The sequence below is a fragment of the Pantoea sp. EKM103V genome (genome assembly GCF_011800365.1).
Taxonomy (GTDB): Bacteria; Pseudomonadota; Gammaproteobacteria; order Enterobacterales; family Enterobacteriaceae; genus Pantoea; species Pantoea anthophila.
In genome coordinates this window covers 1-56,693 of sequence record NZ_JAALFQ010000009.1, presented here as the reverse complement: position 1 = coordinate 56,693, position 56,693 = coordinate 1, and the positions used below count along the sequence as shown (strand labels likewise).

The 56,693-nt window shown below is 55.5% G+C and carries 55 protein-coding genes, 2 rRNA genes and 1 pseudogene (1 of these 58 running past the window's edge); 45 read left to right on the top strand and 13 right to left on the bottom strand.

The features are described from left to right. Together HFD97_RS16755 and HFD97_RS22400 are read left to right on the top strand one after the other, a co-directional pair. Positions 1–1,168 carry the 3' portion of a helicase HerA domain-containing protein gene (locus HFD97_RS16755; protein ID WP_244319735.1) on the top strand. 83 nt of this gene lie to the left of the window's left edge, so the window shows 1,168 of its 1,251 coding nt (coding positions 84–1,251); its start codon lies off the left edge, out of view; it ends in the stop codon at positions 1,166–1,168. Positions 1,169–1,203: 35 nt separating this feature from the next. Continuing rightward, the gene (locus HFD97_RS22400; RefSeq protein ID WP_244319734.1) at positions 1,204–1,689 is read left to right on the top strand and encodes an ATP-binding protein; all 486 of its coding nucleotides are present in this window, start codon (positions 1,204–1,206) and stop codon (positions 1,687–1,689) included. 244 nt (positions 1,690–1,933) lie between these two features. Here HFD97_RS22400 and HFD97_RS16750 read toward each other — a convergent pair whose 3' ends face one another. Next, a complete protein-coding gene (locus tag HFD97_RS16750) occupies positions 1,934–2,185 on the bottom strand; it encodes an ogr/Delta-like zinc finger family protein (protein ID WP_167431269.1) in 252 nt (83 codons plus the stop codon). Beyond that, positions 2,182–2,898, bottom strand: coding sequence for a hypothetical protein (locus HFD97_RS16745; RefSeq protein ID WP_167431268.1), 717 nt, complete (start codon positions 2,896–2,898; stop codon positions 2,182–2,184). Before HFD97_RS16745 ends, HFD97_RS16750 begins: the two co-directional genes overlap by 4 nt. Before the next feature lie 533 nt (positions 2,899–3,431). On the opposite strand from HFD97_RS16745, the gene HFD97_RS16740 reads away from it, so the two are divergent. The 10 genes from HFD97_RS16740 to HFD97_RS16695 all read left to right on the top strand — a co-directional run bounded on the left by HFD97_RS16740 (position 3,432) and on the right by HFD97_RS16695 (position 11,465). Next, entirely contained in the window at positions 3,432–3,689 is a 258-nt protein-coding gene (locus HFD97_RS16740; protein WP_167431267.1) for an AlpA family transcriptional regulator, read from the top strand. After that, entirely contained in the window at positions 3,686–3,934 is a 249-nt protein-coding gene (locus HFD97_RS16735) for a hypothetical protein (protein WP_167431266.1), read from the top strand. Before HFD97_RS16740 ends, HFD97_RS16735 begins: the two co-directional genes overlap by 4 nt. Positions 3,935–3,947: 13 nt before the next feature. Then, complete coding sequence (locus tag HFD97_RS16730; RefSeq protein ID WP_167431265.1) at positions 3,948–4,475, top strand: host cell division inhibitor Icd-like protein; 528 nt, start codon at positions 3,948–3,950, stop codon at positions 4,473–4,475. Further along, positions 4,472–4,738 carry a hypothetical protein gene (locus HFD97_RS16725; protein WP_167431264.1) on the top strand — a complete coding sequence of 89 codons (267 nt, stop codon included), beginning with the start codon at positions 4,472–4,474 and terminating at the stop codon, positions 4,736–4,738. The genes HFD97_RS16730 and HFD97_RS16725 overlap by 4 nt, the downstream gene beginning before the upstream one ends. Continuing rightward, positions 4,725–5,066, top strand: a complete 342-nt coding sequence (locus tag HFD97_RS16720) for a DUF5375 family protein (RefSeq protein ID WP_167431263.1) — start codon at positions 4,725–4,727, stop codon at positions 5,064–5,066. The genes HFD97_RS16725 and HFD97_RS16720 overlap by 14 nt, the downstream gene beginning before the upstream one ends. Before the next feature lie 14 nt (positions 5,067–5,080). After that, positions 5,081–7,396 carry a primase-helicase zinc-binding domain-containing protein gene (locus HFD97_RS16715; protein ID WP_167431532.1) on the top strand — a complete coding sequence of 772 codons (2,316 nt, stop codon included), beginning with the start codon at positions 5,081–5,083 and terminating at the stop codon, positions 7,394–7,396. 298 nt (positions 7,397–7,694) lie between these two features. Continuing rightward, on the top strand, positions 7,695–8,315 hold the full coding sequence (locus tag HFD97_RS16710) for a TauD/TfdA family dioxygenase (RefSeq protein ID WP_167431262.1): 621 nt from the start codon (positions 7,695–7,697) through the stop codon (positions 8,313–8,315). A 2-nt stretch (positions 8,316–8,317) separates the two neighbouring features. Further along, complete coding sequence (locus HFD97_RS16705) at positions 8,318–9,271, top strand: hypothetical protein (RefSeq protein ID WP_167431261.1); 954 nt, start codon at positions 8,318–8,320, stop codon at positions 9,269–9,271. 1,068 nt (positions 9,272–10,339) lie between these two features. After that, positions 10,340–11,161 (top strand): RNase A-like domain-containing protein, encoded by an 822-nt coding sequence (locus HFD97_RS16700; RefSeq protein WP_167431260.1) that lies wholly within the window; start codon positions 10,340–10,342, stop codon positions 11,159–11,161. Between the two features lie 7 nt (positions 11,162–11,168). Then, positions 11,169–11,465, top strand: a complete 297-nt coding sequence (locus tag HFD97_RS16695; RefSeq protein WP_058957970.1) for a contact-dependent growth inhibition system immunity protein — start codon at positions 11,169–11,171, stop codon at positions 11,463–11,465. 331 nt (positions 11,466–11,796) lie between these two features. On the opposite strand, the pseudogene HFD97_RS22510 reads toward HFD97_RS16695, so the two are convergent. Continuing rightward, positions 11,797–12,054, bottom strand: a pseudogene (locus HFD97_RS22510) (antiterminator Q family protein); the annotation flags it as partial. A gap of 259 nt (positions 12,055–12,313) precedes the next feature. Here HFD97_RS22510 and HFD97_RS16690 point away from each other — a divergent pair. The 15 genes from HFD97_RS16690 to HFD97_RS16620 all read left to right on the top strand — a co-directional run bounded on the left by HFD97_RS16690 (position 12,314) and on the right by HFD97_RS16620 (position 26,490). After that, the gene (locus HFD97_RS16690; RefSeq protein WP_167431259.1) at positions 12,314–13,156 is read left to right on the top strand and encodes a YPO3983 family protein; all 843 of its coding nucleotides are present in this window, start codon (positions 12,314–12,316) and stop codon (positions 13,154–13,156) included. Continuing rightward, a complete protein-coding gene (locus tag HFD97_RS16685) occupies positions 13,153–13,620 on the top strand; it encodes a DUF943 family protein (RefSeq protein WP_167431258.1) in 468 nt (155 codons plus the stop codon). The genes HFD97_RS16690 and HFD97_RS16685 overlap by 4 nt, the downstream gene beginning before the upstream one ends. 138 nt (positions 13,621–13,758) lie before the next feature. Then, a complete protein-coding gene (locus tag HFD97_RS16680) occupies positions 13,759–14,238 on the top strand; it encodes a hypothetical protein (protein WP_244319733.1) in 480 nt (159 codons plus the stop codon). A 305-nt stretch (positions 14,239–14,543) separates the two neighbouring features. Beyond that, a complete protein-coding gene (gene oxlT, locus HFD97_RS16675; protein ID WP_167431257.1) occupies positions 14,544–15,800 on the top strand; it encodes an oxalate/formate MFS antiporter in 1,257 nt (418 codons plus the stop codon). Positions 15,801–16,241: 441 nt separating this feature from the next. Then, complete coding sequence (locus HFD97_RS16670) at positions 16,242–17,072, top strand: DeoR/GlpR family DNA-binding transcription regulator (protein WP_167431256.1); 831 nt, start codon at positions 16,242–16,244, stop codon at positions 17,070–17,072. A gap of 12 nt (positions 17,073–17,084) precedes the next feature. Then, positions 17,085–18,068 (top strand): substrate-binding domain-containing protein, encoded by a 984-nt coding sequence (locus tag HFD97_RS16665; protein WP_167431255.1) that lies wholly within the window; start codon positions 17,085–17,087, stop codon positions 18,066–18,068. A 1-nt stretch (position 18,069) separates the two neighbouring features. Further along, positions 18,070–19,575: a sugar ABC transporter ATP-binding protein gene (locus HFD97_RS16660; RefSeq protein WP_167431254.1), complete on the top strand. Its 1,506-nt coding sequence runs from the start codon at positions 18,070–18,072 to the stop codon at positions 19,573–19,575. Beyond that, positions 19,568–20,557 carry an ABC transporter permease gene (locus tag HFD97_RS16655; RefSeq protein ID WP_167431253.1) on the top strand — a complete coding sequence of 330 codons (990 nt, stop codon included), beginning with the start codon at positions 19,568–19,570 and terminating at the stop codon, positions 20,555–20,557. The genes HFD97_RS16660 and HFD97_RS16655 overlap by 8 nt, the downstream gene beginning before the upstream one ends. A gap of 15 nt (positions 20,558–20,572) precedes the next feature. After that, positions 20,573–21,622: an ABC transporter permease gene (locus HFD97_RS16650; RefSeq protein ID WP_167431252.1), complete on the top strand. Its 1,050-nt coding sequence runs from the start codon at positions 20,573–20,575 to the stop codon at positions 21,620–21,622. Then, a complete protein-coding gene (gene alsE, locus HFD97_RS16645; RefSeq protein ID WP_058957966.1) occupies positions 21,622–22,314 on the top strand; it encodes a D-allulose 6-phosphate 3-epimerase in 693 nt (230 codons plus the stop codon). The genes HFD97_RS16650 and alsE overlap by 1 nt, the downstream gene beginning before the upstream one ends. Then, on the top strand, positions 22,311–23,207 hold the full coding sequence (gene alsK, locus HFD97_RS16640; RefSeq protein ID WP_167431251.1) for an allose kinase: 897 nt from the start codon (positions 22,311–22,313) through the stop codon (positions 23,205–23,207). Before alsE ends, alsK begins: the two co-directional genes overlap by 4 nt. Continuing rightward, on the top strand, positions 23,204–24,166 hold the full coding sequence (locus HFD97_RS16635; RefSeq protein WP_167431250.1) for a ribokinase: 963 nt from the start codon (positions 23,204–23,206) through the stop codon (positions 24,164–24,166). Before alsK ends, HFD97_RS16635 begins: the two co-directional genes overlap by 4 nt. Positions 24,167–24,307: 141 nt before the next feature. Continuing rightward, a complete protein-coding gene (locus HFD97_RS16630; protein WP_009088586.1) occupies positions 24,308–24,553 on the top strand; it encodes a YmjA family protein in 246 nt (81 codons plus the stop codon). A 261-nt stretch (positions 24,554–24,814) separates the two neighbouring features. Further along, on the top strand, positions 24,815–25,303 hold the full coding sequence (locus tag HFD97_RS16625; RefSeq protein WP_009088583.1) for a cold-shock protein: 489 nt from the start codon (positions 24,815–24,817) through the stop codon (positions 25,301–25,303). 332 nt (positions 25,304–25,635) lie between these two features. Continuing rightward, on the top strand, positions 25,636–26,490 hold the full coding sequence (locus HFD97_RS16620; protein WP_167431249.1) for a PA4780 family RIO1-like protein kinase: 855 nt from the start codon (positions 25,636–25,638) through the stop codon (positions 26,488–26,490). A gap of 58 nt (positions 26,491–26,548) precedes the next feature. Here HFD97_RS16620 and mgtU read toward each other — a convergent pair whose 3' ends face one another. Then, positions 26,549–26,635: a magnesium transporter protection protein MgtU gene (gene mgtU, locus HFD97_RS22505; RefSeq protein ID WP_350769224.1), complete on the bottom strand. Its 87-nt coding sequence runs from the start codon at positions 26,633–26,635 to the stop codon at positions 26,549–26,551. Positions 26,636–26,645: 10 nt separating this feature from the next. Further along, on the bottom strand, positions 26,646–29,348 hold the full coding sequence (mgtA, locus tag HFD97_RS16615; RefSeq protein ID WP_167431248.1) for a magnesium-translocating P-type ATPase: 2,703 nt from the start codon (positions 29,346–29,348) through the stop codon (positions 26,646–26,648). A gap of 657 nt (positions 29,349–30,005) precedes the next feature. Between mgtA and HFD97_RS16610 the strand changes: the two genes are divergently transcribed. The 6 genes from HFD97_RS16610 (at position 30,006) to speG (ending at position 35,675) form a co-directional block, all read left to right on the top strand. Then, positions 30,006–31,574, top strand: coding sequence for an ABC transporter substrate-binding protein (locus HFD97_RS16610; protein WP_009088577.1), 1,569 nt, complete (start codon positions 30,006–30,008; stop codon positions 31,572–31,574). Further along, a complete protein-coding gene (locus HFD97_RS16605; RefSeq protein ID WP_046102403.1) occupies positions 31,574–32,626 on the top strand; it encodes an ABC transporter permease in 1,053 nt (350 codons plus the stop codon). The genes HFD97_RS16610 and HFD97_RS16605 overlap by 1 nt, the downstream gene beginning before the upstream one ends. Continuing rightward, entirely contained in the window at positions 32,623–33,480 is an 858-nt protein-coding gene (locus HFD97_RS16600; protein ID WP_009088573.1) for an ABC transporter permease, read from the top strand. The genes HFD97_RS16605 and HFD97_RS16600 overlap by 4 nt, the downstream gene beginning before the upstream one ends. Then, entirely contained in the window at positions 33,470–34,300 is an 831-nt protein-coding gene (locus tag HFD97_RS16595) for an ABC transporter ATP-binding protein (RefSeq protein WP_058957961.1), read from the top strand. Before HFD97_RS16600 ends, HFD97_RS16595 begins: the two co-directional genes overlap by 11 nt. Beyond that, positions 34,293–34,970, top strand: a complete 678-nt coding sequence (locus HFD97_RS16590; RefSeq protein WP_167431247.1) for an ABC transporter ATP-binding protein — start codon at positions 34,293–34,295, stop codon at positions 34,968–34,970. The genes HFD97_RS16595 and HFD97_RS16590 overlap by 8 nt, the downstream gene beginning before the upstream one ends. A gap of 159 nt (positions 34,971–35,129) precedes the next feature. Beyond that, complete coding sequence (gene speG / locus HFD97_RS16585) at positions 35,130–35,675, top strand: spermidine N1-acetyltransferase (RefSeq protein WP_009088567.1); 546 nt, start codon at positions 35,130–35,132, stop codon at positions 35,673–35,675. On the opposite strand, the gene HFD97_RS16580 is transcribed toward speG, so the two are convergent. The 4 genes from HFD97_RS16580 to HFD97_RS16565 form a co-directional block, all read right to left on the bottom strand. After that, positions 35,676–36,095, bottom strand: coding sequence for a hypothetical protein (locus HFD97_RS16580; protein ID WP_009088566.1), 420 nt, complete (start codon positions 36,093–36,095; stop codon positions 35,676–35,678). It abuts the gene before it with no gap. Between the two features lie 86 nt (positions 36,096–36,181). Then, on the bottom strand, positions 36,182–37,117 hold the full coding sequence (gene mmuM, locus HFD97_RS16575; RefSeq protein ID WP_167431246.1) for a homocysteine S-methyltransferase: 936 nt from the start codon (positions 37,115–37,117) through the stop codon (positions 36,182–36,184). Then, positions 37,107–38,516 carry an S-methylmethionine permease gene (gene mmuP / locus HFD97_RS16570; RefSeq protein WP_009088562.1) on the bottom strand — a complete coding sequence of 470 codons (1,410 nt, stop codon included), beginning with the start codon at positions 38,514–38,516 and terminating at the stop codon, positions 37,107–37,109. The genes mmuM and mmuP overlap by 11 nt, the downstream gene beginning before the upstream one ends. A 135-nt stretch (positions 38,517–38,651) precedes the next feature. Then, positions 38,652–38,987: a DUF2002 family protein gene (locus tag HFD97_RS16565; protein WP_009088560.1), complete on the bottom strand. Its 336-nt coding sequence runs from the start codon at positions 38,985–38,987 to the stop codon at positions 38,652–38,654. A 153-nt stretch (positions 38,988–39,140) separates the two neighbouring features. On the opposite strand from HFD97_RS16565, the gene HFD97_RS16560 reads away from it, so the two are divergent. The 8 genes from HFD97_RS16560 (at position 39,141) to emrB (ending at position 47,760) form a co-directional block, all read left to right on the top strand. Continuing rightward, entirely contained in the window at positions 39,141–39,458 is a 318-nt protein-coding gene (locus tag HFD97_RS16560; RefSeq protein WP_167431245.1) for a DUF883 family protein, read from the top strand. A 298-nt stretch (positions 39,459–39,756) separates the two neighbouring features. Then, positions 39,757–39,999, top strand: coding sequence for a glutaredoxin-like protein NrdH (nrdH, locus tag HFD97_RS16555; protein ID WP_009088556.1), 243 nt, complete (start codon positions 39,757–39,759; stop codon positions 39,997–39,999). Between the two features lie 4 nt (positions 40,000–40,003). Beyond that, on the top strand, positions 40,004–40,417 hold the full coding sequence (nrdI, locus tag HFD97_RS16550) for a class Ib ribonucleoside-diphosphate reductase assembly flavoprotein NrdI (RefSeq protein WP_009088554.1): 414 nt from the start codon (positions 40,004–40,006) through the stop codon (positions 40,415–40,417). Next, positions 40,387–42,525, top strand: a complete 2,139-nt coding sequence (gene nrdE / locus HFD97_RS16545; RefSeq protein WP_167431244.1) for a class 1b ribonucleoside-diphosphate reductase subunit alpha — start codon at positions 40,387–40,389, stop codon at positions 42,523–42,525. The genes nrdI and nrdE overlap by 31 nt, the downstream gene beginning before the upstream one ends. Before the next feature lie 8 nt (positions 42,526–42,533). After that, positions 42,534–43,493 carry a class 1b ribonucleoside-diphosphate reductase subunit beta gene (gene nrdF / locus HFD97_RS16540; protein WP_009088550.1) on the top strand — a complete coding sequence of 320 codons (960 nt, stop codon included), beginning with the start codon at positions 42,534–42,536 and terminating at the stop codon, positions 43,491–43,493. An 855-nt stretch (positions 43,494–44,348) separates the two neighbouring features. Beyond that, a complete protein-coding gene (mprA, locus tag HFD97_RS16535) occupies positions 44,349–44,879 on the top strand; it encodes a transcriptional repressor MprA (protein ID WP_003850381.1) in 531 nt (176 codons plus the stop codon). A gap of 153 nt (positions 44,880–45,032) precedes the next feature. Continuing rightward, the gene (gene emrA / locus HFD97_RS16530) at positions 45,033–46,208 is read left to right on the top strand and encodes a multidrug efflux MFS transporter periplasmic adaptor subunit EmrA (RefSeq protein WP_009088548.1); all 1,176 of its coding nucleotides are present in this window, start codon (positions 45,033–45,035) and stop codon (positions 46,206–46,208) included. A gap of 16 nt (positions 46,209–46,224) precedes the next feature. Further along, entirely contained in the window at positions 46,225–47,760 is a 1,536-nt protein-coding gene (gene emrB, locus HFD97_RS16525) for a multidrug efflux MFS transporter permease subunit EmrB (protein ID WP_046102406.1), read from the top strand. Positions 47,761–47,796: 36 nt separating this feature from the next. Here the strand turns inward: emrB and HFD97_RS16520 are convergent, their stop codons facing one another. Continuing rightward, positions 47,797–48,969 (bottom strand): tRNA/rRNA methyltransferase, encoded by a 1,173-nt coding sequence (locus tag HFD97_RS16520; protein WP_167431243.1) that lies wholly within the window; start codon positions 48,967–48,969, stop codon positions 47,797–47,799. A 159-nt stretch (positions 48,970–49,128) separates the two neighbouring features. Here HFD97_RS16520 and trxC point away from each other — a divergent pair, with 159 nt between their 5' ends. The 4 genes from trxC (at position 49,129) to pssA (ending at position 54,563) form a co-directional block, all read left to right on the top strand. After that, on the top strand, positions 49,129–49,548 hold the full coding sequence (gene trxC, locus HFD97_RS16515; protein ID WP_009088541.1) for a thioredoxin TrxC: 420 nt from the start codon (positions 49,129–49,131) through the stop codon (positions 49,546–49,548). An 81-nt stretch (positions 49,549–49,629) separates the two neighbouring features. Further along, positions 49,630–50,307, top strand: coding sequence for a tRNA-uridine aminocarboxypropyltransferase (locus HFD97_RS16510; RefSeq protein ID WP_046102408.1), 678 nt, complete (start codon positions 49,630–49,632; stop codon positions 50,305–50,307). A 125-nt stretch (positions 50,308–50,432) separates the two neighbouring features. Beyond that, entirely contained in the window at positions 50,433–53,090 is a 2,658-nt protein-coding gene (locus tag HFD97_RS16505) for a bifunctional acetate--CoA ligase family protein/GNAT family N-acetyltransferase (protein WP_167431242.1), read from the top strand. Between the two features lie 117 nt (positions 53,091–53,207). Further along, positions 53,208–54,563 carry a CDP-diacylglycerol--serine O-phosphatidyltransferase gene (gene pssA / locus HFD97_RS16500; RefSeq protein WP_154927807.1) on the top strand — a complete coding sequence of 452 codons (1,356 nt, stop codon included), beginning with the start codon at positions 53,208–53,210 and terminating at the stop codon, positions 54,561–54,563. A 160-nt stretch (positions 54,564–54,723) separates the two neighbouring features. On the opposite strand, the gene HFD97_RS16495 is transcribed toward pssA, so the two are convergent. The 3 genes from HFD97_RS16495 to HFD97_RS16485 all read right to left on the bottom strand — a co-directional run. Next, entirely contained in the window at positions 54,724–56,013 is a 1,290-nt protein-coding gene (locus HFD97_RS16495) for an MFS family transporter (protein WP_140923259.1), read from the bottom strand. A 277-nt stretch (positions 56,014–56,290) separates the two neighbouring features. Continuing rightward, positions 56,291–56,406, bottom strand: a 5S ribosomal RNA gene (rrf, locus tag HFD97_RS16490). A gap of 99 nt (positions 56,407–56,505) precedes the next feature. Continuing rightward, positions 56,506–56,693, bottom strand: a 23S ribosomal RNA gene (locus tag HFD97_RS16485); the annotation flags it as partial.

The window sequence follows — 56,693 nt, the reverse complement described above, 5'->3', positions numbered from 1 at the left end:
AACATACTTTCATCATGGTAAAATCCTTCGAGGGATAACTATTAACGAATTCGTCCTAATTCGCAAGGGTTATCAGGATATAGTCGGAAAAATAATCGGTGAAGAAATCATTGAGAACTTTAATGTTCGGCAAGATGAGATAGAACAAAAAAAATATGACAGATTCATTGAGCTAAGCATTCTAGGGTATTTTTTTGAAGACCGGTTCTATTCCGGCGTTAAATTCCTCCCAATGATAAATGACCAGCTTTACTTAATATCAGATGAAAAAATCTCTGAGATTTACAACTTCAGGAAAGGCAAGAACACGCCTCTAATTAATATCGGGAAGTCTATTCTTGAAGAGTTGCCAATTAGCATTCCTATCAATGGTGTTTTCAACTCGCACATAGGTATTTTTGGTAATACTGGCAGTGGGAAATCAAATACTTTGGCAAAACTATATCATTCGCTTCTAACTCTCATTAAGGATAATGACGACTTTAAGCGAAAATCAAAAATTGCAATCATTGACTTCAATGGCGAGTATGGAACTTTAGCCAAAACCTTTCCAAACATAACCAGTACCTTAGAATTAAATACTAAAAACCCTCAAGATAAGTTACATTTTTCCGAAGATGAATTTTGGGATGATGAGTTGTTATCGGTTTTATTTTCAGCAACTGAAAAAACTCAAAAGCCATTCCTCACCCATCTTGTGAGAAACAAGAGTGATTACGATAACGACCTTGAAACTTATTTAAAAAGAACTATATCCCTCATGTTTGGAACTAATCAACACAGGGAAACCATTAACTTACTTAAAGGCTTAATTCCTTATTTCAGCGAGGGGGAACAAAAGCGAATCGCCGATGAGTTGGCTCTTTTTTCTTGGCATTCAAACGCTAATAAATATGAGCATCCAAATGGATTCATCAACAAATACTCTGATGCATTGCCCCAATTGACTTGCACCTATAATACCTCGATAGCAGTAAGCAATGTTTTTGATGAAATATTTATACGTTCAACTTTACAACTAATAAACTCCGTATCTAAAAACTACGTTCAATATGAACACATATCACCACTAATCAACAAGATTACAGCAACAGGCCCATCCTTATCAAAGGTGATTGAAGTAACAACGCAAGAAAAAAAATACTTCCACTTTCCATTATATCGTTAAAGAACTGCAATCAATCTACAAAAAAAACAATCCCCATGATGATTGCTAAGTGTTCTTTTTTAGAACACAAATCAACAGACAATGATTGTGAAAGCTTCCATTTGATTATTGACGAAGCTCATAACATTTTATCAGAAAGTTCAACAAGAGAGGCTGAAAGCTGGAAAGATTACAGACTGGAACTGTTTGAAGAAATAATCAAAGAGGGTAGGAAATTTGGTTATTTTGTAACTATTTCCAGTCAGCGACCTTTTGATATATCACCTACAATCATATCTCAATTACATAATTATTTCATACATAGACTAGTAAATGAGAATGATCTCTTTCTGTTGAAAAATACGTTAAGTACTCTTGATGCAGCATCGAGATCATTAATTCCTACGCTTCCTCCCGGAGCCTGCATAGTCTCAGGAACAGCCTTTCACACTCCATTGATTGTTCAAATGGAAAGGCTTACTGAAGACACAGCTCCACAGAGTGATACGTTAAGTCTTGAAACTTTGTGGGGACTTTCATAGACGCGCGCAATGCTATCCCCGCCACGCCTGCCCGCTTTATGCATTATTTTTCATGCAGGTGCATGATACGGGCCGGGCCACGCTTGGCATGGTCTGAAAGGTGGAAAGCGGTACATATTTTTCATGCAAATCCATGCAGGCTATGCATGCATGACTCTTTACAAAGCGGCTGGCCAGAAAAAGGGCTTCAGAAAGTCAGAGTACAGACATAAAAAAGCCGCTGGTCGTGCAGCGGCAGTGAGGATTAATGAACCTGACGAAATGCTGAGCCGTAGCGGCCCAGCGTCTGACGTTCTCTTACCGGTCCCGGTGGTGCTTCCGGTACGTTTTCCGGCTGTGGCGGTGCGGTGATCACCTTTGTGATGCTCTCATTCGTCTTGAAAGTACAGGAGCAGTCCAGGTTAGTGCACTGGTGATAACGCTCTTTCACCTGTTCGGACATATAGCGGCTCGATTTGGTATGTGCCGCACTTTTGCAGTAAGGACAGTGCATCATTTCTGGCTGCCCTCCTGAAGTTTTGCACGCTGCGCGCGGATTGATTCAGCCAGCTTCTGACGGCGCAGAGGGCTCGTATAAAGCTCCATATCAATACCCGTCAGGGCCGGACGATGCAGGCCGATATTCTCCAGTAACGGTGCCTCTTTCAGCACACTGTCCGGCAGGGCCACAGCCGCCCGCGTCAGTGCTTCACCAACCAGATAAGCTACGTCATTAATCCGGTCACGGTCTTCACCGGCAAATGTCGGTGAAAGCTCTTCACGACGGAGACGCAGCTTAATGGCCCACAGCAGCGACGGACTCACGTTACGCAGGGCCGACTGCCAGTGTACATCCGCGAATCCGGTAAACGCCTTCCGGTGCGATTCAACGTACTCTTTTCCACTACCGCAGCACTTCAGCATCGCCTCCTGCTTATCCAGCGCCAGTTCTTTGAGCAGTTCGCCGAACTCGTCGGCCAGTTCCCGGCTGGCGATGCGCTGAGAATGTTCGGCGCGCAGCTCGTCAGTGAGATTGCCTCGCAGGTTACGGAAGCGCGTGCGCCAGTTGCTTTCGGCTTCTCTCCCTGCCTGGATGGCCGTCTGCTGCTCTCTTTCACAGCGGACGATATCGGCGCAGATGCCGTTGTAGGCTTTCATTCTTTCGGTATGTTCAGTGCGGGCTTTCTCGAAGCATTCCAGTGAAGCGGGTTTCTGTTCCGGGGTGGTCATGGTGGTCTCTCATCGTCTGTAAAGGATGGGGCCATTCTGTCGTGTACCACAGGACAGCGCATTTCATTGCTTTCCGCCTGTCGATGAGCAGACAAGAGCACAACCGGTGCGAGATAGCCCCTTGAGAGATTATGTTTCTTATATAACTATTCACTAGTATTCATTGAGATAAAAAAGACAATAAATACAGTAGTTAAAGCAGTGAACACTTTGAGATTTAGTCTTCACTTAGTATTCACCAGTGTTCACATTCGCTCAGTAATAAGTTTCTTTCTGGCAAGCGTTATTCAACGTTATTTCCTTTTAATGATGGAATTTTGATAGTTGCGCACCTCTTTGAATTTTACTGACTGCACTTCACTGCATCACACTGCACCAAATTAAATAAACTGCTTATTTTTCAGGCTAACCTAACTGGTCATAAGCCAAAACAGGGTTGTTTACACAGTAAAAAATATTCTCAAAATAGGGGGTTACCTGAAGACACTACCGTAACCGGACAGCACCGGTCGGACTCATAATGAGGTAACACCATGCACGCAGTTTCATCCATACCGGCACCCGCCATCCCAGTAACCCGCGATACCGTTTATCCACGTGATCGCTTTATGCGTCTGCCGGAAGTCATCAGCACCTGCGGTCTGTCACGCTCGACCATTTACGACTTAATCAGCCGGGAGCAGTTCCCCTCGCAGATTTCACTTGGCGGTAAAAACGTCGCCTGGCTGGCATCAGAGATTGACGGCTGGATGCAGGCCCGCATCGCGCAGCGTGCCGGAGGTGCAGCATGATTACGCTGAATTTCGGCACGAAAACTTATCCCCTCACCCGCGAAGAAGCCGCCTTTGTCGCGGAAAGCCTGACGGCAGCGGTGAGCGGTAAACCCGCCACGGCACCGGCCTTTACCAGCAGGATGCACGGTCATATTTCCGTGCTGAGTCAGAAAGCGAAGCCTGCAAAGCGAAGCGCAAAGAAAGAGGACGGTGAATTCCGATCAAATCCGCCGCAATCCGATCACGTCCTGACCGATTGCTGAGGAAAACGCCCCGATGAGTGAAAAAAGGCTTTTCTCTGGCGAGCGGCCGTTATACAGTTTTCGTGCTGCCGCAAAATCGGCAGCCGGGATTTGCAGCCCGTGTAACTCAATGGCGACACAACACGCGCCAAGCGTGTTTTTTTGTGTCATTGCTCTGGCTTACCCATTTTTCAGGCTGTGGTTCTTAGACCGCAGCCGCTGTCAAATAATGGTGGCCCGGGCGGGGCAGCCTTCGGGCTGGCCGGTATCCATTGAGGCCGGTACTGCAAACCCCGTTCGGGCCACCACCCATGAGATTTGCAGCTCCGGTGGTGGCGTTAACCGCTACTCAATGGAGATTGTCCTCATGACAACGGCCCTTACTGCCTCTCACCCCGAATTCACCTTTATTTTTGCCGCCGTGCGCCGCACTGATGCCGCCGCCCGTCCCTGCATGCTGCGTACTGTGGCAGGCGATGAGCGGAGCGCCCGTGCCAGCCTCGCCTGCGATTACGTGCTGTCCTTCGCCGGTCGCCTGCCGGTTAAGGCGGTGGCGGCATGAACACCCTTTCCCGGCAACTGAATAACGATGACACCTACCCCATTCCCCACGCTGACTATCTGCGTCTGCTGCACGCGCACACGGTCGGCGTGACCGTGCTCGATATGTTCGACTCGGTGAACTGCCTGAGCGCGCGCGGCTGCGTGCCGGACGGCGCGGCGCTGGCCTCGGTCGTCGCCCTGCTCACCGACCAGCTCGGTAAAGTCGTTGAAACCTGTGAATCCCGCATGTTAGCCACGGAGGCCCGCCATGATGACCGTTAATCACTCCTGCCTGCCCGTTGAGGTACGCACCGCCGTTTACCGTCGCGCGCTGGCGCAGGGCTACCTGAACGCCTGCAAAGGCCTCGGCATCGCCGTGTCAGCCACGCTCGATGAGCTTCAGATGACCATTGCCCTTGAGCTGGAGGGCTTCTATGTGCGCCGCCACGGCCCGGATGCAGGCATGGAGATGGCCTGCACCATGCTGGGCGATATGGTTGAGCCGGACCTGCTGACCGCGCCGCCTCGGCTGACGCAGCTCGGCGTCACCATGATGGATGAACTTTTCCGCAGCCAGCTTGCGGCCGTAAGCCGCATCACGCTGCACTGAGGGAGAACATGCAGATGAAACATATCGTCTCTGACACCGTAAAGGCGGCCACCGGATTCTGGCCGCAGCTTCTGCCCGCCCTCGGTATCAGCGTGCTCGCCGGAGGGAGGCACGGTGCCTGCCCGGCGTGCGGCGGTAAAGACCGCTTCCGCTTCGACAATCAGGACGGGCGCGGAACCTGGCTGTGTAACCAGTGCGGGGCCGGTGACGGCCTTAGCCTGGTGGAAAAGGCGCTCAGTATCAGCGCTAAAGAGGCCGCCATGAAGGTAGCCGGAATGCTCGGCACGCTGCCGGAATCAGCCCCGGTTATGCATGATGAAGCCGCAGACAAAAGCCGCACACAGGCAGACGCCGCCGCACGGGCACAGGCCCTTATCGCCGCCGCCGTCAGCCGCACGGACAACGCCTACCTTTTAGCCAAAGGGCTGCACGGTACGCAGGCGCTCACACTTGCTGATGCGCTGCGCTGTGGTGGCATCAGCTTTGCCACCGGGGATGTGCTCATCCCGCTGACCGGCGAAAACGGTACGGCCGTAAACGTGCAGCTCATCAGCGCCGCAGGCGACAAGCGCACCCTGCCAGGCGGACAGGTGAAAGGCACATACTGGCTGGCCGGTGAGCCGGATGGCAAAACGCTGTGGCTCACTGAAGGATACGCAACCGGCCTGACAGTGCACCGGCTGACCGGCCAGGCGGTATACGTGGCGCTGAGCGCCAATAACCTGCCCTCACTGGCAAAGCGGCTGCGTGAGTCATACCCAGGCGCGATGATGCTGATTGCCGCCGACCGCGACGACAACGGCACCGGCCAGCTAAAGGCAGAGGAAGCGGCCAGAGCCTGTAGCGGCAAAGCCGCACTGCCGCCGGTTATGGGTGACTGGAACGACGTGTGGCAGGCGCAGGGCGATATCGCCACGCTGGCGCAGCTCACCGCCTTTACGCAGCCGCAGCCACACAGCCCGTTTGAATCCGTCAGCGAGGCAGACCTGAAGGCCATGAGCGCCAGCCAGAAAGCGGAGCTGCTGGTCGCCCACTACGGGGAGGCGCTGGCCGTGCCGCCGGTCGGGGAGGAAATCTGCCGCTATGAGAACGGCGCATGGCAGGTGATGGAGGCGAAGACGCTGCGCCGGGAAATCGCCGCGCTGTTTCAGAAGGTACGCGCACCGTTCTCGGCTGCCGGTATCGGCAGCGTGCTGGACACGCTCAAGCTGATGGTGCCGCAGATGGGTGAACCGTCCCGCCGCCTGATTGGTTTCCGTAACGGCGTGTATGACACCACAACAGGAACCTTCGGCCCGCATCGCCGCGAAAACTGGCTGCGCACGGTCAACAGCGTGGACTACTCCGCACCGCGTCCCGGCGAAAATCTCGCAGACCACGCACCGCACTTTTACCGCTGGTTAACGCGGGCTGCCGGACACAATCACGACAAGCAGGAGCGTATTCTCGCGGCGTTATTTATGGTGCTGGCAAACCGCTATGACTGGCAGATGTTTCTCGAAGTCACCGGCCCCGGCGGCAGCGGTAAAAGTGTCATGGCCTCGATAGCCACTCTGCTGGCTGGAAAAGACAACACCACGTCCGCAACCATCGACACGCTGGAATCTTCCCGCGAGCGCGCCAGCGTGGTGGGCTTCTCGCTGGTTATCCTGCCAGACCAGGAGAAATGGAGCGGCGATGGCGCGGGCATCAAGGCGATAACCGGCGGCGATGCGGTTGCCATCGATCCGAAATACCGCGATGCCTATTCAACCCATATCCCGGCCGTCATTCTGGCGGTGAACAACAATCCGATGCGCTTCAGCGACCGCAGCGGCGGTGTTTCGCGCCGCCGGGTTATCCTGACGTTCCCGGAAGTGATACCGGCAAAAGAGCGTGACCCGCAATTGCTGGATAAAATCAGCACCGAGCTGGCCGTGATTGTTCGTCATCTGATGCAGCGCTTCGCGTCACCCGATGAAGCGCGCGAGTTGTTGCAGGCGCAGCAATCATCCGGCGAAGCGCTGGAAATAAAGCGACAGGCCGATCCACTGGTCGATTTCTGCGGCTACCTGATGCCGCTGAGCACGCCGAACGGACTGTATATCGGTAACGCCAATATTCGCCCGATTAACCCTAAGCGCTATCTCTATCATGCGTATCTGTCATTTATGGAATCGCGCGGCCATCAACATCCGCTCAGCCTGACGGCTTTCGGCCAGGCAGTGCCGCAGACGCTGAAAGAGTATGAGCGCGTATTGCTTAAGCGCAGGACGAATAACGGTATACAGACCAATCTCACGCTGCATGAGGACAGTGAGGCTGATTGGTTGCCCAAATGTAGCATATGAGAATTTCAATTCATCTGAACCGGCTGAGGCCGGTTTTTGTGTATTTGATGAAAATAAATACAGAAGTAATAATTATAAGCAACCAGAAGCCAGAAGCCAGAAGCCAGAGGCCAATGCTGTCATCAATCAGCTTTCAAGCAATGTTTTCTAACTAGATATTGACCAATTTAACAGCCATGATAGTATGAAAATCAACGCCTTTAGTAACATCTTTATATGTTTTATATCTTTTTTGAGAATATAATTAGTTTTGAAATAACTTATCATCCCCTAACATTTACCACTATGCGTCTTTTATATGAATGAATACGAAATTGTGGAAAACTGCACGTCAATTGAAAGTTTTATTAAGCTGGCTAAAAGTTTAGGTGAAATAATTTCTCACCCTAATGGCGAGATATACGATGTAGTTATTGCAAACGACGGCACCAATGCTAAAACAGGTACTTTTAGTCATAAGTTTGGCTTTAACGAATTCCCATTACATACTGATACTGCTTTTTGGGCTATACCTGCAAGGTTATTAATAATGTGGTCACCTGTGGCTAGTACAACATCAACAACTATCTTACCCTGGAGAGACATATTAGATTCTTTTTCTAAGAGCGATAAAAAAATTATCAATGAAGCCATATTCCTTGTTAGAACATTCGAAAGCACAAGCTATCGAAGTGTAAAATTCACATCCTATGGAGAAACAGGTTATAGATATGACCCAAACATAATGATCCCTGCTAATGAGCAGGGTAAGAAATTCGCAGAATTATTCAATAAAGCCATCCAAAAAATAAGTTTAAATAACTTTAATTGGTCGGGTTCAAATGCTTTAATTATTAACAATTGGAAAATGCTTCATGGCAGAAATCAGGTTAATAATGAGCAAGAGAGCCGGACAATATTCAGAGCCTACGTGAGGTAAAAATGAGTTGGGATAATGATTCTTTGTGGTCGAAAAGTAAAATTTACTTTCAGAGAGCATTTAATGAAGATAGGGCATCAGACGTTTTTGGGCTATGGTGTGCGATGGGTCTGGAGTTACTCTCGCGGTCCACTATATCACATTTTAGCCCATGCCTACTTGCTGAGCCTGATAAAGACCAAAAAAACCTTCTTGCTGCACTTGGTTATAATGCAAATTTGACCCAAGCCAAATCCATTTCAATTTCACAGGTGTTAAAGCTTTGCAAAGATCTCATTCCAGATTTCAATGAGGAGGAGATAACTATAGCTTTGGCTTTAGCTGGACGCAGAAATGAGGAGGTTCATTCAGGCACGGCTGCTTTTGTTGAATATAAACCTCAACAATGGATTGGACCATTTTATAAATGCTGTAAAGTCTTATCAGAAGCTCAAGCAAAAAATTTAGAAGATCTGTTCGGCGCAGATGAAGCAATAGTAGCCCAAGAAATAATTTCCGAACTTGATAAACAGGTAAAGAAACATGTAATAACTCAAATTAATGCTTACCAAAAAGTTTTCAATGATAAATCTTTGGATGATAAAGAAGCGTTAAAATTACTTTCAGAACAGCAAGGTGAAATTCTTTCACACAATAAACATCATAAGGTAAAATGCCCAGCTTGTTCATGTACAGCCACAGTTCACGGAAATGAATATGGTAAAGAACAAGTGGAAAATAGAGGAGATGAAATAATAACAAGAAGAACGGTAATTCCGACTAACTTTTCATGTCCAGCATGTGGATTAAAGCTAAATGGTTATGCACAACTAGCTGCTGCCGGGGTTGCAGATCATTACACTAACAGAACACATCATACCCCCCAAGAATATTATGAGTTAATTGACCCTAATGATCATGAATCAATGGCTTCGTATGCAGAGGATCATGGGTACTACCACTTTAGTAACGATTAGCTCAAAATTTTTATAATCATCCTGCCATACTTTGGCAGGATATAATGAAACATTAATTCTTAAGTTCTCATTGGCTTTAAAAGAGTATTACGCTTTAAGTTTTTGTGGGAAAGCACAGACATTTCTCCTGTAAAAAATTTTAATTACGCTTGTAGTACTGAGTATGATAAAGGTGTAGTGACTGACTTAACCAAAACTAGTTTCGTCCGTTATCATAGAATTACGGTTATAGTGATCCCCCTCTGTGCACACTAGTGTACATCACACCTCAAACCCGTCACTACCTAACACAATGAATTTAATACACAAAAACCAAAAGTGAACAGTGTGAACACTTTTCCCTAAAATCATTTTATTTTGGATTTAGCACCGGACTTTAGTTATCCTTGTAATGTCGTTTCGAGGTATGAGATCCAATAATTGGTACACGCTTAGGTACACGAACCAAAGTTGAATTGGCTAAAAACAATTAATTTCATAAGCTTGCAAACTTTATTCAGATTCCGCCAGCCCAAAATTCCCCATTGATGATTACCAGATTCATCCGTTGAAGCCCTAAGAGCCCGCACGGCGCAAGCCCTGCGGGAATTTTTTGTCTGCGGCCTGCTGCTGGTACCCCGTCAATAATCGCGACGATTATCCATTCCTGATGCTGACTGATCTAGCTTTTGTAGTGACGTGTTTGATAGTGACACCAGCACGTTCACCCCACACCGCCGCGAGCACTGGTTGTGCAACGTAAGCAACGTGGACTTCACCGCCCTGCTTCTGAATGAAAACAGCGAGTCCGACTGACTACCCGCATGCAGTCATTACCCCCGCAGCAACCGAACCGGTTCATGCCGTTTTTTTTAAGTTCCAGCCAGAAGTGATTACTCCATATGTACACCGATGTCCATGCAGCTCTTATCCCTTCAACACCTAACAGAATGATTTAGAATACTTAAATCTAAAATGATCAGTGCAAATCCTTTTCACTATGATCATTTCTGGCTCTGAAACGATTGGTCATGTCAGAAAAAAGTTTAGAATGGTCATGTTTGTCTTCTAAATACATGAGGTTGCATTATGGATGATGGCATAAAGATCGCAATGTCCCCTGTTCAGCTTGCTGCCGCGCTCTCTGACAAAACAGTGACAGAAGCGGAAACGATGAGTAATCGCCTTATCGGAGGGCTGGGACTTGTCATGGGTTCACTTGAGCTGGCTGGCGCCACCGCTCTGTGTATCGCACCTGAACCTACTGGTTTAACAAAAGCAGGATGTGTAGTTGTTGGCGCACATAGTCTTGATAGCATTCGCGCTGCTGCAAACCAGCTCATTGTGGGTAGAGACACCCGCACGGCAACTTACGAGGCAGCAACAGCAATTGCCAAATCCTTTGGAGCAGATGACGATACGGCGATGAAAATCGGGCTGACTGTCGATATTGCTGTTCCAGTAGGATTTGCACTTGGCATCGGCGCAAGCCGGGTAGCTGCAGTAAGGGCTGGCCGCATCAAACTCAGTGAGCATGAGTCAATGACGGGTTTTAAACCCGGCGGACACACGCTTTCCACACATGTTGGCAAAAGCGATGCAGAGCTATTAGCCCGCTTTGAAGCGAATAAACGTTTGCAGTATTCCACCACCTTTAGCAATGTGCATGTTGCAGAAGAAGCCATATCGAGAGCGCTCTTTGCTAATCGGGGCGTTATAAAATCCGTTCTTGGCGGAGGCAGGCAGGGAGCAAGGCTTACTATTCGTTATGCATCTGGTAAAGCGATTGGCTACGGTTTCAGGCGCGGGAATAACCAGCGGATCGTCATGACAAATGTGAGAATTGTTATCGAGTTTCAGCAATATAACGGCAAACCTTATTACATTCTCACCGCTTTCCCGGATCTATAGGTACAAAATGCAAAACTTCCACTTTCTTGACCAGCTTATTTTCGGTTATTTCAACCAGGACGCCGACATCATCAATGATGGCGAGGATACGATTGAGGGCATCATTCGACTGTTCAAAAGGTCAGCGCCAGACTGGATGCTCAAAGATCTCGTCGAAGAAGTTGATGATTTTATCTGCACTTATGGTGATGGTGTCGAAGAGGAGTTCAGGAAACGCTACGAGTTTGATTTTTCGCCTGAACTTTGGGAAACCACCGCTCATGGATTCCTGATGACTGTGCGTCAGATCTCGTCAGAGAAATGAGGCTTTCAGGAGTACATTTCCAGAGGAAAAAATAATTGATACACATTTAGGCACACAAAAGGAAAATAAATTAAAAAAGATATATAAAATAATAAATTTGAGATTTCACTCAGACGCCTCAGAACCTGGAAGCCCGCACGGCACAAACCTGAGGTTTTTTAATTTTATCCCGCGAAATCCTAAGCGAACTATTCAAATCCTAACCTTTAAACCATCTTATTAAGTTTCAGCATTTTGAATAGTCTAAAAATATAGGACCAGATAGTGATAAGTTAATGTTCCTGAGCCGCCCCCCTCCTCGGCCTCGTGTAGAATACTAATGTTCTATTCGTCAGAAAATCGCTTCTTCATGAAAATATCTCTTATGACTTATGAAGACGCAACTGACATTGCGGTGTATTGAGAAACAGGTACAGGTCATATCAGGTAAAGAGATCCTTACGTTCTGTATCAGGCCAGCAATATTCAGACTTGTCATGCAGGCGTCAATTACCTTTCCGTCATCATTGCTAAAGCACGAGTGCAAAGCAGCTTGACCCGGCAGAGTACCGTGGAAGGTGGCGCAGACCAGCGGCCAGTTAACGTGGTTTTCTTCCTGCGACGCTCATTTCGCCATCATTACATCTCTACCCATATGTCGTACATTTTCAGCCTTCATCTTATTAAAAGCTCATCATTTACTGATTTTACTAATTATCGTGTTATACAGAATCAATCAGCTCATATCCTCAAAAGTGCATCTGTAAAAATGAAGGGCAGAGGCTATATGGTGTTTACACTCTGACCTTTAACAGAGTATTATTTCCTGCCAAGAGCACCACGGATGATTACACAAGGAATGTAAAATCATGACTGCATTACATTTTCCCTGCACCATATTCAAAACCCAAAAGTGGATGGACGATTACGGCGCTAAAGACATGCGCTGCGGCGATCTGACCGAAGCACAGCTAAAGTCTCAGTACCGGCTGGATTACATTTCTGACCAGGTTGATCCCTGGACGCTTATCCGGCGTTCCTCAATGGATCGTCCACAATCCATGTTTTGCTGCAATGTGCGCGGCCGGGGTGAAAAGATTACCCGCCAGCAGTGTGCTGCTCTATTGTTTGATGAGTTCCGCTCATTATCCCGAAAATTTTCTTTTTACGGGCCCTATAGTCATCTGATCAAAAAGATGATCACGCACATGCAGAACGGCAATGGTACGCCCTTCCATGATATGTCGCTGAACCAGGCTCTAAAAGAACATATAATCAATGATAACTCGCTGGGAAACAGTACACGTCTATTATTGCAGAAAGCGCTTGAAGATAATATTGACTGGCAAAATAGCATCTATCCATCTATTGAAAAGGCAAAACTGTATGAAGCCATATCAGGTGGTAAATTGCCTAAATTCGACAGATTCCAGGATAATTTTAACGGCATGGGTATCACCGTTCATGATACCTGGGCAACGCATATCACTATAAAATCACTGCATATTAATAATGATCGTTTCCGGGCAGTGGTACATTACAAGGTTCAGGATCACTTTGGTCTGGATAGTGATGACATTCTGAATACAAAATTCAATCAGTTTCATTTCTTTTGTATCTGGTTCGTGCTACAGCGATACAATCAGTTTGGCTTCAAACCATTCATGACCAATGTGGAAACAACTCTGGAAATTACTGGAATGCGCAAATGAGACTAAAAGAAAAGATAATTATCGCTCTGTTTTTTCTGGCTAGCTGCGTGCTACTTAGCTACTGGCTGTGGTTGTCTCAGCGCCCCGTGGATATCATAGCCGTTCATCACAGAAGTAGTGGTTTCAGTGATGTTCTGGTCAATAGCTTCCCGCCAACTGATAAAGGAAAAATCAACTGGTGGTTAAAAAACAAGGAAATGTTAAATGATAAATACGGCATTCCAAAACCTGATAGAAACGGTCATTTTTACCTGACTATTTGGTTATTTGGGGATGGTTATAAAGAATTGGGTAAATATGACAGGCTTTGCTTTGATGATATGAAACCACCCGTAAACTGTATTGAAAAGGAGAGAGTATTTTCAATTAGTTATAGCAAGAATAGAGGCACCATATTTACAGGAAGCGATAGCGAATATCGCCTTACAGCAGATGGGAAAATATTAAAACTTGAAGGCGAATAGACTCTCTCGCGCGTGGGGATAGTAATGAAAGCACCTATCCTCCACCCCTGTATCAGCCATCCTTAAAATCATTAAAATACTCAAAGTCTTTCTCTCAAGCTAGAAAGTGACAACATGAGAAATGGGCAGGTTTTAGAAATGAATATGAAGCTAATTGACAACATTTCGCTCTCAGTCGTAAAGGAAGCCCAAAGGCTCAGCGAAACCCAATGCGAAATATTTCTGGAAGATAAAAATACGGGCATTATTGTTTTCGGAAAAGAACTCGAAGCTGCTGTCAGAGTGTCCGATAAACGGTTTTTACTCTTTACCACTGACGATATCGTTTACGAAGAAAGCCTTCATATTTTTTATATCGACCTTCAATCTGGAATTATTGAACGCCTTTCTCTCGGTGGTCATTATGTTACTGGCACCTTCGCGAATTTGAATGTGAATGAAAATTCTGTGAGCTTTAGCTTTATTGGAAATACGACATGGACTGTGCACGTGTTGCCAACTCCCTCTCTGAGATTACCCTTTAACGATCCTCTTGGTGTAAGCCGTCCAATGGGATTAAGAAAATACATTGCTATCTCAGCAACCCCTGCGCCAGCCAGGGCTGAGGGCGGCAGATAACCAGTCCCTGAGCTACAACTCCCTTCCCCGCGCTCATCCCATTCCTGCGCACCAACTCAGCGCACTCATATTTTGCACTGCATCACACTTATCACTTTGCCAGATCATTTACTCACTGATTTTGAAGAGTTTTTAGATTGGCACACTTCCTGCAAACTTTTCCAGTCACGTCGTTCCACAGGGATGATGATTCATAAAGATTTGGCATCAGCCGTTAACCGTCCGGATATCTGCGACGCCATAAGAGTGGCATACAGAACGGGCGGAATCTGGCTGCATAACAGAACGTACTTCCGGAGAGAGCCATGACCTCAATTAGCGAACCAGTGGTAATAGCGAAACACAGCAAGTGGGTACAGCTTCTGCTTGGCTTAATCTGTATGGCAGCCATTTCCAGCCCGCAGTACGTCTGGACCCTGCTGACCAAACCGATGATGGCCAGACTCGGCGTCGGGCTGGCGGAACTGCAGGTAACGTTCTCAGTGCTGATTATTCTGCAGACCTTTTTCTCACCCTTTCAGGGTCGGCTGGTGGAGCGTTTTGGCCCGCGTCTGCTGATCTCGATAGGTACGGTGATGGCTGGCTTCAGCTGGGTCTTTGCCGCCCGGGTCGATAGCCTGGCCGCACTTTATCTGGTTTATGGCTGCCTCGGCGGACTGGGCACGGGAATTGTTTATATCGGCGTCGTGGGGCTGGTGATGAAATGGTTTCCACAGCAGCGCGGTTTTGCCGCCGGAACCGTGGCGGCGGGCTACGGCATGGGCGCGATTTTTACCACCTTCCCCATTTCCATCTCTCTCAACAGTTACGGTCTTGAACAGACAATGACGGTTTTTGGCCTGCTCTTCGCCGCGGTAGGTCTTCTCGCCAGTCAGAACTTAAGGCTGCCCGGCACCAGTATAATGACGCCGGGCAGCACACCATCCGCACCGGTGGTGAGCCAGCGCCAGTTTAAATCCGGGGAAATGCTGCGTCAGCCGCTGTTCTGGCTGATGTTTGTGATGATGACGATGATGTCGACCTCGGGTCTGATGGTGACGTCGCAGATGGCGATTTTTGCCGAAGATTTTGGCATCAGCAAGGCGGTCATTTTCGGTATGGCCGCGCTGCCTCTGGCGCTGACCATCGATCGTTTCACCAACGGTTTAACGCGACCGCTGTTTGGTTTTATCTCCGACCGCTATGGGCGTGAAAACACCATGTTTATTGCCTTCGCACTGGAGGGCGTGGCGATGACGCTGTGGCTGGCGTGCCGTGAAGATCCGTTGCTGTTCGTTCTGCTCTCAGGCGTCGTCTTCTTTGGCTGGGGTGAAATCTTCTCGCTTTTTCCCTCCACACTCACCGACACCTTCGGCAGTGAAAATGCCTCAGCCAACTATGGCTGGCTCTATATCTCTCAGGGTATAGGCTCGATCTTTGGCGGCCCGCTGGCGGCGCTGATGTATCAGCACACCCATAACTGGCACCTGGTCTTTGGCTGCGCGATTACCTTCGACTTTATTACTGCCGGGCTGGCGTTATGGGTTCTCAAGCCGTGGCGGGCACGGTTTATGCGCCGGTAAGTCTGGCGCTGGCGACGCAGAATATAAAGTGTACAGCCGGGACCCGAAGTCCCGGCCAGAAAAGCAGCACCATCCCTCACCATGCCCGGAATCGCCGTACGACTCTCACCCTCCGCCCGCTGTCAGATGGACCAGTTCCCTTCATGAAAACGTTAAAGCGTAAGCTTAAACGGTCAAACCCACATAAACGGTCACAAACAGTCATGCCTTTCCCGTAACAGCGGTATAGTCTGTTCAGCTGGTATTTTATTTTCACCGGCCCTCACCGCGAAAATATGTGAGGAGAATCACTTTTACCTGCAATTAATTGCATGGCTTTGCATGTTTTATTTCGACTTCATCACTTAATAAAGGGCGTCACTATTTGCCCGCGTGGACTCCTGCCCAGTCCACATTTTCCCATGTTCGCTTCCAGTAATTTATCTCCATCGGAGGAAAAGTATGTTGCCGATTGAAAGACAGCAAAGAATTATTAATGAGATTAATATTAATGGCCGGGTAATTGTCTCAGAACTGGTCACGCTGTGTCAGGTTTCACAGGAAACCATTCGCCGGGATTTAAGCCAGCTGGAAAAGCGCGGTTTATTACAGCGCAGCCACGGCGGCGCAGTACTGATAAAAAAGCAAAGCACCGGCACGCCGGGAAATAACAGAATCGCTAAAGAGAACGAATTATCATTCCGGCAGCGAATTAATGAGCACGCTGATGAAAAAATGCTCATTGCCAAGCGTGCGCTCGACTTTATCAGCCCCGGCGACTGCATCCTGCTGGATAGCAGCACCACCTGCTGGTATCTGGCGCGGCAGCTGCCAGACATTGAGTTAACGGTATTAACCAATTCGCTGCGTATCGTGCAGACGCTGGCGGCGCGCGGCAGTATCCGCACAATCTGCCTGGGTGGGGAATATTCCGACCGCGATGAAGATTTTCACGGCGTGGTGGCCGAGCAGCCACTGCGTGAATTTCAGATTAATAAAATCTTTTTTTCCTGTAGCAGTCTGGGCAACGACGGATATTTACGTGAAGGCAATGAGAATAATGCGCACCTGAAACAACAGATGCTGCTGGCCGCAGAAAGAAAACATCTTTTAATGGATGGCAGTAAATTTCTGCGCCCCTCTTTTGCCCGTATCTGTCACTACCGTGATGTCGATTTTCTTATTACCGACCAGTTAAAAGATAAAGAGCTTGAACAGGAACTGGCATGGAATGGTGTCAACGTCATCGTCTGTTCTCAGCGTTATCAATCCATGCAGCTAATTAAAAATTAATCCGGAGTCTGTATGAAAAAACATCTTATCGCCTGCTCTCTGCTTGCCCTGTTTGCCGCCTCTGGTGCGCAGGCCGCAGATAAATTACGTATGGGTATTGTGGTCAAAATAGGCGGTATTCCCTGGTTCAATGCCATGGAGACGGGCATTAAAAGTGAAGCAGCTAAACGCGGTATCGATGCGTGGATGGTGGGGCCGACCGCCGCGGACCCGGCGCTTCAGGTGCGCGCCATTGAAGATTTGATTGCGCAGAAAGTCGATATCATCGGCGTGGTGCCCAACGACCCGAAAGTGCTGGAGCCGGTGCTGAAACGGGCCCGTGACGCCGGTATTGAAGTGATTACCCATGAGTCACCCGGCCAGCAGGGTGCCAACTGGGACTTCGAACTGGTCGATGCGACCACTCACGGCATCAACCATATGAAAGCGCTGGCGAGCTGCATGCATGACGAAGGCAAATATGCCATGTACGTCGGCAGCCTGACGGTGCCTCTGCATCAGCAGTGGACCGACGCCGCGCTCAATTATCAGAAAGAACACTATCCAAGAATGCAGCTGGTCACCGACAAGTTTGGCGTCGGCGAATCGCTGGATGACTCCATCCGTACCACCAATGAGCTCATGTCCAAATATCCCGATCTGAAAGGGATCCTGGCGTTTGGTTCACAGGGACCTATCGGCGCCGGGCGTGCGGTGATGAACCGTAAAAAAATTGACCAGGTCTGCGTCATTGGCTCTTTCAGTCCGGGCCAGGGTGCCTCGCTGGTACAGCGTAACGCCATCAAAGGGGGCTACATCTGGAATCCGGAGACCGCGGGCGAAGTCTTTGTCCGCATCGCCGACATGATGCAGAAGAAGGAGCCGATCACCGACGGCATGACGATTGAAGGGCTGGGCAAAGTCAAAGTGGATGAAGCCACCCACACCATTCTGGGTAACAGCACCGAAAGTCTGGATAAAGCCAACCTGCCAAAACTGGTAAAAATGGGGCTCTGATATGCAAGAGGTCATTCCACAGACACTGATTGCGCTCGGGAATCTGTCGAAAACATTTGGTGGTAACCGCGCACTCAGCGATATCTCCCTGACTCTGCGGGCAGGCGAAGTGCACTGCCTTGCGGGCACCAACGGCTGTGGCAAGAGCACTCTGATCAAAGTTATCTCCGGGGTGCACGCCCCGGACAGCGGCAGCCGCATCACGCTGGGCGACGGTCCGGCGCTGCCGCGCCTCACTACCCGGCAGGCGCGCGACTTCGGTATCCAGGTGATTTATCAGGATCTCTCGCTGTTCCCCAACCTCAGCGTGGCAGAGAACATCGCCTTCGAGCATAACCTCAACGGTCTGCTGCGCTGGCACCACCGCGCACGTCTGCGGGAGAGCGCGCGCACTATCATTACCGAACTGAAGTTCGATCTCGATCTGGATGAGAAAGTCGCGGCGCTCTCTATCGCGCAGCGTCAGCAGGTGGCGATCTGCCGTGCGCTGGTCGCCGATGCGCGGCTGGTGATCATGGATGAGCCGACCGCCTCGCTGACCCGCACTGAGGTCAATCAGCTGCTGCGTACCGTGCGCTACCTGAAAGATAAGAACATCTGCGTGGTGTTTGTCAGCCACAGGCTGGATGAGGTACTGGAGATCTCCGACCGCGTAACGGTGATCCGCGACGGACGCAAAATGGGCTGCTGGCCTGCGCGGGAGATGACGCCGCACCATCTGACAGAGCTGATGACCGGCCTGAAACTCGACTATCAGCTGAAAGCCCCGACGCGCAACAGCGATCGCGCCATTCTGGAGATCGAGTCGTTAACCCGCGCCGGTCAGTATCACGACGTCAATTTTAAACTCTATGAAGGTGAGGTGCTCGGACTGTGCGGGCTGCTCGGTTCCGGCCGTACGGAGCTGGCGCTGTCGCTGTTCGGCATGACCCGTCCCGACAGCGGCAGGATCTGGCTCGACAGCAAGCCGGTGCGCTTTCGCGGCCATGAAGATGCGATCAAAGCGGGCATCGGCTACGTCTCGGAAGATCGGCTGACGCTGGGCCTGGTGCAGCAGCAGTCGGTGGCAGACAACATGGTGCTGCCGATCCTCGACAAGCTGCAGAACCGCTTTCACCTGATCGATGAGTACCGTAAGAACAAGCTGATTCTGCAGTGGATCCAGCAGCTTGGCGTGCGCGTCGCCGATCCAAATCTCGCCATCTCCACCCTCTCCGGCGGTAACCAGCAGAAAATTGTGCTGGCGAAATGGGTGCTGACCCAGCCGCGCATTCTGATCCTCGACTCCCCCACCGTCGGCGTCGATGTGGGTGCCAAGGCCAGTATCTATCAGCTGATCCATGAGCTGGCGAAAGAGGGCCTGTCGATCATCCTGATCTCCGATGAGGTGCCGGAGGTCTGGTACAACTGCGACCGGATCCTGCACTTCCGCGATGGCACGATCCATGCCGAATACCAACCCGATAGCGTCGAACAGCAGCAGCTGGCGGAGGTGATCAATGCCTGACTTTTCCCGTTTCCGTCCGCACTCCAGTCAGGGCTGGCTCGCCTGGGTGCTGCTGGCGTTCATTCTGTTTTTCTCGCTCGCCAGCGACCAGTTTCTCACCATGCAGAATCTGCTGGATCTGGCGGAGAGCTACGCCGTTACCGGCATCTTTGCGCTGGGCCTGTTTGTGGTGCTGGTCACCGGCGGGATCGATATCTCGTTTGCGGCCGTCGCCTCGGTGGTGCAGTACCTGCTGGCGTCGCTGTTTGTACAGTTCCAGTTCGACAATGCGCTGCTCAGCATTCTGCTGGCGGTGATGTGCGGCACGCTGTTCGGGGTGGTCAATGCCCTGCTGATCACCACACTGCGGGTGGTCTCCATCATCATCACCATCAGCATGCAGTCGCTGCTGTTCGGGCTGCTGATGTGGGTGACCGGCGGCCGCAGCCTCTACTCGCTGCCGGAGTGGTGGATCACGCTGCGCAACGTGCTGCCGTTCAGCTGGCAGGGTGAGAGCTTTCAGGTCGGCCTGCCGCTGGTCACCATGCTGCTGATCGCCGCGATCACCGCGCTACTGCTGAACAAAACCAACCTGGGACGCCAGCTCTACGCCGTTGGCGGCGATGCGGAGTCGGCCCGCCGTATCGGTATCCGCGTCGGCCTGATTCACGTGTTCGCTTACGGCTGGCTGGGGGCGATGGCGGCCATCGGCGGGCTGGTGCAGGTCTATCGCATGGGCGAGGTGGTGCCCAACGCGCTGGTTGGCGGCGAACTGGACGTGCTGGCCGCCACCGTGCTGGGCGGTGCCAGCCTGATGGGAGGCAAAGGCACGGTGAGCGGCACGCTGATGGGGGTCTTCCTGATCGCCATTCTCAAGAACGGCCTCAACCTGGTCGGCGTCTCGAACTACTTCATGAATATCGTGGTAGGCGGCGTCATCATGATTGCGATCGCCGTGACCCACTACAAAAAACGCAAAGAAACTGACGTCAGTTTCGTGTGACCGAGGGCACTGATGATGAAATCACTGACTGCATTGCGACCCGACGGGACCAACATCGGCCTGATGCTGCTGATTGCGCTGGCGCTGGCCACCTTTACGGTGATGCTGCCGGGGCGCTTCCTGACCGACTCCACCTTTATGAGTATGGCGTTTCAGCTGCCGGAACTCGGCTTACTGACGCTGGCGATGTTTATCGCCATCCTCAGCGGCGGCCTGAACCTCGCCATTATCGCGACCGCTAACCTCACGGCGCTGTTTATCGCCTGGACGCTGATGAGCGCCTTGCCCGCCGGTGCCGGGATGGCGCTGCAGCTGCTATGGCTCTTTATCGCCATCCTTGGCGCTATGCTGATCGCGGCCGCGATCGGCGTAGTGACGGGGCTGATGGTGACGCGGATCGGCGCACATCCGATTCTGGTGACGCTGGCAACGATGATGACGCTGAACGGCATCGGGATCTGGCTGACCCACGGCGCGGCCGTCAGCGGCATGCCGCCGGTGGTGCAGGCGCTGGGGGCTGACACGCTGCTTGGCATGCCGCTGCCGCTCTGGGTGTTCCTGGTCGCCGCCGCGCTGCTGGCGCTGTTCCTCGGTAAAACCCGTGCCGGTAAATGCATCTATATGGGCGGCAGCAACATCAACGCCACCTGGTTCAGCGGGATCAACACCCATCGCATGGTGATGCTGGTCTATGTGATCTCCAGCCTGCTCTGCGTGCTGGCGGGGCTGATCATGATGGCGCGCTTCAACTCCGCCCGTATGGGCTACGGCGACGCCTATCTGCTGCTGACGGTGCTGGCCATTATTCTCGGCGGCACCGAGCCCAACGGGGGCTTCGGCCGTGTGACCGGCGTGGTGCTGGCGCTGATTGCGCTGCAGGTGCTCTCCACCGGTTTCAATCTGATGAACATCAGCCAGCACGTCAGCCTGGCCATGTGGGGCGCGGTGCTGATTGTGGTTCTCGCCTTCAAACAATTCAAAACCCGATTCAACGAACACCGTGCCGTAAAGCTCAGCAGGCTGGCCGCGGTGCTTAATCCTCTGGCTGAAAAGAAGGAAGTATGATGCGTACTCAAATCTCCCCGTCACTGATGTGTATGAACCTGATGGAGATCAAGCACCAGCTGCAGATCCTCGACTCGCGCGCTGACTTTCTTCATGTGGATATCATGGATGGTCACTACGTTAAGAACATCACGCTCTCTCCCTTCTTTATTGAGCAGATCCGTCCTTTTACCCGCGTGGCGATCGACGTGCATCTGATGGTGGAAGAGCCAACCGATTTTATCGAGGCGGTCGCCAGAGCGGGTGCTGACTATATCTGTCCGCATGCGGAGACCATCAATCGCGATGCGTTTCGCGTCATTAACCTCATCCGCAGCTTCGACAAAAAGGTGGGCGTGGTGCTGAATCCGGCGACGCCGGTGTCATACCTTCAGCACTATATCCATCTGCTTGATAAGATCACCGTGATGACGGTCGACCCCGGCTACGCCGGCCAGCCCTTTATTCCGGAAATGGTGGAAAAGGTGCGTGAGCTGAAAGCGCTGAAGGAGCAGCACGGCTTCCACTATCTGATCGAGATCGACGGCTCCTGCAACACCCGCACCTATCACCAGCTGATCGGCGCAGGTGCGGAAGTGCTGATTGTCGGCACCTCCGGCCTGTTCAATATCCATGACGATTTAGCCACCGCGTGGGAGATGATGCGCGACAGCATTGATGAGGCCCAGGGGCTGACGAAGGTGTCCGCATGAGATCACGCTGGCTCGGTATCGATATCGGCGGCACCGGTACCCGGCTGCAGCTGATGGAAGAGGGGGGCGTCTGGAGCAGCTTTCGCAAGGTGCCCACCACCAGCTGGGCGCAGCAGCCCGATGCGCTGCAGGCCCTGGCACAGCTCATTGATGAAACGCTGGAGCAGCAGCCGGTCAGCGGCATCATGCTGGGGCTGCCCGGCATCCTCAGCCGCGACAGGAAACAGGTGATCTCGCTGCCCTTTATTCAGGCGCTGGATCATCAGCCGGTGGCGGCGCATCTGGCGGCGCAACTCGGCGTGCCGGTCGCGATGGACAAAGATGTGAACCATCTGATGCTGTGGGATCTGCTGCAGCTGGAGCAGCTGCCGGATAACGCCGTGGGCCTCTATCCCGGCACCGGGATGGGCAACAGCCTGTGGCTGAATGGCCACTTTTATCACGGCGAGCATGGTGGTGCAGGCGAACTGGGCCACGTGCCCGTCGCCGGGAACGACCTCCCCTGCCCGTGCGGTAATCGCGGCTGTGCGGAGACCCTGACGTCGGGCCACTGGCTGAGTCACTGGGCCGCTCTGAACGCCGCCGACACGCCTATCGCCGCGCTGTTTACCTGCCACGGGGAGCAGCCGGAACTTCAGGCGTTTGTGCGACGTCTGGCGCAGCTGATCGCCACCGAGATGAATATACTCGACCCGGAATATCTGATCCTTGGCGGCGGCGTGCTGGCGATGGCTGATTTTCCGCTGGCCCTGCTGCGCAGCCAGATCCAGCAGCATCTGCGGCCACCGGTCACACGCGAAAACCTGAAGATTGTTTTCAGCCACTCAACCGACTACACGGGCTGTCGCGGTGCCTGTCTCGCCGCCGAACGCCTGTTCAGGAGCGCAGGATGAAAGGAAAAGTGTGTGTGTTCGGCTCTTTTAATCTCGATGTGGTCGCCGTGATGAGCCGTTTTCCGCTACCGGGTGAGTCGCTGACGGCGCACCACAGCATGATGGGTGCGGGCGGAAAAGGGGCAAATCAGGCCACGGCGGCGCTGCGCGCAGGTGCGCGGGTACACTACATCGGGAAAGTGGGTAACGACGATTTTGGCCTCTTTGCGCGTCGTCATCTGGAGAAAACCGGCTTTGATGCCATTACGCTCTTTACCTGTAAGGAGAAGCCCACCGGTAACGCCCTGATCTATGTTGCAGGCGATGATGCGGAAAATATGATTTCGGTTTATCCCGGCGCCAATACCACCGTGACGGCCGCAGAGGTGACGCGCTGTCAGCCGACGGTAGCCGCCGCAGATATCCTGCTGGTGCAGCTCGAAAATAACCTCAGCGCCATCCAGCGCATGATCGATAACGCCCGAGCCAGCGGCACCTTTGTGATCCTCAATCCGGCCCCCTGGCAGAAAGTCAGCGATGCGCTGCTGGCAAAGATCGATCTGCTGACGCCCAACAGCACCGAGGCGACCCAGCTCAGCGGCGTAACCGTCACCGATTTCGACAGCGCCCGCCGCGCCGCCGCGGTGCTGCATCGTAAAGGAGCGCGTCAGGTGATCATCACGCTGGGCATCGCCGGAGCCCTGCTGTCAACGCCTGCGGAGCAGCAGCGCATTCCGCTCTTCCCGGCGCAGCCGCGCGATACCACCGGCGCGGGAGATGCATTCAATGGCGCGCTCGCCGCCCGGCTCGCTTCGGGCGATGACCTGCCGCAGGCGGCGCGCTTTGCTGCGGCATTTGCCTCACTCTGTGTCGAGCGAGCTGGCGCGGCCGACTCCATGCCCTCCTACGCCGAGGCGCTGGCACGCCTGCAGGCGCACCCGGAGTGTATTGTCGAGCCGATTGAGAGTATCACCGCCTGACGCAGACAGCCCGATTACGCGGCAGTGTCATCTGCCGCCTCTCCCCCCCCTTTACAGCCCCCGTCCAGACACGAAATAATAGCGCCACACGCCAGGCCCCCTGGCAGCCTCTGAACCGACGTTAATCCAGCGGACCCCATTATGACCAACGAAATCCCTCTTAAGTATTACGATGTCGCCGATGAGTATGCGACCGAGTCCGCGAAGCCGGTGGACGAAGCGGAACGCACCCCGCTGGCGCACTACTTCCAGCTGCTGATCACCCGTTTAATGAACAACGAGGAGATCAGTGAAGCGTCGCAGCAGGAGATGGCGCGTGAAGCGGGCATCGACGAGCAGCGTATTGATGATATCGCTGAGTTCCTGAACCGCTGGGGCAATGAGTAACGGCGATTGATCCTCAGGCGGGCCTGCGCTTTCCGGCAGCCCGTCTGGTGCATCTCCCCGATCGCTCCGCTGCAGAGCACGGCGCCGGACAGCCTGATCTCCCCGCCTTCCCCTTTTCCGCCCCGCTTTTAACCCCGCCACCTGACGCGCCGCCGTCCCTGGCACGCCGGAAAATTATCGTCCAGACTGATATAGTCTGCGCAGGCATTGTGTTTTACACTGCGCGCTGTAAAAACTGAGCAGAGTAAGCAGGCAATAAAAATGGCGATGAACGGAACAATCACAACCTGGTTTAAAGATAAAGGATTCGGCTTTATCAAAGATGAAAATGGCGATAACCGCTATTTTCATGTGATTAAGGTCGCCAATCCTGATCTGATTAAGAAAGATGCGGCGGTAACGTTTGAGCCAACCACCAACAACAAAGGCTTATCCGCCTATGCGGTGAAGGTGGCCCCGGAGAGTAAATATATCTTCATCGCGGGCGAGCGGCTGAAAATCACCTCGATCAAGTCTTACCTGGTCTACAGCGAAGAAGTGCCAGCGGATACCGGTATCGACAAAGAGAACGCGGTGCTCTCAGTAGGTCTGCTGCTGAATAACATCCGGCCTAAATCGGACGCGAAACCGGGTGAGATGCGCTCGCTGAAAAAGCTGGCGGTCACCACCTTCCAGGGCTCGACGCTGATCTTCTCCGAAGATGAGATCGACATTGAAAGCACGGTCAAAGTGCTCAAGTCCCTGAAGTAACCCCGCCGCAGGGCCGGATGCCTGTGCGCCGCCGCACCAGGATACCGGCCCGCTGCCCCTCTCTCCCTGAACCTGTCCCGTCGCTGCGCGTCTGACGCCATGCTCCATAGGTTTCTCTGTTGCGCCACGGGGCCGCACCTATCCCCTTCTGCTTCAGCACGCCACCCTCTGACGGCCTGCGGAAAAAAACCGGTCAGAAACGCGGGTCAGGCAAGGATCATCCCCCTGAAGCGTTTTCCAGGGTAGAATTACAGACTTTGTTCACGCATGGCTCAGGTTTTCCATCAGCGCAAATTGATACGAAAAGCGGGTGAAATAAGGTATAAAGCCGCATGAAAATCCCAAACAGAATTCAGCCCCTGGTCGATGACGGCCTGATTGACGATGTGCTGCAGCGCCTGAAAAGCGGCAAGGAAGCAGACGTCTATACCGTGCTTTGCGGTGACAAAGTGCAGTGCGCCAAAGTCTATAAAGAGGCGACCCAGCGCAGCTTTAAGCAGGCGGTTCAGTATCAGGAAGGCCGGAAAACCCGCAACAGCCGTAACGCCCGCGCCATGCAGAAAGGCTCAAAGTTTGGCCGTAAGCAGCAGGAAGAGTCCTGGCAGACCGCCGAAGTTGACGCCCTGTTTCGCCTGGCTAACGCCGGTGTGCGCGTGCCTCAGCCCTATCTCTGCATCGACGGGGTATTACTGATGGAGCTGGTCACCGACGCCAATGGTTCGGTCGCGCCGCGCCTCAGCGACGTAACGCTCTCCGAAGAGGAGGCGATCACCGATTTTAACACCATGATCCGCAACATCGTTCGCATGCTCTGTGCCGGTATCGTTCATGGTGACCTGTCGGAGTTCAACGTCCTGCTGGATGATCAGGGACCGGTCATCATCGACCTGCCTCAGGCGGTGGATGCGGCGGCCAACAACCATGCGGAGTCGATGTTCACGCGTGACGTGAATAACATCACCGCCTACTACGGGCAGTTCGCCCCGCAGCTGTTAAAGACGCGCTATGCCGGCGAGATCTGGCAGCTCTATGAAGAGGGTAAGTTAACCCCGGAAACGACGCTCACTGGCCAGTTTGTGGAAGAGGAGCGTGACGTGGATATGGATTCCCTGCTGGATGAGATCATCACCGCTGAAGATGAGTATTACGAGCGTCAGCGCGCCAGCCGGGAGCGCGACCAGGAATAGGTGCCCCGCCAGTAAAAACGGCAGCGAGTCATCTCGCTGCCGCACGCTCTTTCTTCTGTCACCGCACCAGAACCGTCAGCGCAATCAGGGTGACGCCGATAATCATGACGCTGACAAAAACGCGATCCAGCCTGCTTTTTTTCATCTTCCCCTCCTCAGAACCACTGACCGAAACGACGGATGTAGAGACGTTTCATGCCCTGCGCCACCAGGCAGTAGCTGAACAGCGTCAGCACCAGCCAGGGGAAATATTGCCAGGGCAGCGGCACCAGTCCGACCATCGCGCCCAGCGGTGAGAACGGAATCAGGATGCCCAGCGCCATGATCGCCAGCGTCGTCAGCATCACCGGCAAGGTGGCGCGACTCTGGATAAACGGAATCTTCCGGGTACGCAGCATATGCACCACCAGCGTCTGCGACAGTAGTCCCTCAATAAACCAGCCGGACTGGAACAGTGACTGCACGCCCGCATGGTTCGCGCTGAAGACAAACCACATCAGCGCAAAGGTGGTGATATCAAAAATCGACGAGGTTGGCCCCATCCACAGCATAAAGCGTTTGATATTGCCGGCATCCCATTTGCGCGGCTTGTTCAGGAACTCACGGTCAACCTTGTCCCACGGCAGCGCCAGCTGGGAGACGTCATACATCAGATTCTGAATCAGCAGATGAATCGACAGCATCGGCAGAAACGGAATAAAGGCACTGGCGACCAGCAGCGAGAAAACGTTGCCGAAGTTCGAGCTGGCGGTCATGTTGAGATACTTAATGATGTTGCCAAAGGTCTCACGTCCCTTTAATACCCCCTCGTTCAGCACCTGCAGATCTTTCTCCAGCAGGATGATGTCTGACGAGGCTTTCGCCACATCCGCCGCGCTGTCTACGGAAATCCCGGTGTCGGCCGTCCGCAGCGCAGGCGCGTCGTTAATACCATCGCCCAGAAATCCCACGGTATGACCGTTCTGCTGCAGCAGGCGCACCAGACGTGATTTCTGCAGCGGCGTCAGCTTGGCAAACAGGGTGCAGCGTTCCGCCTCCAGTGCCAGCTGCGTGTCGTCCATCGCCTCAATCTGTTCGCCGGTCAGCATCGCCGGATCGGTCAGCCCGACATCGGCACAGACCCGCTGCGTCACCAGGGGGTTATCCCCGGTCAGCACTTTCACCGCCACGCCGCTGTCGCGCAGGGCTTTAATCGCCTTACCGGCGCTGGCTTTCGGTGGATCGCGGAAGGTCAGCATTCCCTGGATAACCAGATCGCGCTCATCACTTTCGCTGAGCGGCGCGTGCAGTTCATCATCACGGGTCGCCACCAGCAGCACCCGATAGCCCTGCTGATGGTAGCGTTCGGTCTGCGCCAGCAGCGCCTCGCGCTGTGCCACATCCAGCGCGACGACTTCATCGCCCTGCCGGACGGCGATGCTCACCGCCAGCATCTCTTCCACCGCCCCTTTGCAGATCAGCTGTGAGCAATGCTGCGCCAGATCTTCCACCAGCACCGAAACGCGGCGGCGGGTAAAATCGAATGGCACCTCATCGATCAGCTGATACTGGCTGCGCCGGGTCTGTGAAATAACCTTGTCTCCGGCGCAGAGCACGGCGCGATCCATCAGGTTTTTTGCGCCACTCTGGCTGCCGCTGTTGAGCCAGGCCAGCAGCAGCACCTCCGCATCCTCCGCGCCCCGGGTGTCCAGATGATGCGCCAGCAGAATGGTGTCCTGAGTCAGCGTGCCGGTTTTGTCGGTGCAGAGCACATCCATCGCACCGAGGTTCTGAATGGCATTGAGCTTTTTAACGATCACTTTGCGGCGTGACATCGCAATGGCGCCTTTTGCCAGGTTGGCGCTGACAATCATCGGCAGCATTTCCGGGGTCAGCCCGACCGCCACCGCCAGCGCAAACAGCGTCGCATCCATCCAGTCGCCTTTGGTAAAGCCGTTGATCAGCAGCACCACCGGCACCATCACCAGCATAAAGCGGATCAGCAGTTTACTGACGCTGTTAACGCCGCGATCAAAAGCGGTCTGCGGACGGCTGCCGGTCAGCGAGGAGGCCAGTGAGCCAAACCAGGTGTCACCACCGGTCGCCACCACCACGGCACTGGCGGTGCCGCTGGCCACGCTGGTACCCATCAGGCAGATGTTGGCTGACGCCAGCAGCTCCTGATCGGTTCGGTCATGGGCGTCGATACCGGCATCCAGGCTCTGTTTCTCCACCGGCAGTGACTCTCCGGTCAGCACCGCTTCGCTGATGAACAGATTGCGTGAACTCAGCAGCCGGACATCCGCAGGCACCTGATCGCCGGTGCTGAGCAGAATAATATCGCCCGGCACCAGTTCGCTCATATCCACATCCTGACGCTGTGCGGTTTCACTGTCCGCCTCGCGCCGCAGCACGGTGACCTGGCTGCGCACCAGAGACTGCAGTGCCTGCGCCGCGCGGTTGGTGCGGAACTCCTGCCAGAAACGCAGCAGGCCACTCAGCGTTACCATCGTGCAGATGATGATCACCCCGGAGAGATCGGTCTCCTGACCGGCGCGCAGCGGCAGTATGTAGTCGGTAAACAGGCTGACCAGCGCCAGGACCAGCAGAACATAGATAAACGGGTTGTTAAACGCCATCAGCAGCTGCACCAGCGCCGGTGGCGCTTTCTCATGGGCCACTTCATTGCGGCCATAGGTGGCCAGGCGTTTCGCCGCTTCAGCCTGGGTCAGCCCCTGGCGATGCGTGCGCAGGTTCGCCAGCGTCATCTCAACGTGCTGCCCTGCCTGCCGGGTCACGGCAAATGTTTTTTTACTTTTTTTATCGTTGCGGTTGCCGGAAGCGAGGATGGCAGCCTGTTCCAGTTTCATGTCGCTCATTTCGACATCTCCCTGTTTTAAAGCAATGGTTGTCCTGCGCGCAAAATAACGTGCATGGATAAAACCTGGCGTAGCCGGGTTATTTAATGAGGCGACCCTGAGAAATGAACACGCGTTTCTGACGGCGCAGAAAATAATGTCGCGCGCAGCGAAGCGTGACGCTGTTTAAACACAGCGTAATCCGGGTCTGATATCAGCGGTCGGGCGCAGCCTGAGCTACGCCAGACGAGGCGGAGGAAAAAGGGCTAAGATAAACAGCAGCATAACGCGCACTCCCAAGGGCAACGGGAAATTATTAAGGAGCGCGATCGGGAATTAAAACGGGGGATCGCTGCTCGCCGGTTGGCAAGCAGCAGAGAAAATTCAGCTTGCCAGAATAATCGTTAATTCAGGGTGACTGTCCAACGGAATACTCCAGTAGTGAGATGCCGCTATTATAAGAAGAGCGGGATTGCGGTAAAGCCGTTTCGCGGGAAATAACCGCTTCGTTGAGGTTCTGTTTCTGCTCAGCCTGCCGCTTCGCTAACAACGCCGTTACGCTGTTATAACCACAACCCATCGCTTATAACTTTAAGGCATATGATTAGCCCATATTCGACTATTCTTCACATCGGCCCTTTCGTAAACTCGCGTAACTTTCTAAGGCAAGGAAATTTCATGAAAACTATAATTCCATCACTGCTGGCGCTGACGCTGGCTGCCTCCTTCACAGCCCAGGCCGCCACACCCAAAGATACGCTGGTCATCGCGCAGTCCACAGACGATGCAGACAGCTTTGACCCGGCAAAAGGCTTTGAACTGACCAGCGTTCAGGCCTTCACCAACATCTATCAGCGCCTGGTCCAGTCTGACCCGCAGAACCCGGTGGATCTGAAGCCGACGCTGGCGACCGCCTGGCAGCCTGGCAGCGACAACCGCAGTCTGACCTTTGAACTGCGCAAAGATGCGAAGTTCTCTACCGGCAACCCTGTGCGTCCGGAAGATGTGATCTTCTCGCTGGGCCGCGTGGTCAAACTGAACCTGGACCCCTCTTTCATTCTGACGCAGCTCGGCTGGACCAAAGAGAACGTCGATGGCTTCCTGAAAAAGGTCGATGACAACCATGTGCAGATCAGCTGGACCGCCAACGTCAGCCCGACCTACGTTCTGAGCCTGCTCTCCGCACCGGTCTCCTCAATCGTCGATGAGAAAACCGCGATGGCGAACCAGAAAAATGGCGACTTCGGTAACGCCTGGCTGGCCACCCACTCTGCGGGCAGCGGCCCGTATCAGATCCGTAAAGTGGTCATGCATCAGGTGGTGCTGCTGAGTGCCAACCCGACCTCACCGGCGGGCGCACCCAAAATGAAAAACATCCTGATCAAAAACGTGCCGGAACCGGCCGCGCGTCGTCTGCTGCTGGAACAGGGTGATGCGGATATCGCCCGTAACCTGGGCGCTGACCAGATCGCCGCGCTGAACGGCAAAGCGGGCGTGAAGACCGAAGCGATCCCGATGGCGTCGCTCTACTACATCCAGTTCAACATCGGCGCGAACGACACGCTGAAGAACCCGGCCTTCTGGGAAGCGGCGCGCTACCTGTGGGATTACAAAGGCATCGCCAATGAGCTGCTGAAAGGCCAGTTCGACGTGCATCAGTCCTTCCTGCCCAAAGGCTTCCTGGGCGCGATCAACGACACGCCTTACAGCTACGATCCGGAAAAAGCCAAAGCGATTCTGAAGAAAGCGGGCCTGACCAACGTGACCTTTAAGCTCTCCACCAGCAACCAGCCGCCTTATCTGGATATCGCGCAGGCGCTGCAGGGCAGCTTCGCCAAAGGCGGCGTGAAGGTCGAAGTGGTGCCGGGCCTGAGCTCCGAAGTCTCCACCAACGTGAAGGCGCATAAGTATGAAGCGACGCTGAACGCCTGGGGCTCTGACTATTTTGATCCCAACACCAATGCCGCCTCCTTTGCCTACAATCCGGAAGATGGCAGCAAAACCATTGCTTACCGTTCAGACTGGCACATTCCTGAGCTGAACAAGCAGGTGATTGCGGCGACCGCCGAAAGCGATCCGAAAAAACGGGTGGCACTGTATGAAGCGATGCAGCGTGAAGTGATGAAGAACTCACCTTACGTGATTGGGATGCAGGCGAAGAACCTCATCGCCCTGCGCGACAACCTGAAAGGCTATGTCCAGGGCATCAACCCTGACATGGTGTATTACTCGCAGGTCACCAAGTAATGGCTCAGTCTGTTCCTTCAGCCGGGTTCGCCCGGCTTTTTTGGCAGCGGGGCGGGCGTCTGCTCGGCAGCGTGCTGTCGCTGCTGGTGACGCTGCTCGGCCTGCTCGCCTTTACCTTTATGCTGTCGCATCTCTCACCGATCGATCCGGTGCAGCAGATCGCGGGCGATCACGCCAGTGAAGCGACCTATGCGCAGGTGCGTCACGACCTCGGTCTTGACCAGCCGGTGCTGACACAGTTCTGGCGCTACATTGAACATCTGGCGCAGGGCGACCTCGGTGTCTCCCGCCTGACGAATCAGTCGGTGAGCAGCGACCTGATGTCCACCTTCCCGGCCACCATTGAGCTGGCCACCTGTGCGATGATCTTCGCGGTTATCTTCGGCGTCACGCTGGCGCTGCTGGCGGCCTGGAAACCGGGCAGCTGGATCGACAACCTCGCCCGCTTTATCTCCCTGCTCGGCTACTCGGTGCCGGTGTTCTGGCTCGGCCTGCTGGGTCTGCTGCTCTTTTATGCGGTGCTGCACTGGTCTGCCGGACCGGGACGGCTGGATGACATCTGGGTCTATACCCTGGAGCCGAAAACCGGCTTTGTGCTGATCGACAGCTGGCTGTCGGGTGAACCGGAGATGTTCCGCAACGCGATTGCGCACCTCTGGCTGCCGGTGGTGATTCTGGGCCTGCTGGCGATGGCGGGCATTACCCGCCTGCTGCGTGCCGCGCTGCTGGAAGAGAGCAGCAAAGAGTATGTGGTGCTGGCGCGAGCCAAAGGCGCGGGTCGGGTACGCATCCTGCTGCGTCACATCTTCCCCAACGTGCTGGGGACGCTGGTGACGGTTATCGCCCTATCCTACGCCACGCTGCTGGAAGGCTCGGTGCTGACCGAAACCGTCTTCGCCTGGCCGGGTGTGGGCCGCTATATGACCAACGCACTCTTCTCCGGCGACGTGCCGGCGATTCTGGGCTCAACCCTGTTAATCGGCGGCTGCTTTATTCTGATTAACACCCTGGCGGATGTTTTAACCTGGTTAACCGATCCGAGAACCCGATGACGCAACAACTCTCTGAACTCGAAACGCTGCGACCACGCCGTCGCCGTCAACGCGTTACCTCGTTAACCGTTGGGCTGACGCTGGTGGCGATCCTGATTCTGATGGCGCTGTTAGCCCCGCTGATTGCGCCGTTCGATCCCAATCTGCAGACCATGTCGAGCCGCCTGCTGCCGCCTTCGGCGCAGCACTGGTTCGGCACCGACGGCTTTGGCCGCGATCTGCTGTCGCGCGTGATTTATGGCGCGCGCCCTACCCTGTTGCTGGTGTCGCTGATTCTGGTGCTGACCATTCCGGCCGGGCTGCTGATCGGCATCACCGCCGGGTATGTGGGCGGCTGGACGGAGCGCGTGCTGATGCGCATTACCGATATCTTCCTGTCGCTGCCGAACCTGGTCATCGCGCTGGCACTGGTGGCGATTCTCGGCCCCGGCCTGATGAACGGCGCGCTGGCGCTGGCGCTAACCAGCTGGCCGCCGTTTGCCCGCCAGGCGCGCGCGGAAACCCTGGCGCTGCGCCGCAGCGACTACCTGGCCGCCGCGCGGATGCAGGGTATTACCGGCTTTCGCCTGATGTTCGGTCACATTCTGCCGCTCTGCCTGCCGACCGCCGTGGTGCGCGCCGCGCTGAGCCTCGGCGGAATTATTCTGGCCGCTGCCGGACTCGGTTTCCTTGGCATGGGCGTTCAGCCGCCGACGGCAGAATGGGGGTCGATGGTGGCCGAAGGCAGTAAAGTGATCTTCGATCAGTGGTGGGTAGCTGCCGCACCGGGCGCGGCGATTCTGTTTGCCAGCCTGGCCTTTAACCTGACAGGCGATGGCCTGCGCGACCGACTGGATACCCGTCATGCAAAATAATCTGCTCTCTGCTGAGGGGCTGACCATTCGCAGCGATGATGCGCTGCTGGTCGACAACATCACCTTTTCCGTGGGCCGCGAACGCGTGGCGCTGGTCGGTGAGTCCGGTTCCGGTAAGTCCCTGACTGCCCGCAGCCTGATGGGCTTACTCTCTCCGGCGCTGCATCTGCAGGCCAGCCAGCTGCAGGTCGCGGGCGAAAATGCGCTGACGCTGAGTGAGCGCCACTGGAGCCAGCTGCGCGGTAACCGCGTGGCGATGGTGATGCAGGACCCGAAATATGCCCTGAACCCGACGCGCACCATCGGCTGGCAGGTGGAGGAGCCGCTGATCCTGCATCGCCGCCTGAGCCGTGCCGAGCGCAAAGAGAAGGTGTGTGAGATGCTGGATGCGGTCGGCCTGCCCGACCCGCGTCGCCTGATGCAGCACTATCCGCATCAGCTCTCGGGCGGCATGGGCCAGCGCGTGATGCTGGCCATCGCCTTGATCACCGATCCCGACTTCCTGATTGCCGATGAACCCACCTCCGCGCTGGATCATGCGATGCGCGATCAGGTGCTGGCGCTGATCCGCGGTCTGGTGGAGGCACGCAACATGGGTCTGCTGCTGATCAGCCACGACCTGCAGCAGGTGTCGGAACATTGCGAACGGGTGATGGTGATGTACAAGGGCCGGCTACTCGATACGCTGCCTGCCGCTGACCTGCCCCGCGCGACCCACCCCTACACCCGCACGCTGTGGGCCTGCCGGCCGGGCAAGGCGACCCACGGCCAGGCGTTACCGGTGCTGGACCGCGCTGCACTGGAGGCGAATCATGATTGAGCTTGCGAATTTAAGCGTCGCCCATAAGCAGGGCTACGAGCTGCGCACCGTGGTGCATGAGGTTAACCTCACGGTCAGAGCGGGTGAGTGCTTTGGCCTGGTCGGCCCGTCCGGCTGCGGCAAGTCGTCGCTGCTGTGGGTGCTGGCGGGGCTGAACCCGCACTGGCAGGGTCAGATGCAGCTGGCCGGTCATCAGGTCCAGCCCGGCAAAGCCTTCACCGGCGCGCTGCGACAGGAAGTGCAGATGGTGTTTCAGGACCCCTATGCCTCACTGCATCCGCGGCACCGTCTGCGCCGCACGCTGGCGGAGCCGCTGAAGCTGTTGAAACGCGATAACATCAACGACCGTATCGATCAGGGTTTCCGTCACGTCGGGCTGGACCCGGCGCTGGCCGATCGCTATCCGCATCAGCTTTCGGGTGGTCAGCGTCAGCGCGTCGCCATCGTGCGCGCCCTGCTGCTGCAGCCGAAGATCCTGCTGCTGGATGAGCCGACGTCGGCGCTGGATATGTCCGTGCAGGCGGAGATCCTCAACCTGCTTAACGATCTGAAACGGCTGGATGGTCTGACCATGGTGCTGGTCAGCCACGATCCCGATGTGATCGATCACATGTGCGATCGCGCCGTGCGCATGGCGCAGGGTCGCATCATCGAAGAGATCACCGCCTGATCGCCGGCCGGACGGCGCCGCTCCGCTGTCCGGCCCCTTCTGCTCCGCCTCTGCCCGCCTTATCGTCTCCTCCTGTTCATTACGGCTCGCGCTTCCCGCCTGCTCAGGCTCTGCCGTTGCGGTATACTCGCGACGACGTTTTTAACAAGGAGTCTGACGATGACGGTAAAACTGCGTCCGCTGGAGCGGGAAGATCTGCATTTTGTCCATCAGCTGGATAACAACGCCAGCGTGATGCGCTACTGGTTCGAGGAGCCCTATGAGGCGTTTGTGGAGTTGTCCGATCTCTACAACAAGCACATTCACGATCAGACCGAACGTCGCTTTGTGGTGGAGCATGACGGCCAGAAAGCGGGACTGGTTGAGCTGGTTGAGATTAACCATGTGCACCGCCGCGCCGAGTTTCAGATCATCATCGATCCGGCCCATCAGGGCAAAGGGCTGGCCACACAGGCGGCGAAGCTGGCGATGGATTACGGCTTTTCGGTACTGAATCTCTACAAGCTCTACCTGATTGTGGATCAGGAGAACGAAAAGGCGATTCACATCTACACCAAACTCGGCTTCGAAATCGAAGGCGTGCTGAAGCATGAGTTCTTTATCAACGGGGAGTACCGCAACACCATCCGCATGTGCATTTTCCAGCATCAGTATCTGGAACGCCACAAAACGCCAGGCGGAATGGTGAAGCCGACCGCGCAGTAATCAGCCGCGCGCGCCAACCGGGTTCATAAAGGGACGCGGATGTTCCGGCTTGAGGTCATACATGCCGCCGTAGAAGGGGTCGACCAGCAGCCAGCCGGGGAAACCGCCCAGCGGAATGTTGCCCAGCAGATACCAGAGGTTAGCGCGTGCTTCGATAGGCACCGTGACCGGCACGTAGCCCGGACTTTCCAGCATCAGCAGGTAGTGCTTTTTGCCGAAGTAGCGGCCGGTGGATTTGGCCAGTTCAACGGTCTGGGGCGTGAAACCCTGCGCCACCGCATAGCCGCGCTCATCCTGCACGGTAAAACGCGCGCCCTGCGGCAGAGAGTCAATGCGCACCAGTTGGGTTTCATTGCCGACAATGGTGGCGCAGCCGCTGAGCAGCAGCGCGGCGGCCAGAGCCAGAATTCGCTGTTTCATAGAGGGGGTCCACAGAGTGATCAGTGATCAGAGTGTAGTCCTCCCTCTCCGCCTCAATCGGGCTATCATCGCCCGATTCCGGCAGCTTATTGCGGTTGACAAGTGCGGGCGATGGCCGCGATGTCGCCCGGTGAGGTGCGGCAGCAGCCGCCAATCAGCCGGGCACCCGCCTGTTGCCACTCGGCCAGCTTGTCATGCAGGGTGCAGCCCGACGGCGCAGAATGCCAGGTTTTGCTGCCGGCATCATACTGCTCGCCGGAGTTGGGATAGACCACCAGCGGTTTGTCGGTCAGGGTCTGCAACTGCTGCAGGGCGGGCGTTACGCTCTCCAGCGCCACGCAGTTGACCCCCAGCGCCACTACCTGTGGCTGCTGATTCAGCCAGCTCACCACCTCTGCCAGCGGCGTGCCGTCGCTGATGTGTCCGGCGTCACGCAGCGTAAACGAGAACCATGCGCGGGCGTCAGGGAACTCAGCCAGCAGCTTCACCAGCGCCTGCGCCTCGGCAAAGGAAGGCAGGGTTTCACAGGCCAGCAGATCGGCTCCTGCCGCCAGTAGCGCCTGCACGCGCGGGCGGTGGAACGCCATCATCTCCGCTTCCAGCAGCGCATAATCCCCGCGATACTCCGATCCGTCCGCCAGGAAAGCGCCATAAGGCCCCACCGAGCCTGCCACCAGCAGCGTTTTCGCATCGGGCCGCACCGCCAGATAGTCGTGACGGGCGCGCTGCGCCAGTTCAACACTGCGGGCGATCAGCGCCAGCGACGCTTCCTCACTCAGGCCACGCGTGGCAAAGCCCTGCGGGGTCGCCTGGTAGCTGGCGGTGATGGCGCAGCGGGCACCCGCCACAAAGTAGTCGTAGTGCACCTGATAGATCAGCTCAGGATCCTCCATCAGCACTTTGGCCGACCACAAGGCATCGGCAAGCTGACAGCCGCGCGCTTCCAGCTCGGTGGCCAGCGCGCCATCCAGAATCAGCAGCGGTGACTCTGTTAAAGCCTGCGCGACAGGGTTATACGACATCATTGGCCTCCTCAGGCTTCGGGGATGATTTGTGGGTCAGATGGTACGCGGCGTAGCAGAACAGCACAAACGGGATGCCACACCACAGGGCGATGCGCTGTGTCGGATCAAACGCCAGGCCGACGCACGCCAGCAGGCAGAGCAGGAAGCCGAGAACAGGCGTCAGCGGATAGAGCGGCGCGCGGTAGGCGAGATCGGCCAGCGATTTGCCCTGCTGAAGGTGACGGCGACGGAACACAAAGTGCGAGGCGCAGATGCTGAGCCAGACCGCCACCACGGCAAAGCCGGAGATGGCCGACAGCGCCACAAATACCGTGTCAGGCGCGACCACGCTGGAGATCAGCGCCAGCAGGCCGCCGATCATGCTGACGGTCAGCGCCAGCAGCGGCACACCACGTCGGTTCACCTTCGCAAAGGCACGTGGCAGCGTGTTTTCATTAGCCAGCGACCAGAGCATACGTCCCGACGCATAGAGGCCGGAGTTGGCCGCTGACAGAATGGCCGTCAGGATCACGAAGTTGATGATATCCGCGGCCCAGGGCACACCGATCTTTTCAAACACCAGCACAAACGGGCTTTTCACAATACCGGCCTGATCCATCGGGATCAGCGCCGCCAGCACCAGCACCGTGCCGATGAAAAAGAGGATTAATCGGGCCACCGTGGTACGAATCGCCAGCGGCAGTACCTTCTGCGGCTGCTGGGTTTCACCGGCGGCAATCCCGATCAACTCGGTGCCGGAGAAGGCAAAGTTCACCGCCACCATGGTCATCAGGATAGGCAGCACGCCGTTGGGCAGCCAGCCGTGCGCCGTGAGGTTACTCAGACCGGGTGCAGGCGTGCCATCTTTCATCGGGATAAAGCCAAACATCGCCGCCGCGCCGAGCAGGATAAAGGCGATGATGGTGACCACCTTGATTAGCGAGAACCAGAACTCCCCTTCGGCGAAGAAGCGGGCAGAAACCACGTTCAGCAGATAGATGGCGCAGCAGAATACCAGGCACCAGACCCACACCGGCACCTGCGGGAACCAGTACTGCATACAGAAGCCCGCCGCCGTCAGGCTGGAGCCCAGCGCCACCGTCCAGGTCAGCCAGTAGAGCCAGGCCACGGTGTAGCCGGTCGCCGGACTGAGATAACGCGCCGCATAGACGTGGAACGCGCCCGTTTCCGGCATCGCCACCGACAGTTCACCCAGACAGACCATCACCAGCCAGACCACCAGCGCCCCAATCAGATAGGCGAGCAGCGTGCCTGCGGCCCCGGTGGTGGAGATGATATAGCCGGTGTTGAAAAAGAGGCCGGTGCCGATGACACCGCCCAGCGATAACATCACCAGATGGCGGACTTTCATGGTGCGTTTAAATTGTTGCTGCGGGGAAGTTGGCTGTTCGCTCATCAATTTTATCCGTATGGACGTCTAAACATCTATAAGGGACAAATTTATACGCGTCACAGCCGGGAATTGCAACGGCAGGAGAACAGGGAGCGGGGTCATGCGCGTCAGTGCCCCGTCGCGGCGGGGCCTGATGCCTCAGCCGAAAACGCTCTGAATGTAGCGTTCCAGCGCCATGCGGGAACTGAATCCGTGCGGGATGCCGTAATGTTCCTGTGAATCACCCGCCAGGTAGAGAGGGAATTGGGTGTAGTGATCGCAGGTTTTCATTTCAGACGCCGGCTCAGCGAACGGCTGGCTCTTCTCTTTCAGGGTCGGATGAATCACTAATGCCATGCGCCCCATACGCGCTTCGCGATTCACATAGACATAGTTCTCCCCCCGGCGATAGCCATAGGCCCGTGGGGTAATCTGATCCATTTCGAAACCCGCTTTTTCCAGTACGCGCGCTACCTCATCTGGTCGTAAATACATGCTCGATCCTCTCCTCTTTCAAAAGCTTCGCAACCTTACATCAGCATGACAGAGCGGGCATTCGGAATTTTCCCTAAAGCCCCCTCCCGCGTCTCGTTTATCTCAAGGTCGTCTACACTAGTATTACGTTTTTAAATCAAAGGGAGCCAAAAAATGTTTAATCGCACTGTAAAAAACGATGACATTGATATCAATCAGGACGTTAACGAACTGGCCAATTCACTGGAAGCGCTGTTGAAATCTTACGGCAGTGATGCCAAAGACGAAGTGGACTCTGCCCGCAGTCAGGCAGAAAAACTGCTGAAGCAGACCCGTTCTAAACTGAATGGTGGCAGCAACCGTGTGACCCAGGTTGCCCGTGATGCCGGTGCACAGGTTGATACCTATGTGCATGACAAGCCGTGGCACGGTGTCGGTATCGGTGCCGCTTTCGGTATCGTGGTGGGTGTCCTGCTGGCCTCACGCCGCTAAGCGCGAAAAATCTTCTGAGCCCTGCCCCGTGCGGGGCTTTTTTTTGCCCGTTATCCGGCCCGTAAAATTTACAAAAGATTTTTTCCGCGTCGCAGGGCGCACGCCTGCTGGCTTTGGCCGTGTTGCGCAAATGCAAATCATAAAACCCTATATGTGGTGGGCTTGACCACCAAAACCCCTACATCTAGTATTTAACCTATCATTCTGACACCCGATGTCCGCCAGAATGAAGCCCGTAAATCAGGCGGGCGGCGTTATTGCCGGGCACCCGAACCGCATACAGAGGGAAATACGAATCATGCGCATTATTATTTACACTAAAGATAACTGTGTCCAGTGCAATGCCACGAAGAGTGCGATGGACCGTCAGGGTCTGACCTATCAGCTCATCAATCTCGACAGCCAGCCCGAGGCGATCGACAACCTGAAATCCCTGGGTTATCGCCAGGTGCCGGTGGTGATGGCGGATAACGATCACTGGAGCGGCTTCCGCCCGGACAAAATCGCCTCCCTGCGCACGCTGTCCGCTGTCGGGGGATAAACGCATGTTCCCGCTGGTCTATTTTTCCAGCCAGTCGGAAAACACCCACCGGTTTGTGACGCGCCTTGGCCTGCCAGCCCGGCGCATCCCGCTTGATGCCCGTCAGACGCTGCATATCGACCAGCCCTATATTCTGGTCGTGCCCAGCTATGGCGGTGGCAGCAGTCGCGGTGCCGTACCCGGTCAGGTGATTCAGTTTCTTAATGATGAGGCCAACCGGCGGGAAATTCGTGGCGTCATCGCCGCGGGCAACCGGAACTTCGGCGCCGGTTACTGCCTGGCAGGCAGCATCATTGCAAAAAAATGTCAGGTTCCCCTGCTCTATCGTTTCGAGCTGATGGGAACCCCGGACGACATCGCGAACGTTAAAGCGGGAGTAACCCAATTTTGGCAACAACAGACACCCTCAACGGCGTGACGCTCGACTATCACGCGCTCAACGCCATGCTCAACCTCTATGACGCGGAGGGGCGCATCCAGTTCGAAAAGGATCGCGAAGCGACCCGTCAGTTTCATCTGCAGCATGTGGAGCCGAACACGGTGAAGTTTGCCAGCCGCGCCGAGCGTTTACGCTATCTGGTGGCGGAGAGCTATTACGAAGCTGAGGTGCTTAACCAGTACGATTTCGACTTCCTGCTTGCGCTGCATGAGGTGGCGGAGACGTGGGGATTTGAGTTCAAAACCTTCCTGGGTGCCTGGAAGTACTACACCAGCTACACGCTGAAGACCTTCGACGGCAAACGCTATCTGGAAACCTTTGAACAGCGCGCCTGCATGGTGGCGCTGACGCTGGCTCAGGGCGATGAAACCCTGGCGCGTGCGCTGCTGGAGGAGATCCTCAGCGGCCGCTTCCAACCTGCCACGCCCACCTTTCTCAACTGCGGCAAGCAGCAGCGTGGCGAGCTGGTCTCCTGCTTCCTGCTGCGCATCGAAGACAACATGGAGTCCATCGGCCGTGCCGTGAACTCCGCGCTACAGCTCTCAAAGCGCGGCGGCGGCGTCGCCTTTTTACTCTCCAACCTGCGTGAGTCCGGTGCGCCCATCAAGCGTATCGAAAACCAATCGTCGGGCGTCATCCCGGTCATGAAGATGCTGGAGGATGCCTTCTCCTATGCCAATCAGCTGGGCGCTCGTCAGGGCGCAGGCGCGGTATGGCTGAACGCGCACCATCCCGATATTTTCCGCTTTCTCGACACCAAGCGCGAAAACGCCGATGAGAAGATCCGCATCAAGACCCTGTCGCTGGGTGTGGTGATCCCCGATGTCACGTTCCGGCTGGCGAAAGAGAACCAGCCGATGGCGCTGTTCTCGCCCTACGATGTTGAGCGCATTTACGGCCAGGCCTTTGGCGATATCAGCATCAGCGAGAAGTATGACGAGATGCTGGCCGACGATCGCATCCGCAAAACCTGGATTCAGCCGCGTGACTTCTTCCAGACGCTGGCCGAGATTCAGTTTGAATCGGGCTACCCCTACATCATGTTTGAGGACAGCGTGAACCGCAGCAATCCGATTGCCGGTCGTATCAATATGAGCAACCTCTGTTCAGAGATCCTGCAGGTGAACAGCGCCAGCGAGTACTTTGACGATCTCAGCTATCGCCGGGTCGGTAAAGATATCTCCTGCAATCTTGGCTCACTCAATATTGCCCACGCCATGGATTCCCGCGATCTGGCGCGCACCGTGGAGGTGGCGGTACGCGCCCTGACTTCGGTGTCGATGATGAGTGAGATCGCGTCGGTGCCGTCGGTCGCCGAAGGAAACCGGCGGTCGCACGCGATTGGCCTGGGTCAGATGAACCTGCACGGCTATCTGGCGCGGGAAGGCATCGTCTACGGTTCGCCGGAAGCGCTCGATTTCACCAACCTCTACTTTTACTGCATCACCTATTACGCGCTGCGCACCTCTAATCAGCTCGCACAGGAGCGTCAGCAGACCTTCGACGGTTTTGCTGATTCGCAGTACGCCAGCGGCGTCTATTTCGACAAATATCTGCAGCGCGAATGGCTGCCGCGCACCGAACGGGTGACAAAACTGTTTGCCGACGCCGGCGTGACGCTGCCGACCCGGGCGGACTGGCAGGCGCTGCGCGCTGCGGTAATGCAGCACGGGCTGTTTAATCAGAACCTGCAGGCGATCCCGCCGACCGGTTCGATCTCCTACATCAACCACGCCACCTCCAGCATCCATCCGATTGTTTCGCCGATCGAGATCCGCAAAGAGGGCAAAACCGGACGCGTCTACTATCCCGCGCCGTTCATGACCAATGAGAATCTGCATCTCTATCAGGATGCGTATCAGATTGGGCCGGAAGCGATTATTGATACCTATGCAGAGGCGACTCAGCACGTTGATCAGGGGCTGTCGCTGACGCTCTTTTTCCGCGACGACGTCACCACCCGTGACATCAACAAAGCACAGATTTACGCGTGGAAGAAAGGCATCAAAACGCTCTATTACATTCGACTGCGCCAGATGGCGCTTCAGGGCACGGAGGTTCAGGGCTGCGTCTCCTGCTCCCTGTGATAAACACTATGCAACTAAAACAGATTCAGGCCATTAACTGGAACCGTCTTCAGGATGAGAAAGATCTTGAGGTCTGGAACCGTCTCACCAGCAACTTCTGGCTGCCGGAGAAAGTGCCGCTCTCCAATGACCTGCCTGCCTGGCAGACGCTGGATAAACAGCAGCAGCAGCTGACCATCCGGGTTTTTACCGGTCTGACGCTGCTGGATACCATTCAGAACGTGATCGGTGCGCCGGGACTGATGGGCGATGCGATAACCCCGCATGAAGAGGCGGTGCTGTCAAATATCAGCTTTATGGAGGCGGTGCATGCCCGCTCCTACAGCTCCATCTTCTCAACCCTGTGCAACACGCAGGATGTGGATGCCGCCTATCAGTGGAGCGAAGAGAATGCGCCGCTGCAGAACAAGGCGCGCATCATTCTGGAACACTATCAGGCCGACGATCCGCTGAAGAAAAAAATCGCCAGCGTTTTCCTGGAGTCGTTTTTGTTCTATTCCGGCTTCTGGCTGCCGATGTACTGGTCGAGTCGCGGCAAGCTGACCAACACCGCGGATCTGATCCGCCTGATTATTCGTGATGAGGCGGTGCACGGTTATTACATTGGCTACAAGTTCCAGCAGGCGCTGGCGACGGTGGACGATCAGCGCCGCGAAGCGCTGCAGCAGTTCGCATACGATCTGCTGCTGGCATTGTATGAGAATGAAGTGGCTTATACCGAGGCGCTGTATGGTGATGTCGGCTGGGTGGAGGAGGTGAAGACTTTTCTGCACTACAACGCCAACAAGGCCCTGATGAACCTCGGCTACGAGGCGCTGTTCCCGGCGGAGCTGACGGCGGTGAATCCGGCCATTCTGTCAGCGCTGTCACCCAACGCAGATGAAAACCACGACTTCTTCTCGGGTTCGGGCTCATCCTATGTGATGGGTAAGGCGGTCGAGACGGAAGATGAGGACTGGAACTTCTGATGGCGGGCAGGTCGTCGTGATCTGAAAGCGTTTCTTCATTCAGACGGCGCCAAAACTCAAAGCGATGGGAGCATACGCCTGTAGCAAAGCATAGCGGGCCAGGGATGGCCCGCGCTGAGCCTGCCATGGATGGCATCTTTTGCGTCTTTGCGAAAGGCGTATGCTTCCTGAGCCTGTTCGCATAACGTCACCCGTAAATCCTCTACCGAGGTTTAAACCTCTTGCTATGACTGGTATGGCCTGTTAATAAACATGCGTGTGAAATAGTTTTTTGAGTTATTATTAACCTCAAATGATTATTAGCGAACGACACAGTTTATGCCTGCGCCCCGTCAGGGTCTGACGCCCGTTTCAGTGCTCCCGCTGTCGGTAGCCACCGGCCTCTGCGTGGCCAGCAACGACGACGTTCAGCCCCTGCTCATACGATTGCTCAGCACTCTTCCCTCTCTGTCAGGCTCGCCGGAGCACCCTGTCACGTCTCAGAGGGTGAAATCGGTCTGCCGGGTCGGGTGGGGGCCGGCGGATCGCATGCTGAACCCGAAAAATTCACTGAACTCTGTCCGGAAAGCGGATTGCATCTGGTCACAAATGGTTAGGTTTGTTATGGTTAGCAGCAAACCTATTCACTTCAGTTATTTTTCCTCGCGATATTATTAAATTTGCCCCCTTTTTGATAACGCTCTGGCACTGCGGCTGCCGCCGGGCGGACGGGTTTTTGACCCAGGGCCAGGGAATGGCCTGGAACACCTTTAATGGTGCAGCGTGCGTCGGTCAGCGATCACCTGCCGAAAAGTGACTACGCTTAGCCTGTCACCATAGTTATTATACAAGTTGCAATTAGTGAGGTTTTTTTTAATGGAAAGTTCGTTTACTCCCATTGAGCAGATGCTAAACATCCGTGCCAATCGCCATAAGGATTTTCCGTTACAGGAAATTATCCTGACGCGTCTCTGTATGCATATGCAGGGTAAACTGCTGGACAATCGTAATAAGATGTTGAAAGCACAGGGGATCAACGAAACCCTGTTTATGGCGCTGATCACGCTGGATGCTCAGGAAAATCACAGCATTCAGCCTTCGGAACTCAGCTCGGCCCTCGGCTCGTCACGCACCAATGCTACGCGCATTGCTGATGAGCTGGAAAAACGCGGCTGGATTGAGCGTCGCGAAAGCGATCACGACCGCCGCTGCCTGCACCTGCATCTGACCGACAAAGGCATGGAGTTCCTGCGTCAGCTGCTGCCCCCGCAGCATCAGAGCCTGCAATATCTCTGGTCTTCGCTGTCGGTTGATGAGAAGTCGCAGCTGGAAGGGATTACCCGCAAGCTGCTTAATCGCCTCGACAAAATGGATGAAGATCAGCTGATCGCCTCACTGTCCCGCTGATAGCAATAAGTGCGACACAATCACCTGTCGGAATCGTTATTTTAAGTTCCTTTTTTATCTGGCCAGCGCTCAGTCGCTGGCTTTTTCGACTCGGGCGCCGGCGGACAGGGATCCCTGCCCCTACCCGACTCAATGGAATACGTGGAGAAAGACATGAGTGCAACGGCAGAAGCACAGAGCCCGCAACCGTCAGTCAGCAACAAAAAGAAGAAGCGCAAAAGTGTGCTCATTGTGCTGGCGCTGATCTTTGTGCTGATTGGGATTGCCTGGGGTGTTTACTGGTTCCTGGTACTGCGCCATTTTCAGGAAACGGATGATGCCTACGTTGCCGGTAATCAGGTGCAGGTGATGGCCCAGGTCTCCGGCAGCGTCAATAAAGTCTGGTTTGAAGATACCGACTACGTCAAAAAAGGCGATGTGCTGGTTTCCCTGGATAAGACCGATGCCGAGCAGGCGTTTGAAAAAGCGCAGACGGCCCTCGCCACCAGCGTGCGTCAGACGCATCAGCTGATGATCAACGGTAAGCAGTATGAAGCCAGCATCACCCTGCAGCAGACCGCTCTGGCCCAGGCGCAGGCTGACCTGAAACGCCGGGAGCCCCTGGGTGCCGCTAATCTGATTGGCCGTGAAGAGCTGCAGCACGCCCGCGACGCCGTGGCGACCGCCAAAGCGCAGCTGGACGTTGCCGTTCAGCAATACAATGCCAATCAGGCGATGATCCTCAATACCACGCTGGAAAATCAGCCTGCGGTGCAGCAGAGCGCCGCTGAACTGCGTGATGCCTGGCTGGCCCTGCAGCGAACCGACATCCGCAGCCCGATGGACGGTTATGTCTCCCGCCGCAGCGTTCAGGTGGGTTCACAAATCTCCACCAGCACCCCGCTGCTGGCCGTTGTTCCGGCAACCAATCTGTGGGTCGACGCCAACTTTAAAGAGACACAGCTGGCTGGCGTGCGTATTGGTCAGCCCGCTACCGTAGTCGCTGATATCTATGGTGATGATGTGGTCTATCACGGCAAAGTCGCCGGTCTGGATATGGGCACCGGCAGTGCCTTCTCGCTGCTGCCCGCCCAGAATGCCACCGGTAACTGGATTAAGGTGGTTCAGCGCCTGCCGGTGCGAATCGAACTGAATCAGGACGATATCGCCAGACATCCCCTGCGTATTGGCCTCTCAACGCTGGTGAAGATCGATACCACCAGCAAAGAGGGCATTACGCTGGCGAACAGTGTCCGGCAGCAGGCCGCTTACAGCAGCAACGCCCTGGCGATTGACCTTGCGCCGGTCAATAAACTGATCACCGACATCGTCCGCGCCAACGCCGGATGATGGCGCGGAGGCTGTAATGGCACAAAAACCGCTTGAAGGGATGCCGCTGGTCCTGATGACCGTGGCGCTGTCGCTGGCCACGTTCATGCAGGTGCTGGACTCGACCATCGCCAACGTGGCTATCCCCACCATTGCCGGGAACCTGGGCGCGTCTAACTCGCAGGGAACCTGGGTGATCACCTCGTTTGGCGTAGCCAATGCGATTTCGATCCCCCTGACCGGCTGGCTGGCCAAACGCATCGGTGAAGTGAAGCTCTTTACCTGGGCGACCATTCTGTTTGCTGTCGCCTCCTGGGCGTGCGGCATGTCAGAGAGCCTGGAGATGCTGATCTTCTTCCGTATCCTGCAGGGGATCGTGGCGGGTCCGCTGATCCCGCTGTCGCAAAGTCTGTTGCTCAGCAACTATCCGCCCGCTAAACGCAGTATCGCGCTGTCGCTGTGGGCGATGACGGTGATCGTAGCGCCGATCTGCGGCCCGATTCTGGGCGGCTGGATCAGCGACAACTATCACTGGGGCTGGATCTTCTTCATCAACGTACCGATTGGTGCGGTGGTGGTGATGCTGACGCTGCAGACGCTGCGAGGCCGGGAAACCAAAACTGAAATTCGCCCCATCGATACGGTCGGCCTGGTGCTGCTGGTCGTCGGGATCGGCTGTCTGCAGGTGATGCTCGATCGCGGGAAAGAGCTCGACTGGTTCAGCTCGACGGAGATCATCGTGCTGGGGGTAGTGGCCGTGATTGCGCTCTCCGTGCTGCTGGTGTGGGAGCTGACGGACGATCATCCGATCATCGACCTGTCGCTGTTTAAGTCGCGCAATTTCACCATCGGCTGCCTGTCGATCAGTCTGGCTTACATGCTCTACTTTGGCTCGATTGTGCTGCTGCCGCAGCTGCTGCAGGAGGTCTACGGCTATACCGCGACCTGGGCCGGTCTGGCCTCTGCGCCGGTGGGGATCATCCCCGTAATCCTGTCGCCGATTATCGGTCGCTTCGCCCACAAGCTCGACATGCGACGGCTGGTCACCTTCAGTTTCATTATGTATGCGGTCTGCTTCTACTGGCGCGCCTGGACGTTTGAACCGGGTATGGACTTCGGCGCTTCCGCCTGGCCGCAGTTTATTCAGGGCTTTGCCGTGGCCTGCTTCTTTATGCCGCTGACCACCATCACGCTGTCGGGCCTTCCCCCGGAGCGTCTGGCGGCGGCATCCAGCCTGTCAAACTTCCTGCGAACCTTTGCCGGGTCAGTCGGTACGTCGATTACCACCACCATGTGGACCAATCGCGAGTCAATGCATCACAGCTATCTGACGGAGTCGATTACCCCGTACAACGTCAATTCGCAGCAGATGTACAGCCAGCTGGAGGGCATGGGGATGACGCAGCAACAGGCGTCGGCCTGGATCGCGCAGCAGATCACTAACCAGGGACTGATTATTTCAGCGAATGAAATTTTCTGGGCGTCGGCGGGGGTATTTCTGATCCTGCTGGTGCTGATCTGGTTTGCCCGTCCGCCTTTTGGCGCGGGCGGCGGTGGCGGTGGCGCGCACTGATGAGACAAAGCAAAACGGGCCTTTCGGCCCGTTTTTTTATGCGTTCTGACGCCACCATTCGGCGAGCAGCACGCCGGTGGCAACCGAGACGTTAAGGCTCTCGACGTTGCCGGTGCCGCCAATCGACACGCTCATATCCCCCTGCTGAAACGCCGTGTCAGAGAGACCTTCGCGCTCCTGACCTAACACCAGCACCATTTTTTCCGGCAGCTCAGCCTGAGCCAGAGGCGTACCCTGATGGCTGGAGGTGGTGACGATGGTGTAACCCGCTTTGCGAAACGCTTCCAGACCTTCACTGAAGGTGGCACCGCTGATCGCCTGCACATGCTCGGCTCCGCCCTCTGCGGTACGCACCGCCGCACCGGACTCCAGCAGAGAGGCGTCGTTGACCAGCAGACCTTTCACGCCAAAGTGCGCGCAGCTGCGCATGATTGCGCCGAGGTTATGCGGGTTGCTGACATCTTCCAGTGCCAGTACACAATCTTTGGCATTCGCCTGACCCAGCCACTCAGAAACCGCCATACCCATGCGCTTTTTGATCAGGAAGCAGACGCCGCCATGATGCTCAGTGCCGGAGGCTTTGGTGATCTCTGCATCTTCAACCACATGATAGGCTTTGCGGTTGGCCGCCAGCCAGCGCAGGGTTTCGCGGAAACGCGGTGTCACTTCCTGCACAAACCAGGCGCGGACAATCGCTTCCGGGCGGCTCTGGAACAGGGCCTGACAGGCGTTCTCACCATAGACGCGCGTCTCTTCGTTACGCTGACGGCGAATCTGCTCCGGATCGACGAAGCTCTTGCCGCTGATGCCGCCGTGATCCGGCTTGTCGCTTTCTGACGTCGCGGTGCGATCGGCAGAAGGCGCGCGTGACACGGTCCGCCATGGAGAGTCGCTGCTGCCGTAGCTACGATCGTCGGAGCGCTCGTTGCGACGGCCTGAACCCTCACCCGAGCGGCGTGGCGCACCCCGGCCGCCTTCGTCGCGGCGCGCTGAACCGCTGCGTCCGCTGTCGTCGCTGCGACGACCCGCAGAGCGGCCGCCTTCCTGGCTACGTTCTGCACGGGAACCCGATGAACGACGATTATCATCCTGGCGGGCAGCAGCGTAACCCCCTTTGCCTGTACGAGGATTAGATGTGCTCTTTTCATCCTCGCCACGCACGTACATCACCTTAACCTTACCGCTTTTGCCTTTAAATTCGTCGTTCATGTCTTCCTCCTGCATTGAGAGCGCGCAGATTACCTGATGTGCCGGCGCTTAGCTATCAACTATTGAACCTATAGAGCGATCCAGATTGAGGGTAAATCGCTCCCCTTTCATAATGGACAATAATTACCAGACTGACACTTTCCAACTTCAGAGGTTCCTATGAATACGGTATGCGCTTCCTGCCAGGCAACTAATCGCGTTCCCGAAGAGCGCCTTGCCGATGCGGCGAAATGCGGACGCTGTGGAAGCGAACTGTTCGACGGTGAAGTGGTCAACGCCACCGCCGCGACCTTCGACAAATATCTTCAGGACGACCTGCCCGTCGTGATTGATTTCTGGGCGCCGTGGTGCGGTCCGTGCGTCAACTTTGCGCCGGTCTTTAAAGATGTCGCCAGTGAGCGCAGCGGTAAAGTGCGCTTCATTAAAGTGAACACCGAAGCGGAACCGGCGCTGAGCGCCCGCTTCAACATTCGCAGTATCCCGACTATCATGCTGTTTAAAAACGGCGAGCGGGTCGACATGCTGAATGGTGCCATGCCCAAAGCGCCGTTTAACGAATGGCTGGATGAATCCCTTTAATCTTCCCGGGCCAGCCTGGCTGGCCTTTTCCTTTTCGCCTGCGCTTCGATTACACTGACGTTTTTCCTGCCCTGAATACTCATGTCTGATAATGCTGTTTTGCGCTTGCGCACCCAACGTCTCGCCCGCGCGACCCGTCCTTTCCTCGCGCGCGGAAACCGGGTCATTCGCTGCCAGGGCTGCCTGCTGCCCGAGGCCAGCTGTCTCTGCAGCCAGATCGTCCCGCAAGCCGCCCGCAGCCGCTTTTGTCTGGTGATGTTTGATACCGAGCCGATGAAGCCGAGCAACACCGGCCGTCTGATTGCCGATATTCTGCCCGACACCCAGGCCTTCGGCTGGTCACGCACCGAGCCCGATCCGCTGCTGCTGGCGGCTGTGCGCAATCCCGATTACCAGCCGCTGGTGGTCTTTCCGGCCAGCTATGCCGATCCGGGCCGGGAGGTGCTGACCTCGCCGCCCGCGCAGGGGAAACCGCCGCTGTTTATCATGCTGGATGGCACCTGGACCGAAGCGCGCAAAATGTTCCGCAAAAGCCCCTGGCTCGATGCCCTGCCGGTCATGTCGCTGAATGTCACTACCCCTTCGCGTTACACGCTACGCGAAGCCCATGGCGCAGGTCAGCACTGTACCGCTGAAGTCGCCGCGGCACTGCTGGAGCAGGCGGGCGATCGGCTCGCGGCAGACGCATTATCTCACCATTTTGATCGCTTTCGTGCCGCCTACCTGGCGGGCAAACCGCATCATGCCGGGCAGGATTAACCAGCCCCGCTTCTCACCGGTTGCCTGAGGCCTGCGCGGCCGGATGCTCAGGCTGCGATCTGCCCGAAAGCACGGCCCGCAAAAAGCGTTTACAATCACGCAAATCCCGAACTCTGGAGGACGCGATGAGTCAACGTGGGCTGGAAGCGCTGTTACGACCTAAATCCATTGCGGTTATTGGTGCCTCGGTGACGCCGGGGCGCGCCGGCTACTTTATGATGCGAAACCTGCTGGCGGGCGGATTCAGCGGACCGGTGCTGCCGGTGACGCCGAAATATAAGGCAGTCAGCGGTGTCCTGGCCTGGCCCACCATCGACAGCCTGCCTTTCGCGCCGGATCTGGCGGTCATCTGCACCCATTCAAAGCGTAACCTTGCGCTGCTGCAACAGCTCGGTGAAAAAGGCTGCAAGGCCTGCATCATCCTTTCGGCCCCCGCCAGCCAGTCTGCTGAACTTAAAGCGTGCGCCAGTCAGTGGCAGATACGCCTGCTGGGACCAAACAGTCTTGGCCTGCTGGCCCCCTGGCAGGGATTAAATGCCAGCTTCTCACCGGTGCCGATAGCCAAAGGCCGACTCGCCTTTATCTCCCAGTCCGCCGCCGTCTCGAATACCATTCTCGACTGGGCGCAGCAGCGTAACCTCGGGTTCTCCTGGTTTATCGCGCTGGGTGACAGCCTGGACACCGATGTCGACGACCTGCTCGACTTCCTGGCGCGCGACGGTAAAACCAGCGCCATTCTGCTCTACCTTGAACACCTCAGTGACGCACGCCGTTTCGTTTCCGCCTCGCGCAGTGCCTCCCGCAACAAGCCGATTCTGGTGATCAAGAGCGGTCGCAGCCGTGAAGCGCAGGCGCTGCTCGGCACCCACAGCGGCCTGGATGCGGCCTGGGATGCCGCCATTCAGCGTGCCGGGTTGCTACGGGTGCAGGATACCCATGAGCTCTTCTCTGCGGTGGAATCGCTGAGTCATATGCGGCCGCTGCGGGGTGACCGGCTGATGATCGTCAGTAATGGTGCCGCCCCTGCTGCGCTGGCGCTGGATGAGCTCTATGCCCGCAACGGCAAACTGGCACAGCTCAGCGAACAGACCCGTCAGCAGCTGGAGGCGCTGCTGCCCGCAGGCGCGGGCCGGGGCAATCCGCTCGACTTAAAGGATGATGCAACGCCCGCGCGCTATGCCGCCTGTGTGGAGATCCTGCTCGACAGTCATGACTTTGATGCGCTGATGATTATTCATGCGCCAAGCGCGGTTGCGCCCCCTACCGAAACGGCCAGCCACCTTATCGAAACCCTTGCCCGTCACCCGCGCGGTAAGCGGGTAACCCTGCTGACTAACTGGAGCGGAGAGTTCTCTTCGCAGGCGGCACGACGCGCCTTTACCCAGGCGGGAATCCCCACCTGGCGTACGCCGGAGGGCACCGTCACCGCGTTTATGCATCAGGTTGAATACCGGCGTAACCAGAAGCAGCTGCGCGAAACCCCTGCCCTCCCCGCGACGCTGACGCAGGATAGCGCGCATGTTCACCAGTTACTCTCCCAGGCCCTGGCGCGCGGGATCACGGCGCTGGATACGCACGAAGTGCAGCCGGTTCTTCAGGCATACGGGCTGACCACGCTGCCGACCTGGATTGCCAGCGACAGCGCGTCGGCCGTAACGATTGCCGACCAGATTGGCTATCCGGTCGCGCTCAAGCTGCGTTCACCCGATATCGCGCATAAGTCGGAGGTGCAGGGGGTGATGCTCTACCTGCGCAATGCCAGCGAAGTGGAGCGCGCCGCTGAAGCCATTTTCGATCGGGTCAGGCAGACGCTGCCGCAGGCGCGTATTGAAGGGCTACTGGTTCAGGGCATGGCAAGCCGTGCGGGCGCACAGGAGCTGCGGGTTGTGGTCGAACAGGATGCACTGTTTGGCCCGATCATCATGCTGGGCGAAGGCGGCGTCGAATGGCAGGCTGACAAACAGGCCGCCGTTGCGCTGCCACCGCTCAACATGACGCTGGCGCGCTATCTGGTGATTCAGGCAATCAAGAGCGGAAAAATCCGCAGCCGCAGCGCCCTGAATCCGCTGGATATCGCCGGGTTAAGTCAGCTGCTGGTGCAGGTCTCAAACCTTGTGGTCGACTGCCCGGAAATCGATCGGCTCGATATCCATCCGCTGCTGGCGGCGGGTAGTGATTTTACCCTGCTGGACGTCACCCTGACGCTGGCCCCTTTCTACGGTGACAATGAAGCACGGCTGGCTATCCGCCCTTATCCGCAGCATCTGGAAGAGCAGGTCGAATTAAAAGATGGGCAGTTCTGCCTGTTCCGTCCCATCCTGCCTGAAGATGAACCCCTGCTGCGCGACTTTATCAGCCAGGTCACGAAAGAGGATCTCTACTACCGCTACTTCAGCGAAATCAATGAGTTTACCCATGAAGACCTCGCCAACATGACGCAAATCGATTATGACCGTGAGATGGCGATTGTGGCCGTGCGTCAGCATCAGGGACACCCTGAGATCATCGGCGTCACGCGCGCTATCTCAGATGCCGATAACATCGACGCCGAGTTCTCGGTGCTGGTGCGTTCAGACCTCAAAGGGCTGGGTATGGGGCGCCGCCTGCTGGAAAAGATGATCCGCTATACGCGCCATCACGGCTTGCAACAATTAAACGGTATCACCATGCCCCACAACCGCGGCATGATTACGCTGGCACGAAAACTTAACTTTCATGTTGATATTCAACTGGATGACGGTATTGTCAGCCTGAAATTGCCTTTACAGGAGGGGATCAACTAACCTTGTAGAGAAAGGTAAAAAAGGTTCGGGTCGACGGAGTTAATGTTATTATTTATGGTTATAACCCTGATTTGATGGCAAAAGGCCATGCAATGAACAGAGAAGAAGTGCACTGTGATGTTGTCTAAATTCAAACGTAATAAACACCAACAACACCTCGCACAGTTGCCGAAACTGTCACAATCCGTTGCGGATGTGTCGACACTTTACTCGCCTGCCGAATTTCGTGAGACGCTGCTGGAAAAAATTGCCGCAGCGCAGACCCGCATCTGTATCGTTGCGCTCTATCTGGAAAATGATGATGCCGGGCGCGCCATCATGGATGCGCTCTACCGTGCGAAGCAGGCGCGTCCGGAACTGGATATTTCAATTCTGGTTGACTGGCATCGTGCACAGCGTGGACGCATTGGTGCCGCGCGAGGCGTCACTAACGCTGACTGGTATTGCGAAATGGCGACCCGCCATGCCGACATTGCGATTCCGGTGTATGGCATCCCGGTTAATACCCGCGAAGCGCTGGGTGTGCTCCATCTGAAAGGCTTCATTATTGATGACACGCTGATCTACAGCGGAGCCAGCATTAATGATGTCTATCTGCATCAGCATGATAAATATCGCTATGACCGCTACCAGATCATCCGCAATGCTCAGCTGACCGATACGATGTATGCCTGGATCGATCTCAATCTTAAGCCAGCAGAAGCGGTTAACCGGCTCGACGTGGCAGAGCGCCCTTCCAGTCCTGAAATCAAAAATGAAACGCGTCAGTTTCGTCAGGATCTGCGTGGCTTTAACTATCAGTTCGACGGAAATGCGGGTAACGAAGAGCTGGCGGTCACCCCGCTGGTGGGACTGGGTAAGCATAGCCTGCTGAACAAAACGATTTTCCACCTGATGCCCTGTGCAGAGCAGAAACTCATTATCTGCACCCCCTACTTCAACCTGCCTGCGCTGCTGGTTCGCAATATCATTCATCTGCTGCGTCAGGGTAAGCAGGTTGAGATCATTGTGGGGGATAAAACCGCCAATGACTTCTACATCGCCCCCGATCAGCCCTTCAAGATCATTGGTGCGCTGCCTTATCTCTATGAGATTAACCTGCGTCGCTTCCTGAGCCGCCTGCAATACTACGTCAGCAACGAACAGCTGGTCGTGCGGTTGTGGAAGGATGGCGAGAACAGCTATCACCTTAAAGGAATGTGGGTGGATGATGAGTGGCAGCTGATCACCGGTAATAATCTCAATCCGCGCGCATGGCGACTCGATCTGGAAAATGCGGTGCTGATCCACGATCCGCATCAGGAGTTAACAGCCCAGCGTGAGAAGGAGCTGACGTTAATCCGGCAGCACACCACGGTGGTGAACCATTTCCGTGAACTCGAAAGTATTGCGGATTATCCGGCCAAGGTGCGGAAACTGATCCGCCGTCTGCGCCGGATCCGTATCGATCGCCTAATCAGCCGTATTCTTTAAAAGGTTGCTGCTCAGAGGCCGCACTATGTGAATCCTGCGGCCCCGGAGCAGGCAAAGAGGGATATGAGAGCCGATCGGATGGCGCAGGCTGGAGCTTCGCCCGGGATGCCGCCGGTACAGCCAGCGGCATTGCCCCGTGGAATCTGAACCAGTAATTGCGTCAGAGCCTGATTCCCTTCCCGCGCTTATGCAGTAACAGCGACACCACAAAGGCCACCGCCCCCATCGCGGAGACATACCAGAAGAAGGTTGTCTCAATGCCCTGCTTCTTCATCAGTAAGGCCACATACTCGGCCGACCCACCGAATATCGCATTGGCGACCGCATAGGAGAGTCCTACCCCCAGCGCACGCACCTGAGGCGGAAACATTTCGGCTTTAAGGATGCCGCTGATGGCGGTGTAGAAGCTGGTGATTAGCAGCGCCAGCATGATCAACACGAAAGCCACGCCGGGGCTCTGCACATTTTGCAGCAGCGTCAGGATCGGAACGGTACAGATGGCCGCGCCCGCGCCAAAAATCATCATTGAGGTACGACGGCCAATTTTATCTGACAGGGCACCAATAATGGGCTGGATCAGCATAAAGACCAGCAGTGCGCCGGTCATCAGGCCGCTGGCGGTCTTAGGATCCATTCCCGAGGTGTTAACCAGATACTTCTGCATATAGGTCGTGAACGTGTAGAAACTCAGAGAGCCGCCAGCGGTGAAACCCAGCACCATCAGGAAGGGACGGGTATGATTGCGCAGCAACCCGATTACGCTTCCTGCATCGCGATGTTCACGGCTGGTTTTATCTGAGGTCTCTTCCAGCGATCGGCGCAGCCAGAGCGCAACAACGGCGAGCAGCGCACCAAGGAAGAACGGAATACGCCAGCCCCAGCTCCGCAGTTCTGCATCGGTGAGCAGAAACTGCAACACCACGACGGTGAGCACTGCGGCTAACTGGCCTCCGATCAGCGTGACATACTGGAATGAGGCGTAAAAACCTTTGCGCCCTTCCAGCGCAACTTCGCTCATGTAGGTTGCGCTGGTTCCATACTCGCCCCCTACCGACAGGCCCTGAAACATACGCGCCAGCAGCAGAATGACCGGAGCCGCCACACCAATGGTGGCATAACCGGGTAAGCAGGCGATCACCAGTGAGCCAAAACACATCATGCAGACTGAAACCAGCATCGAATTTTTTCGGCCATGTCTGTCGCCGATATAGCCGAACAGCCAGCCCCCTATCGGACGCATTAAGAAGCCGGCCGCAAATACGCCCGCTGTCTGGAGTAGCTGGGTCGTGGTATCGCCCTGCGGGAAGAAAATGTGGGCAAAATAGAGTGAGAAGAATGAATAGACATAAAAGTCGAACCACTCTACCAGGTTACCCGATGACGCACCGACGATGGCCCAGATACGCTTTTTTGTATCATCCGTCTGCATTTTATTTGTTGTGGGTGTCATGCCTTACCTCTGTTCCTTGCTGATCAACAGCGTTTAAAGTATGAGTAAAGCATTTAAGTCCACGGAAGGTAAAGGCGGCCTAATCTGAGATTATTATTGTGAGCCGCATCGCTAATTATCGAAAAATCAGCGGTTTGCTGGCGATAAAGGCAGGAAAAATGGAGGGTCAGAAAGTGAAGGAATGCAGAGGATCAGCGCCGCATTTCAGTTTAAAACAGAAGAATTCAGACGTAAAAAAGCCCCGCACGTCAGTGCGGGGCTTCTTCACTTGTATAATGCCTGGCAGTTCCCTACTCTCGCATGGGGAGGCCCCACACTACCATCGGCGCTACGGCGTTTCACTTCTGAGTTCGGCATGGGGTCAGGTGGGACCACCGCGCTAAAGCCGCCAGGCAAATCTTGGTGCACGAAACGAAACACTCTTCGCTTCTGCTAATTCTTTATCCGTCACAAACTGAAAATCGTGTCTCTCAAAAACGCCTCTGGCGTTGTAAGGTTAAGCCTCACGGGTCATTAGTACCGGTTAGCTCAACGCATCGCTGCGCTTACACACCCGGCCTATCAACGTCGTCGTCTTCAACGTCCCTTCAGGACTCTCTGGGAGTCAGGGAGAACTCATCTCGGGGCAAGTTTCGTGCTTAGATGCTTTCAGCACTTATCTTTTCCGCACTTAGCTACCG

What these genes read in the sequence shown, in the direction of transcription:
- HFD97_RS16620 (WP_167431249.1), top strand. Translation starts at nt 25,636, where the DNA reads ATGAAAATCCCAAACAGAATTCAGCCCCTGGTCGATGACGGCCTGATT.
- HFD97_RS16590 (WP_167431247.1), top strand. Translation starts at nt 34,293, where the DNA reads ATGATTGAGCTTGCGAATTTAAGCGTCGCCCATAAGCAGGGCTACGAG.
- mmuP (WP_009088562.1), bottom strand. Translation starts at nt 38,516, where the DNA reads ATGAGCGAACAGCCAACTTCCCCGCAGCAACAATTTAAACGCACCATG.
- HFD97_RS16725 (WP_167431264.1), top strand. Translation starts at nt 4,472, where the DNA reads ATGAACACCCTTTCCCGGCAACTGAATAACGATGACACCTACCCCATT.
- HFD97_RS16600 (WP_009088573.1), top strand. Translation starts at nt 32,623, where the DNA reads ATGACGCAACAACTCTCTGAACTCGAAACGCTGCGACCACGCCGTCGC.
- nrdF (WP_009088550.1), top strand. Translation starts at nt 42,534, where the DNA reads ATGCAACTAAAACAGATTCAGGCCATTAACTGGAACCGTCTTCAGGAT.
- emrA (WP_009088548.1), top strand. Translation starts at nt 45,033, where the DNA reads ATGAGTGCAACGGCAGAAGCACAGAGCCCGCAACCGTCAGTCAGCAAC.
- HFD97_RS16495 (WP_140923259.1), bottom strand. Translation starts at nt 56,013, where the DNA reads ATGACACCCACAACAAATAAAATGCAGACGGATGATACAAAAAAGCGT.
- mprA (WP_003850381.1), top strand. Translation starts at nt 44,349, where the DNA reads ATGGAAAGTTCGTTTACTCCCATTGAGCAGATGCTAAACATCCGTGCC.
- HFD97_RS16510 (WP_046102408.1), top strand. Translation starts at nt 49,630, where the DNA reads ATGTCTGATAATGCTGTTTTGCGCTTGCGCACCCAACGTCTCGCCCGC.
- HFD97_RS16730 (WP_167431265.1), top strand. Translation starts at nt 3,948, where the DNA reads ATGAGTGAAAAAAGGCTTTTCTCTGGCGAGCGGCCGTTATACAGTTTT.
- alsE (WP_058957966.1), top strand. Translation starts at nt 21,622, where the DNA reads ATGCGTACTCAAATCTCCCCGTCACTGATGTGTATGAACCTGATGGAG.
- HFD97_RS16605 (WP_046102403.1), top strand. Translation starts at nt 31,574, where the DNA reads ATGGCTCAGTCTGTTCCTTCAGCCGGGTTCGCCCGGCTTTTTTGGCAG.
- HFD97_RS16680 (WP_244319733.1), top strand. Translation starts at nt 13,759, where the DNA reads ATGAATATGAAGCTAATTGACAACATTTCGCTCTCAGTCGTAAAGGAA.
- HFD97_RS16700 (WP_167431260.1), top strand. Translation starts at nt 10,340, where the DNA reads ATGGATGATGGCATAAAGATCGCAATGTCCCCTGTTCAGCTTGCTGCC.
- HFD97_RS16740 (WP_167431267.1), top strand. Translation starts at nt 3,432, where the DNA reads ATGCACGCAGTTTCATCCATACCGGCACCCGCCATCCCAGTAACCCGC.
- HFD97_RS16720 (WP_167431263.1), top strand. Translation starts at nt 4,725, where the DNA reads ATGATGACCGTTAATCACTCCTGCCTGCCCGTTGAGGTACGCACCGCC.
- HFD97_RS16655 (WP_167431253.1), top strand. Translation starts at nt 19,568, where the DNA reads ATGCCTGACTTTTCCCGTTTCCGTCCGCACTCCAGTCAGGGCTGGCTC.
- HFD97_RS16735 (WP_167431266.1), top strand. Translation starts at nt 3,686, where the DNA reads ATGATTACGCTGAATTTCGGCACGAAAACTTATCCCCTCACCCGCGAA.
- alsK (WP_167431251.1), top strand. Translation starts at nt 22,311, where the DNA reads ATGAGATCACGCTGGCTCGGTATCGATATCGGCGGCACCGGTACCCGG.
- HFD97_RS16595 (WP_058957961.1), top strand. Translation starts at nt 33,470, where the DNA reads ATGCAAAATAATCTGCTCTCTGCTGAGGGGCTGACCATTCGCAGCGAT.
- nrdH (WP_009088556.1), top strand. Translation starts at nt 39,757, where the DNA reads ATGCGCATTATTATTTACACTAAAGATAACTGTGTCCAGTGCAATGCC.
- HFD97_RS16560 (WP_167431245.1), top strand. Translation starts at nt 39,141, where the DNA reads ATGTTTAATCGCACTGTAAAAAACGATGACATTGATATCAATCAGGAC.
- HFD97_RS16670 (WP_167431256.1), top strand. Translation starts at nt 16,242, where the DNA reads ATGTTGCCGATTGAAAGACAGCAAAGAATTATTAATGAGATTAATATT.
- HFD97_RS22400 (WP_244319734.1), top strand. Translation starts at nt 1,204, where the DNA reads ATGATGATTGCTAAGTGTTCTTTTTTAGAACACAAATCAACAGACAAT.
- HFD97_RS16750 (WP_167431269.1), bottom strand. Translation starts at nt 2,185, where the DNA reads ATGATGCACTGTCCTTACTGCAAAAGTGCGGCACATACCAAATCGAGC.
- HFD97_RS16565 (WP_009088560.1), bottom strand. Translation starts at nt 38,987, where the DNA reads ATGTATTTACGACCAGATGAGGTAGCGCGCGTACTGGAAAAAGCGGGT.
- HFD97_RS16705 (WP_167431261.1), top strand. Translation starts at nt 8,318, where the DNA reads ATGAGTTGGGATAATGATTCTTTGTGGTCGAAAAGTAAAATTTACTTT.
- HFD97_RS16715 (WP_167431532.1), top strand. Translation starts at nt 5,081, where the DNA reads ATGAAACATATCGTCTCTGACACCGTAAAGGCGGCCACCGGATTCTGG.
- HFD97_RS16660 (WP_167431254.1), top strand. Translation starts at nt 18,070, where the DNA reads ATGCAAGAGGTCATTCCACAGACACTGATTGCGCTCGGGAATCTGTCG.
- mmuM (WP_167431246.1), bottom strand. Translation starts at nt 37,117, where the DNA reads ATGTCGTATAACCCTGTCGCGCAGGCTTTAACAGAGTCACCGCTGCTG.
- oxlT (WP_167431257.1), top strand. Translation starts at nt 14,544, where the DNA reads ATGACCTCAATTAGCGAACCAGTGGTAATAGCGAAACACAGCAAGTGG.
- HFD97_RS16610 (WP_009088577.1), top strand. Translation starts at nt 30,006, where the DNA reads ATGAAAACTATAATTCCATCACTGCTGGCGCTGACGCTGGCTGCCTCC.
- HFD97_RS16625 (WP_009088583.1), top strand. Translation starts at nt 24,815, where the DNA reads ATGGCGATGAACGGAACAATCACAACCTGGTTTAAAGATAAAGGATTC.
- pssA (WP_154927807.1), top strand. Translation starts at nt 53,208, where the DNA reads ATGTTGTCTAAATTCAAACGTAATAAACACCAACAACACCTCGCACAG.
- HFD97_RS16635 (WP_167431250.1), top strand. Translation starts at nt 23,204, where the DNA reads ATGAAAGGAAAAGTGTGTGTGTTCGGCTCTTTTAATCTCGATGTGGTC.
- HFD97_RS16710 (WP_167431262.1), top strand. Translation starts at nt 7,695, where the DNA reads ATGAATGAATACGAAATTGTGGAAAACTGCACGTCAATTGAAAGTTTT.
- mgtA (WP_167431248.1), bottom strand. Translation starts at nt 29,348, where the DNA reads ATGAGCGACATGAAACTGGAACAGGCTGCCATCCTCGCTTCCGGCAAC.
- HFD97_RS16690 (WP_167431259.1), top strand. Translation starts at nt 12,314, where the DNA reads ATGACTGCATTACATTTTCCCTGCACCATATTCAAAACCCAAAAGTGG.
- HFD97_RS16650 (WP_167431252.1), top strand. Translation starts at nt 20,573, where the DNA reads ATGAAATCACTGACTGCATTGCGACCCGACGGGACCAACATCGGCCTG.
- nrdI (WP_009088554.1), top strand. Translation starts at nt 40,004, where the DNA reads ATGTTCCCGCTGGTCTATTTTTCCAGCCAGTCGGAAAACACCCACCGG.
- speG (WP_009088567.1), top strand. Translation starts at nt 35,130, where the DNA reads ATGACGGTAAAACTGCGTCCGCTGGAGCGGGAAGATCTGCATTTTGTC.
- HFD97_RS16580 (WP_009088566.1), bottom strand. Translation starts at nt 36,095, where the DNA reads ATGAAACAGCGAATTCTGGCTCTGGCCGCCGCGCTGCTGCTCAGCGGC.
- HFD97_RS16505 (WP_167431242.1), top strand. Translation starts at nt 50,433, where the DNA reads ATGAGTCAACGTGGGCTGGAAGCGCTGTTACGACCTAAATCCATTGCG.
- mgtU (WP_350769224.1), bottom strand. Translation starts at nt 26,635, where the DNA reads ATGAAAAAAAGCAGGCTGGATCGCGTTTTTGTCAGCGTCATGATTATC.
- HFD97_RS16520 (WP_167431243.1), bottom strand. Translation starts at nt 48,969, where the DNA reads ATGAACGACGAATTTAAAGGCAAAAGCGGTAAGGTTAAGGTGATGTAC.
- emrB (WP_046102406.1), top strand. Translation starts at nt 46,225, where the DNA reads ATGGCACAAAAACCGCTTGAAGGGATGCCGCTGGTCCTGATGACCGTG.
- HFD97_RS16745 (WP_167431268.1), bottom strand. Translation starts at nt 2,898, where the DNA reads ATGACCACCCCGGAACAGAAACCCGCTTCACTGGAATGCTTCGAGAAA.
- HFD97_RS16685 (WP_167431258.1), top strand. Translation starts at nt 13,153, where the DNA reads ATGAGACTAAAAGAAAAGATAATTATCGCTCTGTTTTTTCTGGCTAGC.
- HFD97_RS16695 (WP_058957970.1), top strand. Translation starts at nt 11,169, where the DNA reads ATGCAAAACTTCCACTTTCTTGACCAGCTTATTTTCGGTTATTTCAAC.
- trxC (WP_009088541.1), top strand. Translation starts at nt 49,129, where the DNA reads ATGAATACGGTATGCGCTTCCTGCCAGGCAACTAATCGCGTTCCCGAA.
- HFD97_RS16665 (WP_167431255.1), top strand. Translation starts at nt 17,085, where the DNA reads ATGAAAAAACATCTTATCGCCTGCTCTCTGCTTGCCCTGTTTGCCGCC.
- HFD97_RS16630 (WP_009088586.1), top strand. Translation starts at nt 24,308, where the DNA reads ATGACCAACGAAATCCCTCTTAAGTATTACGATGTCGCCGATGAGTAT.